Annotated in this window: 58 protein-coding genes (2 of these 58 only partly in view); 32 read left to right on the plus strand and 26 right to left on the minus strand. The window is 65.4% G+C overall.

All coding sequences use genetic code 11. From position 1 onward, the window contains the following. Nucleotides 1-201, plus strand: partial view of an ice-binding family protein gene (locus OIE68_RS25225; protein ID WP_327093569.1) — the end only. 951 nt of this gene lie to the left of the window's left edge; only the last 201 of its 1,152 coding nucleotides appear in the window; its start codon lies off the left edge, out of view; it ends in the stop codon at nucleotides 199-201. A gap of 215 nt (nucleotides 202-416) precedes the next feature. On the opposite strand, the gene OIE68_RS25230 is transcribed toward OIE68_RS25225, so the two are convergent. The 3 genes from OIE68_RS25230 to OIE68_RS25240 all read right to left on the minus strand — a co-directional run bounded on the left by OIE68_RS25230 (nucleotide 417) and on the right by OIE68_RS25240 (nucleotide 2,765). Then, nucleotides 417-695 (minus strand): hypothetical protein, encoded by a 279-nt coding sequence (locus OIE68_RS25230; RefSeq protein WP_327093570.1) that lies wholly within the window; start codon nucleotides 693-695, stop codon nucleotides 417-419. A gap of 209 nt (nucleotides 696-904) precedes the next feature. Beyond that, entirely contained in the window at nucleotides 905-1,294 is a 390-nt protein-coding gene (locus OIE68_RS25235; protein ID WP_327093571.1) for a PPOX class F420-dependent oxidoreductase, read from the minus strand. A gap of 43 nt (nucleotides 1,295-1,337) precedes the next feature. Then, nucleotides 1,338-2,765 carry an acyl-CoA synthetase gene (locus OIE68_RS25240; RefSeq protein ID WP_327093572.1) on the minus strand — a complete coding sequence of 476 codons (1,428 nt, stop codon included), beginning with the start codon at nucleotides 2,763-2,765 and terminating at the stop codon, nucleotides 1,338-1,340. Between the two features lie 131 nt (nucleotides 2,766-2,896). Here OIE68_RS25240 and OIE68_RS25245 point away from each other — a divergent pair, with 131 nt between their 5' ends. Continuing rightward, a complete protein-coding gene (locus tag OIE68_RS25245) occupies nucleotides 2,897-3,748 on the plus strand; it encodes an oxygenase MpaB family protein (protein WP_327093573.1) in 852 nt (283 codons plus the stop codon). 31 nt (nucleotides 3,749-3,779) lie between these two features. Here OIE68_RS25245 and OIE68_RS25250 read toward each other — a convergent pair whose 3' ends face one another. Continuing rightward, the gene (locus OIE68_RS25250; protein WP_327093574.1) at nucleotides 3,780-4,409 is read right to left on the minus strand and encodes a TetR/AcrR family transcriptional regulator; all 630 of its coding nucleotides are present in this window, start codon (nucleotides 4,407-4,409) and stop codon (nucleotides 3,780-3,782) included. A gap of 188 nt (nucleotides 4,410-4,597) precedes the next feature. Between OIE68_RS25250 and OIE68_RS25255 the strand changes: the two genes are divergently transcribed. Next, nucleotides 4,598-5,482: an oxygenase MpaB family protein gene (locus tag OIE68_RS25255; RefSeq protein ID WP_327093575.1), complete on the plus strand. Its 885-nt coding sequence runs from the start codon at nucleotides 4,598-4,600 to the stop codon at nucleotides 5,480-5,482. A 104-nt stretch (nucleotides 5,483-5,586) separates the two neighbouring features. After that, nucleotides 5,587-6,456, plus strand: a complete 870-nt coding sequence (locus tag OIE68_RS25260) for an oxygenase MpaB family protein (RefSeq protein ID WP_327093576.1) — start codon at nucleotides 5,587-5,589, stop codon at nucleotides 6,454-6,456. A 37-nt stretch (nucleotides 6,457-6,493) separates the two neighbouring features. Here OIE68_RS25260 and OIE68_RS25265 read toward each other — a convergent pair whose 3' ends face one another. The 5 genes from OIE68_RS25265 to OIE68_RS25285 all read right to left on the minus strand — a co-directional run bounded on the left by OIE68_RS25265 (nucleotide 6,494) and on the right by OIE68_RS25285 (nucleotide 13,398). Next, nucleotides 6,494-7,435: a proline dehydrogenase family protein gene (locus OIE68_RS25265; RefSeq protein ID WP_327093577.1), complete on the minus strand. Its 942-nt coding sequence runs from the start codon at nucleotides 7,433-7,435 to the stop codon at nucleotides 6,494-6,496. Further along, nucleotides 7,432-9,069: an L-glutamate gamma-semialdehyde dehydrogenase gene (pruA, locus tag OIE68_RS25270; protein WP_327093578.1), complete on the minus strand. Its 1,638-nt coding sequence runs from the start codon at nucleotides 9,067-9,069 to the stop codon at nucleotides 7,432-7,434. The genes OIE68_RS25265 and pruA overlap by 4 nt, the downstream gene beginning before the upstream one ends. A gap of 51 nt (nucleotides 9,070-9,120) precedes the next feature. Next, complete coding sequence (gene dapC, locus OIE68_RS25275; RefSeq protein WP_327101798.1) at nucleotides 9,121-10,257, minus strand: succinyldiaminopimelate transaminase; 1,137 nt, start codon at nucleotides 10,255-10,257, stop codon at nucleotides 9,121-9,123. A 23-nt stretch (nucleotides 10,258-10,280) separates the two neighbouring features. Beyond that, nucleotides 10,281-10,604, minus strand: coding sequence for a ferredoxin (gene fdxA, locus OIE68_RS25280; RefSeq protein ID WP_063046612.1), 324 nt, complete (start codon nucleotides 10,602-10,604; stop codon nucleotides 10,281-10,283). 190 nt (nucleotides 10,605-10,794) lie between these two features. Then, nucleotides 10,795-13,398: a bifunctional FO biosynthesis protein CofGH gene (locus tag OIE68_RS25285; RefSeq protein WP_327093579.1), complete on the minus strand. Its 2,604-nt coding sequence runs from the start codon at nucleotides 13,396-13,398 to the stop codon at nucleotides 10,795-10,797. A gap of 164 nt (nucleotides 13,399-13,562) precedes the next feature. Here OIE68_RS25285 and OIE68_RS25290 point away from each other — a divergent pair, with 164 nt between their 5' ends. From OIE68_RS25290 to OIE68_RS25300, 3 genes are all read left to right on the plus strand, one after another. After that, a complete protein-coding gene (locus tag OIE68_RS25290) occupies nucleotides 13,563-14,060 on the plus strand; it encodes a PH domain-containing protein (RefSeq protein ID WP_327093580.1) in 498 nt (165 codons plus the stop codon). Nucleotides 14,061-14,122: 62 nt separating this feature from the next. After that, complete coding sequence (locus OIE68_RS25295; RefSeq protein ID WP_419150799.1) at nucleotides 14,123-15,676, plus strand: PH domain-containing protein; 1,554 nt, start codon at nucleotides 14,123-14,125, stop codon at nucleotides 15,674-15,676. Nucleotides 15,677-15,777: 101 nt separating this feature from the next. After that, a complete protein-coding gene (locus OIE68_RS25300; protein WP_419150560.1) occupies nucleotides 15,778-17,616 on the plus strand; it encodes an APC family permease in 1,839 nt (612 codons plus the stop codon). Between the two features lie 36 nt (nucleotides 17,617-17,652). Here OIE68_RS25300 and OIE68_RS25305 read toward each other — a convergent pair whose 3' ends face one another. From OIE68_RS25305 to typA, 6 genes are all read right to left on the minus strand, one after another. After that, nucleotides 17,653-18,072: a hypothetical protein gene (locus tag OIE68_RS25305; protein ID WP_327093582.1), complete on the minus strand. Its 420-nt coding sequence runs from the start codon at nucleotides 18,070-18,072 to the stop codon at nucleotides 17,653-17,655. Nucleotides 18,073-18,308: 236 nt separating this feature from the next. Then, the gene (locus tag OIE68_RS25310; RefSeq protein WP_169338103.1) at nucleotides 18,309-18,467 is read right to left on the minus strand and encodes a hypothetical protein; all 159 of its coding nucleotides are present in this window, start codon (nucleotides 18,465-18,467) and stop codon (nucleotides 18,309-18,311) included. A gap of 20 nt (nucleotides 18,468-18,487) precedes the next feature. Next, nucleotides 18,488-19,954 (minus strand): amino acid permease, encoded by a 1,467-nt coding sequence (locus tag OIE68_RS25315; RefSeq protein WP_327093583.1) that lies wholly within the window; start codon nucleotides 19,952-19,954, stop codon nucleotides 18,488-18,490. 97 nt (nucleotides 19,955-20,051) lie between these two features. Next, nucleotides 20,052-20,924 (minus strand): N-acetyl-1-D-myo-inositol-2-amino-2-deoxy-alpha-D-glucopyranoside deacetylase, encoded by an 873-nt coding sequence (mshB, locus tag OIE68_RS25320; protein WP_327093584.1) that lies wholly within the window; start codon nucleotides 20,922-20,924, stop codon nucleotides 20,052-20,054. Beyond that, nucleotides 20,921-22,654 (minus strand): ABC transporter family substrate-binding protein, encoded by a 1,734-nt coding sequence (locus OIE68_RS25325; RefSeq protein ID WP_327101800.1) that lies wholly within the window; start codon nucleotides 22,652-22,654, stop codon nucleotides 20,921-20,923. Before OIE68_RS25325 ends, mshB begins: the two co-directional genes overlap by 4 nt. A 99-nt stretch (nucleotides 22,655-22,753) precedes the next feature. After that, nucleotides 22,754-24,652 carry a translational GTPase TypA gene (gene typA / locus OIE68_RS25330; RefSeq protein WP_327093585.1) on the minus strand — a complete coding sequence of 633 codons (1,899 nt, stop codon included), beginning with the start codon at nucleotides 24,650-24,652 and terminating at the stop codon, nucleotides 22,754-22,756. A gap of 154 nt (nucleotides 24,653-24,806) precedes the next feature. On the opposite strand from typA, the gene OIE68_RS25335 reads away from it, so the two are divergent. Then, entirely contained in the window at nucleotides 24,807-24,983 is a 177-nt protein-coding gene (locus OIE68_RS25335; protein WP_085998628.1) for a hypothetical protein, read from the plus strand. A gap of 54 nt (nucleotides 24,984-25,037) precedes the next feature. Then, a complete protein-coding gene (locus tag OIE68_RS25340; RefSeq protein WP_327093586.1) occupies nucleotides 25,038-25,334 on the plus strand; it encodes a 4a-hydroxytetrahydrobiopterin dehydratase in 297 nt (98 codons plus the stop codon). Here the strand turns inward: OIE68_RS25340 and OIE68_RS25345 are convergent. Further along, complete coding sequence (locus OIE68_RS25345; RefSeq protein WP_327093587.1) at nucleotides 25,273-26,499, minus strand: mannosyltransferase; 1,227 nt, start codon at nucleotides 26,497-26,499, stop codon at nucleotides 25,273-25,275. The two genes, OIE68_RS25340 and OIE68_RS25345, sit on opposite strands and share 62 nt — an antisense overlap. 337 nt (nucleotides 26,500-26,836) lie before the next feature. Between OIE68_RS25345 and OIE68_RS25350 the strand changes: the two genes are divergently transcribed. Both OIE68_RS25350 and OIE68_RS25355 read left to right on the plus strand, forming a co-directional pair. Beyond that, nucleotides 26,837-27,631 carry a hypothetical protein gene (locus OIE68_RS25350; RefSeq protein ID WP_327093588.1) on the plus strand — a complete coding sequence of 265 codons (795 nt, stop codon included), beginning with the start codon at nucleotides 26,837-26,839 and terminating at the stop codon, nucleotides 27,629-27,631. Nucleotides 27,632-27,754: 123 nt separating this feature from the next. Further along, a complete protein-coding gene (locus OIE68_RS25355) occupies nucleotides 27,755-28,132 on the plus strand; it encodes a hypothetical protein (protein ID WP_327093589.1) in 378 nt (125 codons plus the stop codon). A 161-nt stretch (nucleotides 28,133-28,293) separates the two neighbouring features. Here OIE68_RS25355 and OIE68_RS25360 read toward each other — a convergent pair whose 3' ends face one another. The 3 genes from OIE68_RS25360 to OIE68_RS25370 all read right to left on the minus strand — a co-directional run bounded on the left by OIE68_RS25360 (nucleotide 28,294) and on the right by OIE68_RS25370 (nucleotide 31,152). After that, nucleotides 28,294-29,001: a DUF1906 domain-containing protein gene (locus tag OIE68_RS25360; protein WP_327093590.1), complete on the minus strand. Its 708-nt coding sequence runs from the start codon at nucleotides 28,999-29,001 to the stop codon at nucleotides 28,294-28,296. Nucleotides 29,002-29,180: 179 nt separating this feature from the next. Beyond that, a complete protein-coding gene (locus tag OIE68_RS25365; RefSeq protein WP_327093591.1) occupies nucleotides 29,181-30,308 on the minus strand; it encodes a hypothetical protein in 1,128 nt (375 codons plus the stop codon). A 238-nt stretch (nucleotides 30,309-30,546) separates the two neighbouring features. Further along, a complete protein-coding gene (locus tag OIE68_RS25370) occupies nucleotides 30,547-31,152 on the minus strand; it encodes a CHAP domain-containing protein (RefSeq protein ID WP_327093592.1) in 606 nt (201 codons plus the stop codon). Nucleotides 31,153-31,370: 218 nt separating this feature from the next. Here OIE68_RS25370 and OIE68_RS25375 point away from each other — a divergent pair, with 218 nt between their 5' ends. The 4 genes from OIE68_RS25375 to OIE68_RS25390 are packed head-to-tail and all read left to right on the plus strand — an operon-like array spanning nucleotide 31,371 to nucleotide 34,945. Then, entirely contained in the window at nucleotides 31,371-32,021 is a 651-nt protein-coding gene (locus tag OIE68_RS25375) for an ABC transporter permease (protein ID WP_327101801.1), read from the plus strand. Then, nucleotides 32,014-33,207, plus strand: coding sequence for an ABC transporter ATP-binding protein (locus tag OIE68_RS25380; RefSeq protein WP_327093593.1), 1,194 nt, complete (start codon nucleotides 32,014-32,016; stop codon nucleotides 33,205-33,207). Before OIE68_RS25375 ends, OIE68_RS25380 begins: the two co-directional genes overlap by 8 nt. Further along, nucleotides 33,204-33,983, plus strand: coding sequence for an ABC transporter permease (locus OIE68_RS25385; RefSeq protein ID WP_327093594.1), 780 nt, complete (start codon nucleotides 33,204-33,206; stop codon nucleotides 33,981-33,983). Before OIE68_RS25380 ends, OIE68_RS25385 begins: the two co-directional genes overlap by 4 nt. After that, nucleotides 33,980-34,945, plus strand: a complete 966-nt coding sequence (locus OIE68_RS25390) for a glycine betaine ABC transporter substrate-binding protein (protein WP_327093595.1) — start codon at nucleotides 33,980-33,982, stop codon at nucleotides 34,943-34,945. The genes OIE68_RS25385 and OIE68_RS25390 overlap by 4 nt, the downstream gene beginning before the upstream one ends. A 41-nt stretch (nucleotides 34,946-34,986) precedes the next feature. On the opposite strand, the gene OIE68_RS25395 is transcribed toward OIE68_RS25390, so the two are convergent. Next, nucleotides 34,987-35,640 carry a TIGR03086 family metal-binding protein gene (locus OIE68_RS25395; RefSeq protein ID WP_327093597.1) on the minus strand — a complete coding sequence of 218 codons (654 nt, stop codon included), beginning with the start codon at nucleotides 35,638-35,640 and terminating at the stop codon, nucleotides 34,987-34,989. Between the two features lie 110 nt (nucleotides 35,641-35,750). Here OIE68_RS25395 and OIE68_RS25400 point away from each other — a divergent pair, with 110 nt between their 5' ends. Next, nucleotides 35,751-36,722, plus strand: coding sequence for a helix-turn-helix transcriptional regulator (locus OIE68_RS25400; RefSeq protein WP_327093598.1), 972 nt, complete (start codon nucleotides 35,751-35,753; stop codon nucleotides 36,720-36,722). Nucleotides 36,723-36,831: 109 nt separating this feature from the next. Beyond that, nucleotides 36,832-37,560, plus strand: a complete 729-nt coding sequence (locus tag OIE68_RS25405) for a helix-turn-helix domain-containing protein (RefSeq protein WP_327093599.1) — start codon at nucleotides 36,832-36,834, stop codon at nucleotides 37,558-37,560. Nucleotides 37,561-37,712: 152 nt separating this feature from the next. Here OIE68_RS25405 and OIE68_RS25410 read toward each other — a convergent pair whose 3' ends face one another. Continuing rightward, complete coding sequence (locus OIE68_RS25410) at nucleotides 37,713-39,170, minus strand: MFS transporter (RefSeq protein ID WP_327093600.1); 1,458 nt, start codon at nucleotides 39,168-39,170, stop codon at nucleotides 37,713-37,715. Between the two features lie 75 nt (nucleotides 39,171-39,245). Between OIE68_RS25410 and OIE68_RS25415 the strand changes: the two genes are divergently transcribed. Both OIE68_RS25415 and OIE68_RS25420 read left to right on the plus strand, forming a co-directional pair. Further along, a complete protein-coding gene (locus OIE68_RS25415) occupies nucleotides 39,246-39,725 on the plus strand; it encodes a MarR family winged helix-turn-helix transcriptional regulator (RefSeq protein ID WP_327093601.1) in 480 nt (159 codons plus the stop codon). Between the two features lie 46 nt (nucleotides 39,726-39,771). Further along, a complete protein-coding gene (locus OIE68_RS25420; protein WP_327093602.1) occupies nucleotides 39,772-40,392 on the plus strand; it encodes a hypothetical protein in 621 nt (206 codons plus the stop codon). Here OIE68_RS25420 and OIE68_RS25425 read toward each other — a convergent pair. Next, on the minus strand, nucleotides 40,302-40,670 hold the full coding sequence (locus tag OIE68_RS25425) for an AraC family transcriptional regulator (RefSeq protein WP_327101802.1): 369 nt from the start codon (nucleotides 40,668-40,670) through the stop codon (nucleotides 40,302-40,304). The two genes, OIE68_RS25420 and OIE68_RS25425, sit on opposite strands and share 91 nt — an antisense overlap. A gap of 55 nt (nucleotides 40,671-40,725) precedes the next feature. On the opposite strand from OIE68_RS25425, the gene OIE68_RS25430 reads away from it, so the two are divergent. From OIE68_RS25430 to OIE68_RS25445, 4 genes are all read left to right on the plus strand, one after another. After that, on the plus strand, nucleotides 40,726-40,938 hold the full coding sequence (locus tag OIE68_RS25430; RefSeq protein ID WP_327093603.1) for a DMT family transporter: 213 nt from the start codon (nucleotides 40,726-40,728) through the stop codon (nucleotides 40,936-40,938). A gap of 64 nt (nucleotides 40,939-41,002) precedes the next feature. Beyond that, nucleotides 41,003-41,566 carry a hypothetical protein gene (locus OIE68_RS25435; RefSeq protein WP_327093604.1) on the plus strand — a complete coding sequence of 188 codons (564 nt, stop codon included), beginning with the start codon at nucleotides 41,003-41,005 and terminating at the stop codon, nucleotides 41,564-41,566. After that, entirely contained in the window at nucleotides 41,563-42,219 is a 657-nt protein-coding gene (locus tag OIE68_RS25440) for a hypothetical protein (protein ID WP_327093605.1), read from the plus strand. Before OIE68_RS25435 ends, OIE68_RS25440 begins: the two co-directional genes overlap by 4 nt. A gap of 125 nt (nucleotides 42,220-42,344) precedes the next feature. Next, nucleotides 42,345-44,330: a serine/threonine-protein kinase gene (locus OIE68_RS25445; RefSeq protein ID WP_327093606.1), complete on the plus strand. Its 1,986-nt coding sequence runs from the start codon at nucleotides 42,345-42,347 to the stop codon at nucleotides 44,328-44,330. A 924-nt stretch (nucleotides 44,331-45,254) separates the two neighbouring features. Here the strand turns inward: OIE68_RS25445 and OIE68_RS25450 are convergent. Further along, entirely contained in the window at nucleotides 45,255-46,061 is an 807-nt protein-coding gene (locus tag OIE68_RS25450; protein WP_327093607.1) for an NmrA family NAD(P)-binding protein, read from the minus strand. A 190-nt stretch (nucleotides 46,062-46,251) separates the two neighbouring features. Between OIE68_RS25450 and OIE68_RS25455 the strand changes: the two genes are divergently transcribed. The 6 genes from OIE68_RS25455 (at nucleotide 46,252) to OIE68_RS25480 (ending at nucleotide 51,330) form a co-directional block, all read left to right on the plus strand. Next, on the plus strand, nucleotides 46,252-46,554 hold the full coding sequence (locus OIE68_RS25455; protein WP_327093608.1) for a hypothetical protein: 303 nt from the start codon (nucleotides 46,252-46,254) through the stop codon (nucleotides 46,552-46,554). 218 nt (nucleotides 46,555-46,772) lie between these two features. Next, on the plus strand, nucleotides 46,773-47,855 hold the full coding sequence (locus OIE68_RS25460; protein ID WP_327093609.1) for a site-specific integrase: 1,083 nt from the start codon (nucleotides 46,773-46,775) through the stop codon (nucleotides 47,853-47,855). Next, nucleotides 47,852-48,784: a tyrosine-type recombinase/integrase gene (locus OIE68_RS25465; protein ID WP_327093610.1), complete on the plus strand. Its 933-nt coding sequence runs from the start codon at nucleotides 47,852-47,854 to the stop codon at nucleotides 48,782-48,784. Before OIE68_RS25460 ends, OIE68_RS25465 begins: the two co-directional genes overlap by 4 nt. Beyond that, a complete protein-coding gene (locus OIE68_RS25470) occupies nucleotides 48,781-49,770 on the plus strand; it encodes a tyrosine-type recombinase/integrase (RefSeq protein ID WP_327093611.1) in 990 nt (329 codons plus the stop codon). The genes OIE68_RS25465 and OIE68_RS25470 overlap by 4 nt, the downstream gene beginning before the upstream one ends. 146 nt (nucleotides 49,771-49,916) lie before the next feature. After that, entirely contained in the window at nucleotides 49,917-50,162 is a 246-nt protein-coding gene (locus OIE68_RS25475) for a hypothetical protein (protein WP_327093612.1), read from the plus strand. Nucleotide 50,163: 1 nt separating this feature from the next. Further along, on the plus strand, nucleotides 50,164-51,330 hold the full coding sequence (locus OIE68_RS25480) for an MAB_1171c family putative transporter (protein WP_327093613.1): 1,167 nt from the start codon (nucleotides 50,164-50,166) through the stop codon (nucleotides 51,328-51,330). Between the two features lie 162 nt (nucleotides 51,331-51,492). Here OIE68_RS25480 and OIE68_RS25485 read toward each other — a convergent pair whose 3' ends face one another. Beyond that, nucleotides 51,493-51,846: a YybH family protein gene (locus OIE68_RS25485; RefSeq protein ID WP_218007643.1), complete on the minus strand. Its 354-nt coding sequence runs from the start codon at nucleotides 51,844-51,846 to the stop codon at nucleotides 51,493-51,495. 61 nt (nucleotides 51,847-51,907) lie between these two features. Between OIE68_RS25485 and OIE68_RS25490 the strand changes: the two genes are divergently transcribed. Continuing rightward, nucleotides 51,908-52,882 carry a helix-turn-helix transcriptional regulator gene (locus OIE68_RS25490; RefSeq protein ID WP_327093614.1) on the plus strand — a complete coding sequence of 325 codons (975 nt, stop codon included), beginning with the start codon at nucleotides 51,908-51,910 and terminating at the stop codon, nucleotides 52,880-52,882. Nucleotides 52,883-52,942: 60 nt separating this feature from the next. Here OIE68_RS25490 and ychF read toward each other — a convergent pair whose 3' ends face one another. Then, nucleotides 52,943-54,022, minus strand: coding sequence for a redox-regulated ATPase YchF (gene ychF, locus OIE68_RS25495; protein WP_327093615.1), 1,080 nt, complete (start codon nucleotides 54,020-54,022; stop codon nucleotides 52,943-52,945). Nucleotides 54,023-54,130: 108 nt separating this feature from the next. Further along, nucleotides 54,131-55,054 (minus strand): quinone oxidoreductase family protein, encoded by a 924-nt coding sequence (locus tag OIE68_RS25500; protein WP_327093616.1) that lies wholly within the window; start codon nucleotides 55,052-55,054, stop codon nucleotides 54,131-54,133. A 222-nt stretch (nucleotides 55,055-55,276) separates the two neighbouring features. Here OIE68_RS25500 and OIE68_RS25505 point away from each other — a divergent pair, with 222 nt between their 5' ends. Continuing rightward, nucleotides 55,277-56,113, plus strand: coding sequence for a helix-turn-helix domain-containing protein (locus OIE68_RS25505; RefSeq protein WP_327093617.1), 837 nt, complete (start codon nucleotides 55,277-55,279; stop codon nucleotides 56,111-56,113). 10 nt (nucleotides 56,114-56,123) lie between these two features. Continuing rightward, on the plus strand, nucleotides 56,124-56,344 hold the 5' portion of the coding sequence (locus OIE68_RS25510; protein WP_040695175.1) for a VOC family protein. The gene runs 208 nt beyond the window's last position; only the first 221 of its 429 coding nucleotides appear in the window; its start codon is at nucleotides 56,124-56,126; its stop codon lies off the right edge, out of view.

The raw sequence follows: 56,344 nt of genomic DNA on the forward strand, positions 1-56,344 counted from the left end.
CCGGGTGGCCCGGGTGGACCGGGTGAGCAGGGACCCGGTGAGCAGGGACCGGGTGAGCAGGGACCCGGCGAGCAAGGACCCGGCGAGCAAGGACCCGGCGAGCAAGGACCCGGCGAGCAAGGACCCGGCGAGCAAGGACCCGGCGGTGGCGGGGACGTTCCCGAAGGGTCTCCGGAAACGGGTGGCGGTGGTACTGCCTAGCCTGGGCAATTCACCGTTTTCCGGCATTGTGTACCGGTAGACAGCGAAAGGTGCTCTAACGGGTGGCCGGGAGGGTTTTCACCTCCCGGCCACCCGTATGTGGCAGTGTCGCGTCACACACGGTGGCCATCATCGAGCGTTCACGGTGGCGGGGTTCCCGATCGCCCAGTCGGAGAAAGAATTTCGGGTAGGCCTCGGCGGCCTTCCGAAGCGCTTCACATGCTCATTTCCACCGGCCCCGGAACTGCGGATAAACAAAAAGGGGGATCAACCCAGATCACATCCTGGCCGAGTAGATGCGCAGACATGTCGGCGACGTTCGGCTTGTCGAACAGGCTCAGATGAGTTGTCTCCACACCAGATTCGGAGAACGCGGCATAGAAAGCGTCGATGCTGGCTTGCCGGTCGCCAGTTCTGGTAGTGATGAAGCACAGTCGAGCACGGGACTGCCCTCCGGCGAGATCGAACGCATACCGGAATACCGGCGACGGCAACCACGGATCCCGCGCCCGATTGAAACCTCGCGCTCAGACCGCATCGTGTTCCGGAGATATCGGTGGCGAGCGCGGGTTGCACCGATTCGCCCGGCCAGCAGTCGTGCCAGCGTCGTTTGCCAGTGCCGGGCAGCCCGCCGATAACGATAAGCATGCGGTCATGCTGCCGCTACCAGCTTGGGAGGACGTGATCCGTTCTGCGACAGGCGCTACCCATGGGTGACGCCGGCCTCTAGGCCGAAGGCGATGATTCGGGTCGGGTGGATGCGGATCATTTCTCGGGAGACGCCGGAGATATAAGGCTCTACGTCGGTCAATTGTTCTGCGGTGCCTCGGATTTCGAGGCAGCGAACGCGCCAGGGTTGGACGGAAGCGACGTCGTCGACGACGAAGGCGATGCGGTTGTTGGTGGCGATGTTGCGGAATTTCCAGGACTTGCCCATATTCCAGCCCGCGATATCGATGGTGCCGAGTTCGGCGTTGTAGCGGAAGCCGACCGGGCTGTTCTGGGGTGAGCCGTCGGGGCGTACGGTCGCCAGTCGGCCCAGGCGCTGGGTGGCCAGGTAGTCGATCTGTTCGGGTGTCAGTGCTGCACTCATACCGGCGACCGTAGAACCTGAACCGAAGTAGAGGTCAAGCTGTTCAGCCGAGCAGCTTCTTCTGCACCTTCCCCATGGCATTGCGCGGCAGGGAATCCACCACGCGGACCTCGCGCGGGCGCTTGTGTACCGAAAGCTGTTCGGCCACATGCTCGATGAGAGCCTTCTCGATGGAATCCGCTGCGGCACCTCGCAATACGACGTACGCGACGATCCGCTGTCCCAGATCGGCGTCGGGGAGCCCTACTACCGCAACCTCGGCCACATCCGGATGTCCGAGCAGTACGGTCTCGACTTCGCCCGCGCCGATGCGATAGCCACCGGACTTGATGAGATCGACCGATTCCCGGCCCACAATGCGGTGGAAACCATCGGCATCGATGGCCGCGACATCACCGGTCTTGAACCAGCCGTCCTCGGTCCAGCATTCGGCGGTCGCCTCGGCCCGGTTGCGGTAACCGTCGAACAGCATCGGACCGCGAACCTGCAGGCCACCGATGCTCTCGCCGTCATGCGCGACATCCGCACCGGCCTCGTCCAGCAACCGGGTCTCGACACCAGCGACGGGCGTGCCGACCCATCCGGGACGGCGCTCCCCATCGAACCGAGTGGACAGCGTGATCATCGTTTCGCTCATCCCGTACCGCTCGATCGGCGCGTGCCCGGTGAGTTCGCGCAGCCGCTCGAATACCGGCACCGGCAGCGGCGCACTACCCGAGACGAGCAGCCGAGCAGCACGCAATTTCCTTGCGGCATCGGGATCTTCGACAACGCGCGACCACACGGTCGGCACCCCGAAATACAGCGTGCCACGCGCGTCCGCATATGCCTGCGGTGTCGGCTTCCCGGTGTGGATCAGCGGGCTGCCCACCCGCAGCGGCCCGAGCACACCGAGGATCAGCCCGTGCACGTGGAACAGCGGAAGACCGTGCACCAGAACGTCATTCGGCGTCCAGGCCCACGCGTCCGCGAGCGCATCGAGCCCGGCGGCAATGGCACCGCGATTGAGCACAACCCCCTTGGGCAGACCGGTGGTCCCCGAGGTGTACAGCACGAATGCCGGTGTGGCGGCGTCGGGTTCGGGATAGGTATGCCACGAGCGCGCGTGCACGCGCACCGGAACGACCGGTAGATCCGTCCCTTCCGGCGCCTCGCCCAACCACGCCTGCGCACCGGAGTCGGCGAGAATATGCGCCAGTTCGGCGGTCCCCGAATCCGGTGGCACCGGCACCACCGTCACCCCGGCGATGAGGCAGCCGACCACCGCGAGAACCGTGGTCACGGTCGGTCGCGCCAGTACCGCCACCCGATCAGCGCGTGCGATGCGCTCGGCCACCGAGGTTGCCGCACCGAGCAGATCACTGCGCGACAATGTCACCCCGTCGATGGTGACGGCATCCGGTATGTCCGCTCCCCCGGCGACAGCGAGCGGATCGAGCGAACTAAGCAGCAGCGGCGGACCGAACGACATTCGCTCACGCTACTTCGGCACGACATCGCACCACCACGCTCCCCCTTGACGACAACGTGACGGTTGACACACCCATGAGACGGTGAGAACGTCTAAGCAATTCCTTCTCAACGATGAGCACGGGGTCGACAATGACCAGCCCGTTTCGTAAACCCGAGTCCACACCCGCCGAGGACGCCTTCGATATCGAGCGATACCTCGACGGTGTCGCCGCGTTCTTCGGCGGAACGGCGAATGTCATCATGCAGCTCAGTACGTTGCCGGTCGGCTACGGCGTGCTGGAGAGCACCGTCGACAGCGGCAAGGTCATGCTGCATCCGATCAAGCGGCTGCGCACCACCCTCACCTACCTCGCGGTCGCCATGCTCGGCACCGACGATGAGCGCGACGTCTATCGCGAGGCCGTGAACCTGTCGCATCATTCGGTCAAGTCGACCGCGGCGAGTCCGGTCAAGTACAACGCCTTCGATCCCGAACTGCAGCTCTGGGTGGCCGCCTGTCTCTATTGGGGCGCCCGCGATCTCTATGAGCGCATGCACGGACCGATGAACGACGCCGACGCGGAAGCCTTCTACCGCTACGGATCTCGGCTCGGCACCACGCTGCAAATGCGTCCGGAAATGTGGCCCGCCGACCGTGTCGCCTTCGACGAGTACTGGACCGAACATCTCGCGAAGACCACCATCGATCCCCCGATCCGCGACTACTTCAACGATCTGATCGATCTGAAGATGCTCCCGCGCCCCGCCCGCTTACTGTTCGCCCGCTTCCAGCGCTTCGTGGTCACCGGCTTGCTGCCGGCGCATCTGCGCGACCAGATGGGCATGACCTGGACCGCGGACGACGATCGGAAACTCGCCAGAATTATGCACACCACCGGCTCGATCACCGCACGAATGCCTAAGCAGGCCAGGCTGTTTCCGATCAATGCCTACCTGTGGGATATGCGCATCCGCAGGCGGTTCGGCCTGCGGCTGGTGTGATTCAGTCGGCGAAGCCGACGGGGTGGGTAAGTTACAGCCGGAACGAAACAACCACATGGTCGCGCGCGAACTTGCGGATCGCGGCGTCGTCGTCGAGTGGAAGGACCGTTTGCGGCGTCAGCGCCAAGGACAGCGCCGTCCGCGCGATCATCTCCGCGACCGGCTCCGGATCGTATTCGGGCAACTTGCCCTCCCCCTGCAGCCGGGTGATGAATTCGGCCACATAGTCGCGGCCGAGCTCGAGCACCGGCGCACCCTTGACCGTGAGATACGGCAGTACGATCTCCGGCTCGGTCTTCAACAACCGGTCGAGCAGCTTATTGCCGCGCAGCCCATTCAGGAAGGCGACGAACAGCTCCACGATCTGATCCTCGGCGCCGGCATCGCGATCGACCTGCCGCTGCTGCGCCGCATCCACCTCCTCGACGAATTGCCGCGCCTGCCGCATCGCGACGGCCTGGATCAGATCGGATTTGCTCGCGAAGCGCCGGTAGAGCGTGGCCAGCGAAAGCCCACACCGCCGCGCGACCTCCACCATGCTGGTCCGCTTGATACCGAAGTCCAGGAACGCCAGCAGAGCGGCATCCAGCACCCGTGTCTGGTTGCGGTCCTCCGGGCCGGTGCTGCGCACCAGTGCCAGCAGTCTGGTCAGCGTCGCCATAACTTCCACCCCTATTCCGCTCCGATGACACGATGACATCGCTAGCATCGCATGCCGTCAGTCAGCGCCACCCACGAACGCCCCCGAAAGCGTGGTTGACACCACCGCGAGGCAATGAGACGGTTTATATAGAACCTTCTCATCCATCCGCCTTTGTCGCGGCCGGCCACAGAAAGGCGAGGTCAACGATGACCGAACCCCTCCGCAGTGCCGATTACCTGCCGACTCCCGACCGCGTCGGCCCCGCCGCCGTCGAGCCCATCACCCCGGAAACCGTCGAGAAGTACGTCGACGGAGTCGCGGCCTTCCTGGGCGGCGCCGCCAATGTGATCATGCAGCTGAGCCTGCGTCCGGTCGGGCGCGGCGTACTGGAGAGCACGGTCGATAGCGGCAAGGTCACACTGCACCCGATCAAACGGCTGCGCACCACCCTGAGCTATCTCGCCGTGGCACTGATGGGCTCCGATGAAGAGCGCGCGCTGTATCGGGAGGCGGTCAACGAATCGCATCGACCGGTCCGCTCGACCTCGGCGAGTCCGGTGCGATACAACGCCTTCGATCCCACACTGCAACTCTGGGTCGCGGCATGCCTCTATTGGGGCATCGACGACCTCTACACCCGCATGCACGGGCCGATGAATCCCGATGTGGCCGAGGACTTCTACCACTACTGCGCCCGGCTCGGCACCACCTTGCAGATGCGACCGGAGATGTGGCCCGCCAATCGCGCGGATTTCCAACGGTATTGGGACGAGAACCTGCCGAAGCGCGGGATCGAACCCGCCCTGCGCGACTACTTCGACGCACTCATCGATCTGAAGATGATGCCGCGCCCAATTCGATTCGCCTTCGCCCGACTCCAACGGTTCGTCGTAACCGGCCTGCTGCCACAGCATTTGCGTAATGAGATGCGAATGACCTGGTCCCAGCGCGATCAGCGCCGCTTCGATCGGCTGCTGCGGATGATTTCGGCGGTGCACACCCCGCTACCGAAGCCGGTGCGAATGTTCCCGTTGAACGCCTATATGTTCGACGTTCGCCGCCGCATCCGACTGGGTAAACCGCTCGTATAAGGGGACCGTTTGACACGCTATCGAGGTGATGAGAAGGTAAATACCAATTCTTCTCATCACCTTTCGATTTCCGCCGATCGACCCCCTGAAAGACGAGGCCAACGATGACCTTGCCGCTACCCGTGGAGCCGCCCGATCCCGGACCGACCTGTCGCTACGGCACCGTCGACAACTTCGCGATGGACGAATTCTGGAGCGGCATCGCGGCCTTCCTCGGCGGGACGGCGAATGTCATCATGCAGCTGAGCCTGCGGCCGGTCGCGTACGGCGTCATGGAGAGCACGGTCGAATCCGGCCGGATCGATGTGCACCCGTGGAAGCGGACGCGCACCACGCTGACGTATCTCGCGGTGGCCCTGATGGGCACCGAGGAGGATCGTGCGAACTATCGCGAGGCCGTCAACGGCTCACATCGCGCAGTGCATTCCAAGCCGGGCGCCGCGGTCAAATACAACGCCTTCGACCCGAAGCTGCAACTGTGGGTCGCCGCCTGTTTGTATTGGGGCTTGGTCGATCTGGAGGAGCGGCTGCACGGGCCGATGGACGAGGACACCGCGGATGTGCTGTACCAGTACGCCGCTCGGCTCGGCACCACCCTGCAGATGCGACCGGAAATGTGGCCCCGCGACCGAAAAGCCTTCCAGGAGTACTGGAATACCACTCTCGCGACCAAGACCGTAGATGCCCGCACCCGCGCCTACTTCAACGATCTCATCGATCTGAAGATGGTCGCCTGGCCGTTGCGGATCTTCGGCCCGCTGCAGCGGTTCTTGGTGACCAGTCTGCTGCCTCCGCACCTGCGTGCCGAGATGCGCATGAACTGGAGTGAACGCCAGGAGCGCTTCGCGAACCGACTGCTACGCGCGATCGGCGCCGTGCACCGCATACTTCCCAAGCCCGCCAGGCTCTTTCCGATGAATCTCTGCCTGTGGGATATGCGCAGGCGGCACCGTCTCGGCAAGCCGCTCGTCTGAGCTCACCCACCCCGCCGGCTCCGCCGGCTGCCATCCCCTAGGACTTGCTGACCAATGCGCGCAGAAAGAACGTGAGGTTGGCCGGACGTTCGGCGAGGCGGCGGGTCAGATAGCCGTACCACTGGCTGCCGTACGGCACATACACCCGCATGGCATTGCCCGCGGCGGCCAGGCGCAACTGCTCGGGATCGCGGATACCGTAGAGCATCTGGTGCTCGAACCGGTCTGGGCCACGGCCGGTTTCGGCGGCCAGCTGTTCGGCGGCGAGGATGAGCACCGGATCGTGGGTGGCCACCATCGGATAGCCGGCACCACACATCAGGATCTCCAGACAGCGCAGATAGGAATCTGTCACTTCGGCGGAGCGCTGGTAGGCGACGGTATGCGGTTCCCGATATGCGCCCTTACACAAGCGGATTCGTGATCCGGACAGCTCGCGACAGTCCGCCTCGGTGCGATGCAGATAGGCTTGCAAAACGACACCGAGCCAGGGGAATTCGGCACGCACTTCACGAACCGCGGTCAGCGTGGCTTCGGTGGTGGTGTGGTCCTCCGCGTCGACGGTGACCCACACTCCGGCCTGGGCCGCTTTGGTGCACAGAATGCGCAGATTTTCGGTGGCAATGGCCGGGCCGTCGACGGGCAGCGCCTGCCCGAGCGCGGAGAGTTTCACCGACACCTCGGTGCGCGCCGTGGCATCTCGGAAGCCGTTCATTGCCGCCAGATCGTTGATCAGCGAAAGATATTCGGCCACCGTGACATCGGCCTGTGCCCGGTCGGTGGTGTTCTCCCCGAGGAAGTCGACGCTGACCAGCCGACGGCTCGCGAGCAGCTCCCGCACCACCGGAATCAACTCGTCACGGCCCTCACCGGCCACGAAGCGCCGAACGATCTCCGCGGTAACCGGCGTTGCGGTGACAATGCGCTTCATCCGCGGCGACGCGGAGGCCGCGAGAATGACCGGCCGCAGTGGATTCATTCCGACCCCATGTGCGGATACCGGTAATCACCCGGCGGCACGAAGGTCTCCTTGATCGTGCGTGGCGCGACCCAGCGCAGCAGGTTCAGCGGCGAACCCGCCTTATCGTCGGTGCCCGAGGCGCGCGCACCGCCGAAGGGCTGCTGACCGACGACCGCGCCGGTCGGCTTGTCATTGATGTAGAAATTGCCTGCGGCGAATCGCAGTGCGGCCGAGGCCTGTTCGACGGCCTTGCGGTCCTGTGCGAAGACCGCGCCGGTCAGTGCGTAGGGTGCTGCCGACTCCACCTGGGCCAATACCGCCGCGTAAGAGCCGGGTTCGGCATCGTCGTAGACGTGTACCGCGAGGATGGGGCCGAAATATTCGGTGGCGAAGGCGTCGTCGTGCGGATCGTCCACCACCAGCACCGTGGGTCGGACGAACCAGCCCTCGCTATCGTCGTATTCGCCACCCGCCGGGATGGCGATACCCGCCGACCTGGCGCGTTCGATGGCGGCGACATTCTTGTCGTAGGCGCGCCGATCGATCAGTGCCCCACCGAAATTCGCCAGATCGGCGACATCGCCGTAGCTGATTTCGCGGGTCAGTTGTAGGAAGTCGTCACCGATCGTGCGCCACACCGAGCGAGCGATATATGCACGCGAAGCCGCCGAACATTTCTGGCCCTGATATTCGTAGGCACCGCGAATCAGCGCGGTGCGCAAGGCATCCGGATCGGCGGACGGGTGCGCGACGATGAAGTCCTTACCGCCGGTCTCACCCACCAAGCGTGGATAGCCGTGATAGCGGCCGATATTCGCGCCGACCTGGGACCACAGGAACTGAAATGTCTTGGTGGAGCCGGTGAAATGGATACCCGCCAGCCGCGGATCGACGAGCGCGACCTCCGACAGTTCGACACCGTCGCCGGTCACCATATTGATGACGCCCGGCGGCAGTCCCGCCGCCTCCAGCAGCTGCATCGTGTAGAAGGCCGCGAGCGTCTGCGTCGGCGAGGGCTTCCACACCACGGTATTGCCCATCAACGCGGGCGCGGTCGGCAGATTGCCCGCGATCGCGGTGAAGTTGAAGGGCGTGATCGCGTAGACGAACCCCTCCAGCGGCCGGTAGTCCATCTGGTTCCACACGCCGGCGCTCGACTGCGGCTGCTGCTGCAGAATCTGGCTCGCGAAGGCGACATTGAACCGCCAGAAGTCGACCAATTCGCACGGCGCATCGATTTCGGCCTGCTGGACCGTCTTGGATTGACCGAGCATGGTCGCGGCGGCGACCGTCTCCCGCCACGGCCCGGCCAGCAAATCCGCCGCGCGCAGGAAGACGGCAGCCCGCTCGCCGAAGGTCGTGCTGCGCCAGCCGGGCGCCGCCGCGATCGCGGCCTCGATGGCGCCGTGGGCTTCCGAATGGGTGGTGTCGGTGTAGGTGCCGAGCACCTGCCGATGCCGGTGCGGGGCGACGATATCGTGCCGAGCCCCGATGCCCGGCCGGTGTTTGCCACCGATGACCAGCGGAATATCGATGGATTCGGCGGCGATCTCGGTGAGCTTGGTGATCAGCAGTTCCCGCTCAGGGCTGCCCGGCGCGTAGGAATGCACCGGCTCGTTGCTGGGGATAGGGACTACCGTGACAGCGTCCATACCCCAAGGCTAACGCCGTTCCCAGGCCGTCGGGCACGACTGCGGGACGTGTCAGGCCAGGCGTTGCGCCGCGGCCTCGATGCGTTCGTCGGAAGCGGTCAGCGCGATGCGCACGTACTCCCCCGCGCCCGGTCCGTAGAAGTCGCCGGGTGCGGCGAGGATGCCGCGCTCGGCCAGCCACTCCAGGGTGGTGCGGCACGGTTCGCCCCTGGTGGACCACAGGTAGAGGCCCGCTTCAGAGTGATCGATGCGGAAACCGGCGCCCTGCAAGGCCTTTCGCAGCACCTCGCGACGCGCACGGTAGCGCTCACGTTGCACTGCCTCATGGGCGTCGTCACCGAGCGCGGCGGTCATGGCCGCCTGGATCGGGAACGGCACCATCATGCCGGAGTGCTTGCGCACCTCGAGCAATTCGGCGACGAGTTCCGCATCACCCACCACGAATCCGGCGCGGTAGCTGGCCAGGTTGGAGGTCTTCGACAGCGAGTGCACCGCGAGCAGGCCGGTGTGGTCGCCGTCGCACACCTCCGGATCGAGGATCGAGACGGCGCCGCCCGGAGCGGAGCCTGCGGAGCGACCAGATGATACGGACCATGCCAAGCCCAAGTAGCACTCGTCGGAGGCCACGACCGCGCCGCGCTCACGCGCGAACTGCACCACCTTGCGCAGATGCTCGACACCGAGCACCTTCCCCGTCGGGTTCGACGGGGAGTTCACATAGATAAGGGCAGGCGATTGCGGACCCAACTGGGTCAGGCCATCCGCTCGCACCACTTTGGTACCGGCCAGCAGCGCACCCACCTCGTAGGTCGGGTAGGCGACCTCCGGGATGACGACCAGATCGTCCGCACCGAGCCCGAGCAGCCGCGGCAGCCCGGCGATCAGCTCCTTGGTGCCGATCACCGGCAGCACCGCGGCCGGGTCGAGTCCGGTGATCCCGTAGCGCCGCTTCAGTGCATCGACCGCCGCGGCCCGCAGTTCGGGCGTGCCGTGCGTGGTCGGATATCCGGGCACGTCGGCGACCGAACTCAATGCCGCACGGATCAGCGGGTCCACCGGATCGACCGGGGTGCCGACCGAAAGGTCGACGATCCCGTCCGGATGCGCGGCGGCCTTGGCCTTCACCGACGCAATGGTGTCCCAGGGAAAATCGGGCAGCAGAGCGCTGACCCGGCGACGCGGTGACACAGAACTCACTCAGTACCTATTACTCATTCAGTCGCCATGGGCGGCAACTCTTTGATGAACGGCGGGTCGTAATCCACCTTGCCGACCTTCGTCGCACCGCCGGGCGAACCCAGCTCGTCGAAGAAGTCGACATTGGCGTTCACGTAGCCGCCCCACTGGTCCGGGGTGTCGTCTTCGTAGAAGATCGCCTCCACCGGGCACACCGGCTCACATGCACCACAGTCCACGCACTCGTCGGGATGGATGTACAGCATGCGACCACCCTCGTAGATGCAGTCCACGGGGCATTCTTCGATGCATGCCTTGTCCTTCACGTCAACGCACGGTTCAGCGATGATGTACGGCACTGCCGCTCTCCTAGTCTGTCCTCACGGGGATAGTCCGCCCAGCGTCACACTAGCCCGGCAGCCCAGGTTACTCCCGGTCAGCCTGCCCTAACTAACTTCATCCCGCATACCACTCGCTGGATATGAAACGCCGCTGACATCCGCGCCTTTGCGAATCGTCCGAGCACGACGACCGGGAATCTGGTATCGACTAGCCCACTGTCAGTGGCAACGCCGCGGAGATCTTCCGTGGTGGTACCCCATAAGTGGTGGTCCGTTCGCGCACCGGACGGCCGATGCCCTCGGCGATCTCGGCGAGTTCCGCGACGGTTTTGGCGGAACCGTGTTGCGATCCGGCCATGCGGGAGATGGTCTCCTCCATCAAGGTACCGCCCAGATCGTTGGCACCGCCATTGAGCATCATGCGAGTGCCCGCCGTGCCGAGTTTCACCCAGCTGGTCTGGATGTTATCGATGCGGCCGTGCAGCATGATCCGCGCGAGGGCATGCGCCGCACGGTTGTCGCGGATCGTCGGACCCGGTCGCGCCGCACCGGCGAGGTACAGCGGTGCGCTCTGGTGCACGAACGGCAGCAGAACGAATTCGGTAAAACCGCCTGTCTCGTCCTGGATTCCGCGCAGCACCCGCAGATGTCCGACCCAGTGCTTCGGATTGTCGACGTGGCCGTACATCATCGTGGAACTCGAACGCATGCCGACCCGATGTGCGGTGGTGATCACCTCGACCCATGCGGAGGTCGGCAGTTTGCCCTTGGTCAGCACCCAGCGCACCTCGTCGTCGAGGATTTCCGCGGCCGTACCGGGAATCGTGTCCAGCCCGGCTTCCTTCAGCGCGACCAGCCAGTCGCGAATGCTCTGCCCGCCGCGAGATGCGCCGTTCACGATCTCCATCGGGCTGAACGCGTGCACATGCATCGATGGCACCCGCTGTTTGATCGCGCGCACCAGATCGGCATAGCCGGTGACCGGGAGGTCCGGATCGATGCCGCCCTGCATGCAGATTTCGGTCGCGCCGTCGACGTGCGCCTCCCAGGCGCGGTCGGCGACCTCGTCCATGCTCAGGGTGAAGGCGTCGGCGTCACCCTTGCGCTGGGCGAACGCGCAGAAGCGGCAGCCGGTGTAGCAGATATTGGTGAAGTTGATATTCCGGTTCACCACGTAGGTGACATCGTCGCCGTTGACGTCGCGGCGCAGTTGGTCGGCGAGGGCAGCCACCGCATCCAGCGCTGGTCCCTCGGCCGTTGCCAGTGCCAGGTACTCGGCATCGGTGAGCCCGGCCGGATCGTTTTCGGCGGCTCGCAGCGCGGCGAGCACATCGGAATCGAGCCGCTCGGGTGCCGCGACGGCGAGGTCACGGGCCTGTTCGCGAATGGTGTCCCAGTCGCCGAAGGCCCCGACGACATCCTGGCCGAGCGCGGAATCGCTGCGGCTCTCGGTATTTCGGCCCTCGGTATCGATCGAGGTATTGAGGTCGATGCGGCCCGCGGAATCCCACGACTCGTCCGGTTCCTGCCAGGGCAGGCCGACCGGGAGCGCATCCGGATTCGCCAGACCGGTTTTCGGATCGGTGAGTGCGGCGACATGTGCGCCGATACGCGGATCGACCCATGGGTTGCCCGCGCGCACGTATTTCGGGTGCGCCGAGGTGCGTTCGACGAGTTGGTAGCCCGCGGCCTCGGTGATTTCGCGCAGCGTATCGAGGTTCGGCCAGGGCCGTTCCGGATTCACATGGTCGGGGGTGACCGGCGAGACGCCGCCCCAGTCATCGATGCCCGCATCGATCAGTGCCTGGCATTCCTCGTGAGACACCAGGTTCGGCGGCGCCTGCACCGGAACGTCGGGGCCGAGCAGCAGCCGGGTGACCGCGATGGTGGCCCGGAACTCCGCCATACCGGCGTCGGGAACATCGCGCATGGCGGTATCGTCCTTGGCGCGGAAGTTCTGGATGATCACTTCCTGGATATGCCCGAATGCCTTGTGCTGCTTGCGAATCGCCATAATCGACTCGGCGCGCTCGGTCAGCGTTTCGCCGATACCGACCAGAATGCCGGTGGTGTAGGGCACCGAAAGCCGTCCGGCGTCGGTAATGGCGCGCAACCGCACCGCCGGATCCTTATCCGGACTCCCGTAGTGGCAGTTGCCCTTTTCGGTGAACAGGCGGGTGGCGGTGGTCTCGAGCATCATGCCCATGGACTGCGCCACCGGCTTGAGCCGCGAGATCTCCTCCCAGCTCATGACGCCCGGATTCAGGTGCGGCAGCAGACCGGTCTCCTCGAGCACCATGATCGAGACGGCGCGCAGGTAGTCCAGCGTGGAGTCGTAGCCGCGTTCGTCGAGCCACTGCGCGGCCTCCGGCCAGCGGTCCTCGGGCCGGTCACCGAGGGTGAACAGGGCTTCCTTACAGCCGAGCTCGGCACCTCGACGCGCGATTTCCAGCACCTCGTCGGGCTCCAGGAACATGCCCTTGCCCTCGGCGCGCAACTTGCCCGGCACCGTGACGAAGGTGCAGTAGTGGCATTTGTCCCGGCAGAGCTTGGTCAGCGGGATGAAGACATTGCGGGAATAGCTGATGGTCTTCGGCCGACCAGCCGATTCCAGTCCGGCATCGCGCACCCGGGCGGCGCTGCGACACAGGTCGACGAGGTCGTCACCGCGTGCGTGCAGCAGCACGGCCGCCTCGTCCACATTCAGTGTCACACCGTCGCGGGCCCGCCGCAGCGCACGGCGCATTGCCGACGGCGTTGGCGGTGCGGGCGGGGCGCTCGGGGTCGCTAGCTCGGTCACGCCCTCGATCATGCGCTACACATCCTGGGCTGTCTCCCTCCAGTGCTTGTGAGGGGTGATAACTGTGAGGTCTCACGCAGTATTCCGATACGTCCGATCGAATTATTCCCGTGCAGGTAGGTGGGTTGGGGCGGACGAAGGAGACGGCCGCGCCATGACGTGGAACCATGGCAAGCATGTCGCAGCCGCGCACGATCATGGCCGGTCCGGCCTGGCGTCCGAGCACCAAGGCCAAGCTCTTGTGGACGATTCAGGCCGCGGTCGGCTGGGCGATTCCCGCCGTGGCGCTGATCTTGTGGGTTGTCGTCGACGCCGAGCACCGCGGTGCGCAGCTGGTGGTGTTCGCGGTGGCGCTCGTGCTCGCGGCGGTGAGCATCGGGGTGGTGCCGCTGTGGCGGTTTGCGGTGCATCGGTGGGAGGTGACCGATGAGGCTGTGTACACCCGGGTCGGGTGGTTGACGGTGGAGAGCCGGGTGGCGCCGATCTCCCGGGTGCAGACCGTCGATACCGAGCGCGGGCCGCTGGAGCGATTCCTCGGGCTGGCGACGGTGACCGTCACGACGGCGTCCTCGGCCGGTGCGGTGCGGATCTCCGCGCTCGATCTGCCGGTCGCCGAACAGACCGTCACGCGGTTGACCGAGATCGCCGCATTGCATCGCGGAGATGCGACGTGAGTTTGTATGAGACCGATCTCACGCCGGAGACGGAGCAGCCGTGGTTGCGGCTGGATAAGCGAATGTTGTTGGTACACCCCGTCAACGAGGTCGTGAGGTTCATTCCGGTGCTGATCGGGTCGGTGATCCTCGGCACGAATACCGGTAATCCTGTCTGGGGGCTCACCGCATTGGCGGTGATCGTCGGCTTCGCGCTGACGCGCTGGTTCACCACCACCTATCGGGTCGGGCCGACCGACATCGAGTTGCGGACCGGGTTGATTCAGCGCAAGAAGCTGTCGGTACCGCGGTCGCGGATCCGGTCGGTCGATATCGAGGCCGATCTGTTGCATCGCGTGCTGCGGCTCGCGGTGTTGGCGATCGGGACCGGGCAGCACGCGGATTCGGGTGAGAAGTTCAAGCTCGATGCGTTGGATGCGGATGTGGTGCCGCAGTTGCGGGCGGCGCTGCTCGCCCATACCGCCGGTTCGCCGGAACCTACTGCTGGACAACAGGTTCCAGATCTCCGGAAAGACCGTCCGGTGTCCGGGAACGCCCGGGAGATCGGTCGTTGGCAAGCGAGCTGGGTGCGTTACGCGCCGCTGTCGCTGACCGGTTTCGCGATCATCGCACCCATTGTCGGTTTGGCAATTCAGTACGGGTTCGACCAGATCGTGGTCAGTTCGGACGCGGTGCACAGCGTCGAGGACGGTAGTACGGCGCTCATCGCCGTCGCCATCGCACTGCTGGTCGTCGCGATCGTGGTGATCGTGAGCCTGGCGGCCTGCGCACGTTATCTGACAACGTATTTCGGGCTGCGGGTGCTCGACGACGACCGCACATTGCATCTGCGCCACGGACTGTTCACGACCAGACAGATCACCCTGGATCTGGCTCGTTTCCGCGGCGCGACCGTCAACGAGCCGCTGCTGCTCCGCATGGCCGGTGCCGCCGAACTCGAAGCCATCATGACCGGCCAGAGCCCGCGCCAGAAAATCCTCCCCCAGGCACCGCGCGCCGCCATCGAACGCACCCTCGCGGAATTGCTCGCACCCCGGGGCGCCCGACGCCCCACTGCCATGAACGAACTCGCACGGGCCGGAGATTCGGTGAGCCGAGCGCCGCAACCGGAGCCGAGCGCAAGCCACGCGCCACGCGCCACGGTGAGCACCGCACCGCTGATCGCGCACGGCCCGGTCGCGCGCCGCCGCCGGTATACCCGCGCGCTGAGTCCGATCGTGATCCTCGCGGTCGCGATGCTGTACTTTTCCCTTGCCGGAGTGGACTTTTCACCATGGTGGTGGCTGTTGCCCGCACTCCCGGCCCTGATCGCCGTCGCGCTGGCCGCCGACCGCTACCGCGGCCTCGGCCACGCCGTCCTGCCCGCCACCGACAGCAGTCCGGCGTGGCTCATCACCCGTTCCGGCTCGCTCGACCGCGATCGCGACTGTCTCGAGGCTCCCGGCATCATCGGTTGGACTGTCCGCCAATCCTTTTGGCAGCGCCGCTCCGGCATCGCCACCGTGGTGGCCGCCACAGCAGCCGGTAAGAAGCGCTACCTCGTCGTCGACATCCCGCTCGAACAGGCCTGGGACCTCATCGAATCGGCAACGCCTGGCCGCCTGGGCACCCGCTGACCCCGCCGATCGAGTTCATGCAACCCGGTGACCGCGTGCCGATCCGACTCGCGCGGTGTCGCTGACCGATTGCTGACATCGCGCCGAGTTCAATGGTGAGCGTGGTCGAGACCCCGGTATCACCGACGCGGGAGTTACCCATCGCCGATCGCCGCGTGCGGCGGATGCAACGCGGCGACAAATATCGACTGACCGCGATCGGCGGTTTGTCGGCGTTATCGCTGGATGCGCTGTCCAGCGTGGCATACGGTCCCGAGGCGATCGTGCTGGTTCTGGTCGCGGCGGGCGCGGCGGCGGTGTCGTGGACGTTGCCGGTGTCGCTGGCGATCGCGACACTGTTGCTGGTTTTGGTGCTGTCGTATCGGCAGGTTATCGCCGTACATCCGGATGGCGGCGGTTCCTATGCAGTGGCGAAGAAGGATCTCGGTCGCGGTGCCAGTTTGCTCGCGGCGGCGAGTCTGGTGGTGGACTACGTGCTGACCGTCGCGGTGAGTCTCGCGGCCGGTGCGGCCAGTTTGGCCAGCGCGTTTCCGGGGCTTGCCGATCATCTGCTGCTGATCACGCTGAGCGGACTGGCGCTGCTCACCGTGATCAATCTGATCGGGGTGGCCGAATCGGCGAAAGTGCTGATGGGGCCGACACTTCTGTTCATCGTCGCGATTCTCGCGGTGATCATGGTCGGACTGTTCCGCTCGACACCGGTCGCGGTGATCGGTACCGATCCGGGGCCGTTCGTGCCATATGACACCGTCGGAATTCTGTTGCTGCTCAAGGCATTTTCGGCCGGATGTTCGGCGTTGACCGGGGTCGAGGCGATTGCCAATGCCGTGCCGTCGTTCCGGTCGCCCGCGGTGCGACGGGCCCAGCACACCGAGGTCGCGCTCGGCGTGCTGCTGTGCACGATGCTGCTCGGTTTGGCACTGCTCATCCGTCGCCATCACGCGGTGCCGCGCGGCGATGTCACCCTGCTCGCGCAATTGTCCGCGGCGGCATTCGGAACCGGGTGGCCGTTCTACGTGACCAGTCTGGCCGTCACGCTGGCGCTCTGCCTGGCCGCCAACACCAGCTTCGGCGGACTGCCGGTGCTGCTGTCACTGCTGGCGAAAGACCACCGGGTCGCGCACCTGTTCGCGTTGCGCTCCGAGCGCCCGGTTTTCCGCTATGGCGTTGCGGCCCTCGCCATTCTGGCCGCCACTGTGTTGCTCGTCGTGCATGCCGAAACCCACCGTGTGCTACCGGTTTACGCCGTCGGCGTCTTCATCGGGTTCACCATCAGCCAGACCGGGCTGGTGCGGCACTGGCGCGAGCAGCGTGGATCCGGTTGGATTCCGCGCGCCATCCTCAACGGCTTCGGTGCGCTGCTGACTGCCGTCGCCGCCGTGGTTCTGTTCATCGAGAAGTTCAACGAAGGCGCGTGGCTACTGCTGATCATCGTGCCCGCGTTGATAACCCTGTTCGCCCGCACCGAAAACTACTACCGCAGCGTCGCCGATCAACTCAGCCTCGGCCGAATCCCTTTCCTCCCACCGCAATCTCCGGATCAGGAACCGATGCTCATCGTGGTTCCAGTTGTCGCGGTCAGCGAGGTCACCGCCCGTGCCCTGCGCACGGCCCAAGCCTTCGACGGCGAAATCATTGCCGTCGCAGCCGAAATCGACCACGCCGCTACCCGGCGACTCAGCGCCCAGTGGAAGCAGTGGGATCCGGGTGTCCCCCTCACCGTCCTCCCGAGCCCACGCCGCAGTCTCATCACCACCCTCGTCGGCTACGTCCGCGCCCAAACCCGAGCCGGCCGCCAAGTCACCGTTCTCCTGGCCCAGGTAGAAGCCGCCCACTGGTATCACCGCCCCCTGCACAACCCGCGCGGCCCCGTCCTGGCCGCCACCCTCCGCGCCCGCACCGACGCGGTAATCGCCACCCTGGCCGTTCGCCTCGACTGAGCAGTGTGGGCGCGACACAGTCTTCCGACAGAAGAGTCAGTGGCTGCTGAACAGACCGGCGTTGCTTCGGATGTAGATGTAGAGGAGGGGCGGGACAAGGCCGCAGAACAGGAGCAGCAGGGTGCGCCAGTCGCTGCCCAGCATGATGTCGCCACCGGGACCAGTTACGGAGCAGGTCAGGAAGCCGAGGGTCCAGGCGGCTACGGGGAGGAACATTGCGCTTACGCGGTGGGTTATGGAGCGGACTCCCATTACCAGGAGGACGTTTACTACCCCGGCCAGCACTGCGGAAAGGGGGAAGGCGATGGTGTTGATATAGGTGGGGAGGTAGAGGACCTCGAGGGCGAGGGCGATCAGGGCGTCCAAGACCAAGACGGCGATGATTGCCGGACCCAGAGGGAGGTTTTCATGGGTGCCGTAGGTGCGGTCCGGCGCCTTGTCGAAGGTGACGCTCACGGCTGCGCCTCGCTGACGCTCAGCTCCACCGTGCGCGACGGCGCGCTGTGCTTATGGTTCACTCGCTGACGCTCGCTCACGGCTGCGCCTCGCTGACGCTCAGCTCCACCGTGCGCGACGGCGCGCTGTGCTTATGGTTCACTCGCTGACGCTCGCTCACGGCTGCGCCTCGCTGACGCTCAGCTCCACCGTGCGCGACGGCGCGCTGCGTTTACGGTTCACTCGCTGACGCTCGCTCACGCGACCGGCGGGAAACCGAGGAGGGTGAGCAGGTGGCTCTGCATATCGACGAACGCGTACAGCACCGACATGTAGAGGTCGTGCTGTTGCTGCGCGCCAGGGCGCAGGCTGTCCACGAAGGCAGCGATGGCGTTCTGCAGATCCCAGTTGTACATGATCGGAGTCTAAGCCGAAATCACTCGCCTTCAATGGGGATATTGGCGACGACCGGGAATTCTCCGGTATAGCCCTTGCGCATCCGGGCGATCTCGAGCACCCGTTTGCGGGCTGCGAACCAGCCGATGATCAGCATCGGAATGAGCACCGCGAGCGAGGCGACGGTCCAGGTGCCGACCGGATAGTCAACACCGGTGAGCACCACCACGAAGAACAGGAATACCAGCGTGATCAGGCCGGTCCACGGCGCACCCCACATGCGGAACTGCGGCCGCTGGAGTTTGCCATGCTTCCACCAGCGCCACAGCTGCAACTGGCACAGCACAATGGTGGCCCAGGACGCGACAATGCCGAGCGAGGCCATATTCAGCACGATCTCGAAGGCGCGCTCGGGCACGATGCCATTGAGCGCGATACCGCAGAGCGCGATCAGGCTGGTCAGCATGATGCCGCCGTAGGGCACACCATTACTGCCCATCACCCCGGTGAACTTGGGCGCGCTGCCGTTCATCGACATCGACCGCAGAATGCGCCCGGTGGAATACAGGCCCGCATTCAGACTGGAGAAGGCGGCCGTCAGCACGACGACGTTCATGATGCTGCCGATACCGGGCACACCGAGCATAGTGAAGAAGGTGACGAACGGGCTCTCGCCGGACTTGTAGCTGGTGTAGGGCAGCAGCAGTCCCAGCAGTACGAGCGAGCCCACGTAGAAGACCGCGATCCGCAAGATGACCGAATTGATCGCGCGCGGCATGATCTTCGCCGGATTCTCCGTCTCCCCCGCCGCGGTGCCCACCAATTCCACAGCGGCATAAGCGAATACGACACCCGAGGTGACCACGACCAGCGGCAGGATCCCGGCCGGGAAGAGTCCGCCGTGATCGGCGACGACGCTCGGACCGGTCGCCGCACCCTTGACGGTGAATCGGCCGATCAGGAATACCGTGCCGATGATCAGGAACGCACTCAGCGCTGCCACCTTGACGAGCGCGGCCCAGAATTCCATCTCACCGAACCACTTCACCGAGACCAGATTGACCCCGAGCACGAGCACAAGCGCGATGAGCGCGAGCACCCACTGCGGTATATGAGTGAATCCGGCCCAGTAGTGAAAATATTGGGCAATCGCGGTGGTGTCCGCGATACCGGTCATCGACCAGTTCAGGAAGTACATCCATCCGGCGATGAATGCGGCCTTCTCACCGAAGAATTCGCGGGCATAGGAAACGAACGAACCGGACGAAGGCCGGTGCAGCACCAGCTCACCGAGCGCGCGCAGAATGAAGAATACGAATACACCGCAGACCGCGTAGACCACGAACAGCCCTGGTCCCGCACTCGCGAGCCGACCGCCCGCACCGAGGAACAGACCGGTGCCGATCGCGCCGCCCATGGCGATCATCTGCAGCTGACGCGGTTTGAGACTCTTGTGGTATCCGTGATCCTCGATGCTGAGGTGAGCCTTGTCGCCGACCGCTGTCATGAACCGCTTTGCCCTCCACATCGATGTCCGAAATCACAAAGACGGTACTCGCCGCCGAAAACGGCAACGACAGCAACCCTCAGGCAACGCTCGGAAATTACAGGCCCGCGAACAAGTCGTGTTCACGCCCGTCGGCCCCGACCGGACCGCGCGTACCACGGACCAAAATGAAGTGCTCCTCCGGAAGTACGGGCTGCGCAACATTATTGGACAGCACGAACTCGCGCCCCGACGGCGCGACCGTCACCTGCGTGGCATGCGCCCGCAATGCCGCCCGCTTGGCGGCCAGCGAATCGGATACATCGATGGTGGTCGTCACCGTATGACTCGGCACGCTCGCGAGTTCCCCCGTGCCGGGCAACCGCCAGCCGCGCGGCAATGCGCCGGGCAGCCCCTCCACGGTCCGCCGGGCCAGCGCCTCGGTGTGCAGGCGCAACATATCTGCGTCGGTGACCGTCCAATAGACCTTCGGGGTGTCCCAGCCCTGCTCGACCGCAGCGGTCACCGCCGCCGAGGTTACCCAGTGCGCCCGAATATGGTCCGGATGCCCGTAACCACCGCGCGGGTCATAGCCGACCACCACCTCGGGCCGCAGTTCCAGCACGATCGCGGTCAGTGCCTCCACCGCGGCAGCACCGGAATGCACGAAGGCCCGCGGATTCTCAGCCGCCGCCGTGCCCGCCATACCGGAGTCGCGCCAGCGGCCCGCACCGCCGAGGAACCGCGGCGGCCCGGCCTTCAGCGCGGTCAGCGCGGTGGTCAGCTCCGCGATCCGGTAGCCGCCCAACTGATCGGCGTGCTCGGCGGCCAATTGTGCCCATTCGTCGCCGATCACCTCACCCTCTTCACCGAGAGTGCAGGTCACCACCGTCACCGGTACGCCGCGGCGGCGGTAGTGCGCGATGCTGCCGCCGGTGGTGATGGACTCGTCGTCCGGATGGGCGTGCACCAGCAGCAGTCCACCGGTCATGGGATCCTGCGCCACATCGCCGCATCACCGAAGATGCCGACCTGAATGGCGCCGCTCAACGACGCACCGTCCACGCGCGGGCCGGATGCGGCGACCACATTGTCCTGCACGATCGGCAGCACCGTCGCCAATGCCCACAGCCGCGGCTCTGCATCGGCCAGTGCCCGGCCAACCTCGACACCGCGCAATGATTCGTCGATCGAGGGCTGCAGTCCGGGCTCGCAGATGCCGGACAGATTGCTCGGCGCCTTCTTGGCCGCCTCGATGGCGGTCTGCGAATCCCCGTTGGTGGCACCGGTATCCACCGGCGGGCAGCCGTAACGTGATGCGAGCACGGTGGCCGGATCCGAACCGGCGACCTCCCAGCCGACGATAGCGTCCACGCCGCTCTCGGTGAGTTCCTTGCCGTAGAGGGCATCGGCCGCGAGACTGCGCACGCTGGCATCGATTCCGGCACTGCGCAATTGGTCCGCGGCGGTATTGGCGACGGCGAGCGCGGTGGCGTCACCGGTTACCGCGCCGATCCGAATCGCCAGTGCCTTACCGTTTTTCGCGACCGAGCGGGGCTGCGGTGCGGGTGAGGTAGGCGACTGTACCGGCGGTGTCTCCGGCGCCCGACCGTAACCCGCCTCAGCCAACAGTGCGAACGCCTCCTCGGCGGACGGTCGCGGCGGCGCGGTCGGTGCATATCCGGGATCCGACGGTGTCAAGATCTGCGCGCGCACCGGCTCGACCCAGCCGCCGGTCTGCCCGGCGACGGTGGCCAGCAGCGTCGGATCGATCAGCGCGGTCACCCCGCGCCGCACCCGTGGATCGCTGAGATCGCCACTGCGCCCATTGATTGCGAATTGCAGCTCACGCGACTGCGGCATGATCACGGTGCGCACCGACGGGATCGCCGCCAGCTGCGCCTGGGTCGCGACACCACCGTGCACCAGCGCCATCTGCGCGTCACCGGTGCGCAGCGAATCGGCCAGCTGCGCGGGAGTTCCGCCGCGGCGCAACAGAATCTGATCCGGAGCCGCGGGCGTACCCCAGTACCGATCATTGCGTTCGAGCAGGATCTCGTCGCGTCCGCGGTCGGTCGATTTGATCCGGAAGTTGCCGCCCGACACCTGAACGCCCTCGACCAGACCGGTGGCGAAACCGCCGGGCTGGTCCTTGATCAGATGCGAGGGCAGCAGATTCGTGAACAGCTCACGCCAGGCCGGATACGCCTCGGTCATCGTGACGGTGACCGTCTTGCCGCCGCCGGAGGAGCTGATATCGGCAATGTGGCGATAGCCCGCCGGATCGACGACACCCGGCTGGGTGATCATCTGCTGCCACAGGAACCGGAAGTCCTCCGCCGCGATCGGCGCACCATCGGACCAGTTCGCCTGGTTGCGCAGCGTATAGGTGATGGTGAACGGTTCCTGCGCGGTCACCTCGGCCGAGACCACCAGCGCGGTATCCGGCACCCATTCGGTGGCGCCGGGCACGCCGGGATTCGGTACCGGCCGAAACGGGCTCGGCAGCACCATCGAGCTCACCGCAGCGGTGGCCGGTGACTGATCGGAACGCAGGTGCGGATTGAACCCGATGCCGATGTCGTCGATGGCCACCACGACGGTGTTCTTGCCGGGCTTGGCCGGTGTCGTCTTCGGGCTGTCGGTGCTCTCGATCGGCGGTGGCGGATTCGCGGTGCAGCTGGCGAGCACCACGGAGGAGGCCGCCATCATGATCAGCATCGCGCGTCGTATAGCCCCCGAGCTCACGTGCCGCACTCTACTTGGCCTCGCCGTCGCTCGGCCGAGTAGATCGCGACCTTGCCGAAATGGCCCCATGCCTTACAGCGCAGCCCGGTCCCGAGCCTTCCGTCGCGACAGTTCGCGACCGCGTTCGGTGGCACCGAGGATGACCTTGCGCACCCGCACGATCTCCGGCGTGACCTCGACACATTCGTCGGCGGCACAGAACTCCATCGCCGCCTCCAGGTCGAGTTGCAGCGGCTTGGCGAGTGTCTCCATCACATCGGCGGTCGAGCTGCGCATATTGGTCAGCTTCTTCTCGCGGGTGACATTGATATCGAGATCCTCGGCGCGCGGGTTGATGCCGACGACATGCCCCTCGTAGGTGTCCGCACCCGGCTCCACGAAGAACTGACCGCGATCGGCCAACTGGATCATGGCGAACGGGGTCACCGAGCCCGCGCGGTCGGAAACCAGCGAACCGGTGTGGCGGGCGCGGATCTCACCGGCCCACGGTGCGTAGCCGTGCGAGACCGCGTTGGCGATACCGGTGCCGCGGGTTTCGGTGAGGAAGTCGGTGCGGAAGCCGATCAGGCCGCGCGATGGAACGATGAACTCCATCCGCACCCAGCCCGCGGCGTGGTTGTTCATCTGGACCATCTTGCCCTTGCGGGCGGCGAGCAGCTGCGTGATCGCGCCGAGGTACTCGTCGGGGCAGTCGATGGTCAGCTCTTCGTAGGGCTCGTGCACCTTGCCGTCGACCTGTTTGGTGACCACCTGCGGCTTGCCGACGGTCAACTCGAAGCCCTCGCGACGCATCTGCTCGACCAGGATGGCCAGCGCCAGCTCACCGCGGCCCTGCACCTCCCAGGCGTCCGGGCGGCCGATATCGAGTACACGCAGCGAGACATTGCCGACCAGCTCGGAGTCCAGCCGCGACTTCACCATGCGCGCGGTCAGCTTGTGGCCCTTCACCCGGCCGACCATCGGTGAGGTGTTGGTGCCGATGGTGACCGAGATGGCCGGCTCATCAACGGTGATACGCGGCAGCGCGACGGGATTGTCGATATCGGCAAGGGTGTCGCCGATCATGATCTCCGGGATCCCCGCGATGGCCACGATGTCACCGGCCTCGGCGACCTCGCCGGGCTGACGCTCGACGCCGATGGTCTGCAGCAGTTCGGTGATCTTGACCTGCTTGATGCCGTCGCCGTGCATCCACGCGACGTTCTGGCCCTTGCGCAGCTCACCGCTGTAGATGCGGACCAACGCGAGGCGACCCAGGAAGGCCGAGGCGTCGAGGTTGGTGACGTGCGCCTGCAGCGGCGCGGTCGGATCGCCCTTGGGCGCCGGGATGTTCTCCAGCAGCACGTCGAACAGGGCGTCCAGGTTGTCCGCGGCCGGCGCGCTGCCGTTCTCGGGACGTTCCTTGGAGGCCTTGCCCGCACGGCCGGAGGCGTAGAGGACCGGCAGGTCCAGCGCGAGTTCGGCGGCCTCGGCAGCCTCGTCGTCCAGATCGGAGGCCAGGTCGAGCAGCAGATCGTGGCTCTCCTCGACAACCTCTTCGATGCGGGCGTCGGGGCGGTCGGTCTTGTTCACCACCAGGATGACCGGCAACTTCGCGGCCAGCGCCTTGCGCAGCACGAAGCGGGTCTGGGGCAGCGGTCCCTCGGACGCGTCGACCAGCAGCACGACACCGTCGACCATGGACAGACCGCGCTCGACCTCACCACCGAAATCGGCGTGGCCCGGAGTGTCGATGACGTTGATCACGGTGACCGAACCGTCCTGATGGTGCCGGTGCACCGCGGTGTTCTTGGCGAGAATGGTGATGCCCTTCTCGCGCTCCAGGTCACCGGAGTCCATCACACGATCGACGAGCTCGGCGCGTTCGGCGAAGGCGCCGGACTGGCGCAGCATGGCGTCGACCAGCGTCGTCTTACCGTGGTCGACGTGGGCCACGATGGCGACGTTGCGAAAATCGCGTGCAGACGACACGCCTCAATCCTCCTGCTGTTGGTATAGATGCCGGCCGACCCTTTGCAAACAGGTGGAGAATCGATACTCACCAGGGCATTGCGGCCAGTTACACAGTACCGGCATTCGAATGGCTCGCAGACCACGCACTCCGCTAAGGGTATGCTAACCAATCATGGGCAAGGTCAAGGCGAAGAAGGTTTCTAGCCTCAAACCGAAGAAGAAGTGCTGTCGCAAGAAGACGCGCTGCTTGAAGTGCCCGGTTGTCATCATGCGGATGAAACGCCTGGAAGCGGCCGGTTGCTGCGGTAAGGAACTGAAGAAGGGCCTCAAGAAGGCCCGCGCCGCCTGATCGACGAATTCGGATTCCCTGATGGCTTCGCGCGCCACGGGGTACAACTCAGCCATGAGCGAACCGAAACTAACTGAGGCAGAACTCACCGAAGCTTTGACCGAGCTGTCGGACTGGACCCGGTCCGGCGACACCATCACCCGCACGATCGAGGCCGAGACCTTTCCCGCGGGCATCGAACTCGTGCGTCAGGTCGCCGAAGTCGCCGAGAAAGCGAACCATCATCCGGATATCGATATCCGCTGGCGTCGGGTGACCTTCGCCCTCTCGACCCACGACTCGGGCGGACTCACCGCGCTGGACGTGTCGCTGGCTCGCGAGATAGATCGGCTTGCGGCGCAATCCGATTGACCATGCGCCCGGACCAGATCACCCAGCCGTAGAGCACCAGCACGCCGAGCACGTCCACGGCACCGAGCCAGGACAGCACCCCCGGCCGCGAGATGGTCCAGATCGACGGCTGGGCGAACGAGAGCACCCACGGCACGCCGACCAGGGTCGTGACCAACCAATATCCGGCGAGTATCCGAGCGCCGGGCGCCTGCCGCAGCGGCCCGTACACCAACCACATCACCGTGGGCAGCAGCCACACGAAGTGATGCGACCAAGAGATGGGCGAGACCATCAGCCCGAACAGTTGCACGATGATCAGGGTGCCCAACCGATCGTCGGGACCCAGTGCGCGCCAAGCGAAGAAGGCCAGGATGGCGACCACCGCGACGGACGCCAACCACCACGGCCCGGATTGGACGTCATGACCGAGCAGACGGCTCAGCGCACCGCGTAGGGACTGATTCCAGACCGAGCCCACCGGACCGATCCGATCCGCGTCACCGAGCAGCGTGCCGAAGTACCGTTTGGCCTCCTTGTGGTTGATCAGGAAGCTGACCCCGACCGTCGCACCGAAAACCACCGCCGACCACACCGCGGTCCCCCACCGCCGCCGCGCTACGAAGTACAGCCCCGAAATCGCCGGTGTCAGTTTGATTCCCGCGATCACACCGATCAGTCCGCCGGACAGCCACCATCGCGAACTACGCACCGCGAGCATGGCCCCGAGCACCAGGAACACATTGACCTGGCCGTAGTCGATGGTGGTCCGCACCGGCTCCATCCAGATGCCGATCGCGGTCCACCAGACCGCGGCGGTGCGCCACCGCGGCTCGCCCATCCGCTCCGCACCGAGGATCAATTCGAAGGCGATCCACACCACTACATACAGCGCGACGACAATGGCCAGCAGCCAGAGCACCGCGATCACGGTGAACGGAAAATAGTGCAGTGGGAAGAAGACGAGCGCCGCGAACGGCGGATAGGTGAACGGCAGCGGGAAGTCCGGGGTCTTCTCGGCGTAGGTGAAGTCATAGAGCCGGTCGGTGAGCAGGGCCGCCGAACCGTCGACATAGACGTGCAGATCGACGAGATTCATCCCGTTCTTCGTCAGCAGCATCCACAGCAGCCTGGCCAATACGGACAGACCGAGCACCGGCACAGCCAATCGGAGACTTCGGTTCAATTCGCAGGCTTTCGAGTCGGTTCCGGGAAGGCTGCGACTAGCCTAACCGGCGCCGTGAGAGATCCCATCAATCCCCTGGACCGACCCCGGCGTGCGCATCGAGCCCGGAGACGGTAGCTTTCGTACCGCAACCGCCGATTACCACTGATAACATTTGCATCACCTTTCACTCTGGTAACAGCGGAAAAGCGCTAGCGTCTGATAACACTGAGCGTCCACAACAGAAGTAGGGGCACGGCGGCTGTACAACATGCAGTCATGTCCCTAGAGTGACCCCGAAACGATGGCTTTTTGCATCGCTCCTGTGATGTACCCGAGGTTAAGGACGGCTAGACCAGTGCTTCGCACCCGAGGATCGCGGATTGCCTTGTCCGCGCTCGCCATCGCAGCGAGCGCGTCGCTCGTTGCGCCGTCGACGGCAGTCGCGGCACCGGCCCCCGCGCCCGTTGCACCGAGGAACACCATTCCGATGGTTCCCGAGGGCGTCCCGATCGATGCGCTCGCCTCGCTGGCCCCGGCCATAGTCGGCGCCATCGCTGGGCCCGCCGATGCCAAGCCGATCGCGGATGCCCCGAAGAACACCATCCTCGACCAGGTCCGAGCGCTGCTCAACGCGCTGAACCTGCCGCCGCAGATCAAGTCCACGCTGGAACGGATCATCACCTTCCTGGACGGCAGCGGCGGCGGCGGCCCGGAGGTCCCGCAGGGCGGCCCGGCCATCGCTCAGTTCCTCTATCCGAGCATCGGCAAAGGTTGCATCGGCGACGGCGCCGATTCGATCGGCACCGCACTCGCCGTCCCCGGCCCGGCCGAGCTGCCGCCGCCGGGACCGCAGGCCGGTCAGACCGGATTCGTATTCACCGCGCTCGGCACCAAGTCGCCGACGCCGGATCAGAATCCGCCGATGACGGTCCAGTGGCTGAACCTCGACACCCGTCAGTCCGGCGTCCAGCCGCTGACCGACGAGGCGAAGATCAACCCGGACGGTCCGGCCACGCTTTCCGCGATCGTCAATACCGGCTCGGGCCGGGTCGTCGCGGTCGTCGGCGGTTCGCTGACCACCCAGGCCGCTGACGCCGCCCCGCGGACCTGCTCGTTCCTGCCGATGCTCGGCTTCTTCACGGTCGCCTAGCTGCTGGTGCTTTCGAAGCCCGGTGCACCTGAGGGGTCACCGGGCTTCGCTCTTTGTCGACACACGTGGTGCGAATCGCTGCGATAGCGCGCCGTCATGAAGGGACTGTGGTAGACCGAAGTCATGGCGACTGTCGATGATTCGCTTCGGTCCGGTCCCTCGATCCATCCGGGTCATTCGATCCGGAGCAGGCGTTCGCGTCGATCGATCCTGTCCTTCCGCTCGGAAGGCTCGATTCTGTCCATCGGCTCGGCCTACTCGATCCTATCGATCGGCAGCGTGGGCTCGGTGCTGTCCATCGGGGCCGTCGGATCCTTCGGCTCGGTGATCTCGTCCTTCTCCATCGGCAGCGTCGGCTCCGCCTTTTCCGGCATCTCCCGCTGGTCGCTGTTCTCCTGGCGCGGCGACCACGAGGCACCCGACAATCGGCCCATGCTCCGTGTGGTTCCCGACGACGAACCCGAACTCCGCTTGGCGCCCACCTGCCACTGCCAGACTTGACCGCCTCCCCGAATATTTAGGCCATAGCAGTAAGTGCCACTGAAGTTACGTTCAGGTCCTGCGTCAGATACCTGGTCGGATTTTGGAGGTACCCGACGAGGTTCTTCCGAAATCAGTTGGTCAGTCGGCATTCGCCGGAACTACATGACCCTCAAATATCTTCACCACTGGCCGTACTCGGGGGCCAAGACATTGTTGACATCGACACCGATGCCGTCGATGGCGCGTTTGTCGATCTCGATCTGGTGTAGATGCGCGGACGGGTGTACGAAACCCTTGGGTGTGCCCCAATTGTGCTGCCAGTACCAGGAACCCAGGCCCGCGGCGCGTGCCAGTTCGATGGTCGGCGCATTGGCGTAGATGCCGACGTTCTGTTTGCCGAGCACCGACTCCCAGCCGAGGATGTACGCCGCGATCATGGTCGCGAAATCTGCCGGGGTCGGATTGTCATCGATGGACGCGTAAATCGGCCGGTTCTCCGGACCGCCCGCGGCCAGATGCAGTTCCAGGCCGCGGTCGGCATGCTTCTTGCCCGCCTCCAGGCCACCGCGCCAATCGGCGGTCGGACCCTTGCCGAACTGGTAGTTCGACACGATCGTCAGCCCGGCAGCGTGCAGTTGGTCGACCTCCCTTGCGCGCAATGGCTTCCCCTCCATCCATTCGGCACCGGGACGACGATCGGAGACGTAGCGGATGACGCCGAGGTGACCGTCATCCAGGATCGCGCCGGCGGACGGAACACCGCCCGCGTAGTCGACGAGGGTGCCGAGCACACCGGCCGCCGAAGCGCGGGGCGCGGCGATCCCGACGGCGGCGGCCGCGGCGGTGTAGGTGAACAGCTGGCGGCGAGACACAGAAATGGAACGCATCGCAGGACTCCTTCGCGCAACCCCGACATGGACAGGTAGCGTGCCCGGCGCACCTTCCCCAAGGTTCACTCGCGCGCCGGGAGCCTCGAACGTGCACTCATTTCACCATATTCACATTGGAACCGCCAGACCCACTGGAAACAGGAATTTACACTTGCCACACAGGTGAAGGGCTGGTTCTAGACGATGCTGTCGAGCCGCGCCGCGACATCGATCGTGCGGCCCGAACTTTCGCTGAGTTCCTCGCGCACCACCCCGGCAACCTGCGCGACGACCTGCTTCTTGATCCCGGCCAGCACACCGAGCGTCGCCGCCCGCATCCCGCGCGCCTTGAACTCCAGCCGCAGGTCGTCGGCCGCGGGCGGCGGCACATCGATCACGATCAGCAGCGGATCGGCGGCCCGCGCGGTCAGCACCAGTGGAATCTCGACGTCGGCGCGATAGTGGTTGGCCTTGAGCACATCGACGGTGATATCCAGGCTCACCGGCAGTGTCAGATCGAAGGAAACCGGCTCGGCCGAGCGATCCGTCAGCTGCGGCACTCGAATATCGCCCTGCACCGTGACGGTGGCGGAGTCGCGCGGTCCGGCGCGCAGCGGCCCGACCTCGATAGGACGGCCCGCCATCCGCTCGACGAATTCGAAGACCCGATCGCGGGTCACGATGCGGGAGAAGAACTGATGTCCGAATTCGTCGTAGCCGATCCAGTCGAATTCGGCCTGGTCGACGTGCTCGGAATGGACGCCGTTGATGATGGCCTCGACGTCGAAGACCCGGCCGCGCCGCGCCTGCGGTTCGGCGAGCATCGCATTCACCCGATTGGCGACCTCGCGCTGCACCACCCCGGCGATCGGATCGAGCAACCACTCCCAGGCCGAATCGATGGCCTGGGCGCGCAGCACGAAGCTGACATCACGCGAGGTGATCGGCGGGATATCGATGACGATGAGCAGCGGATCCGCGGTGCGCGCATGCAGCGTGAGATCGATTTCGGCGACCGCCTCCAGCCGCATTTTCCGCCCGCCGAGCAGCACCTTCACCGACATCGTCAGCGGCACGGTCACCTCGAAGGTGACATGCGGGCCGTTGCGCAGAATGACCGGCTTGCCTACCTTGCCCTCGGCCATGAATCCGGCCAAACCCACTGGTCCGAGAGAGAACGGGCCGATTGTGATGCCGTGATCGGTCATCGCGGAGACGGCGGCCTCGATCCGTTCGGCCGTCACCGCGTGGGTGACGAACCGTTCCCCGAAGTCGGCATAGTCGATCCACACGGGATCGTCGGTCTTTTCCTCGATTGGCAGCATCAGAGTTTCCGAAACCCTCACCTCTCAACGGACAACCGACACGGTACGCGACGCAGATTTCGGCGAGGTCGGGCCGACATCCCCCACCCAGAGGTCCCTGTCCTGCTGATGAGGGGGTAGCAGGACAGGGACCCGAAAGACGGCGCTGCCGGGCGCCGCCTAGTCAATGGTAAGTGCTAGCGGAGGACCCGCCGACAATGCATAGCCACTAGGAAGACCGGCTGAGTCCCAACACTATTCACAAACGACCGAATCCCACCACCCCCGGCACCTCCACCAGTGCGAAACGATGGATCGCGACCTCGCCGAATTCATTGCCGCCGACGGTCGTCACGGTCCCGTTCGCGGCCGTGAGCACGAAATTCGTGTGCTGGTCGAAGGGGCTCCCCTCGGCATAGAGCAGCACGTCACCGGTGCGCGGCTGATACCCCGAACCGATCGGCGCGAAGCGGTCCGCGCCTTGGTAGTACTCCTGCAGCGTGTACACACCCGGAATCCGCCACGATCCGGAATTCGGATTGGCCAGCGGCGCCCCCGCCTCCCGCAGCACCCAGCTGACGAAGTCGGCGCACCACGGTTCGTCGGAACCTTCGCTGTACTTCGGACTATCACCCTGCGCCTTGAACTCGCGTTCGAGAACCGCGACGATCCGTCCCTGCGTGGGGTCCAGCCCGGACCTGTCGATCGCGGGAAATGCGGTCAAGCGGTCTCCGGTGATTGCGGGTTGTGCGCGATCCTGCCACCAGCGCACCCCGACCACACCGGCCGCGACCAGCGCAACCACCACCAGGCCCAGCAACGGCCACCAATACCGTCGCCGCTGGGCCACCTCGTGCTCCGACATATTCCTTCCCCTCGAGGCTTTCGACTCCTGATCCTTAGGACGAACGGGGCCGCCTCGTGGTTCCCGCGGATGTGGTTTCAACTGGATGGGTGCGGGGCAGTCTCTCGAAGGCACAGCGGCGGTGGACAATTGCCGACTGCCGTACCGCGCGAATTTCGTCCGGTCGAGCGGCAGGCGCGATAGTCTCGGAGGACACCGGGCGACGGGGAGGTACGGCCCTGGACACACTGTGGACATTCGTGGTGCATCGGCGCGCACAGCTGGTCACCGATTCGTATTTGCATGTCTCGGCGGTGGTGCAGTCGATACTGCTCGCGACGATCGTGGCCGTGCTGATCGGCATCCTGGTCTACCGCAGCCCGTTCGGATCCTCGGTGGCGACGGCGCTGGCCAGCGCCATTCTCACCGTTCCGTCGTTCGCACTGCTCGGGCTGCTGATTCCATTCCTCGGACTCGGTGTCGGACCGACCATTACCGCGCTGGTGCTCTATGCCCTGCTGCCGATTCTGCGCAACACCATCATCGGGTTGGCCTCGGTGGACCCGGCGATCGTGGACGCCGCGCGCGGGGTCGGCATGAATCGGCTCCGGGTGCTCGCGCGCATCGAATTGCCGCTGGCCTGGCCATCGATCCTGACCGGGATGCGGGTCAGCACTCAGATGATCATGGGCATTCTGGCCATTGCCGCCTATGCCAAGGGACCCGGACTCGGCAACCTGATCTTCTCCGGCCTGGCCCGGCTCGGTAGCCCGAATGCGGTGCCGCAGGCGCTGGTCGGGACGATCCTGATCGTCGTACTCGCGCTGGTCCTCGATGGGATCTTCGTCATCGTCGGGCGACTCACCACCTCGAGGGGAATACGTGACTGATACCGAAATCCGCGGCGACAGTACGGCATCGGCGGTATCCGGCGTCGAGATCGTGCTCGACGAGGTCACCAAACACTATCCGGGCCAACGTGATCCGGCGGTCGACCAGGTTTCGCTGACTATCCCGGCGGGCGAAATCGTCGTCCTCGTCGGGCCGTCCGGCTGCGGTAAGACCACCACCATGCGGATGATCAACCGCCTCATCGAGCCGACATCGGGCACCATCACGATCGGCGGACGCGATGTCACCGGTGTGAATCCGGACCAATTGCGCAGGGGCATCGGCTATTCCATCCAGCAGGCCGGGTTGTTTCCGCATCTGACGGTCGCGAAAAACGTTGCGACAGTGCCGGGTCTGATCGGCTGGGATCGCAAGAAGGTCGCCGCGCGGACCGACGAAATGCTCGAGCTGGTCGGCCTCGATCCCGATACCTACCGCGACCGCTATCCCAGGCAGCTCTCTGGCGGCCAGCAGCAGCGCGTCGGAGTGGCCCGTGCTTTAGCCGCCGATCCGCCGGTGCTGCTGATGGACGAGCCGTTCGGCGCGGTCGATCCGATCACCCGCGGTCTACTGCAGGACGAGCTGCTGCGGCTGCAATCCGAACTGGGTAAAACCATCGTGTTCGTCACCCACGATTTCAACGAGGCGGTGAAGCTCGGCGACCGAATCGCGGTGCTGGGCAATCAATCCCGCATTCTGCAGTACGACACCCCGGCGGCGATACTGGCAGATCCCGCGGATGAGACCGTGGCCGGTTTCGTCGGCGCGGATGCCTCGCTCAAGCAGCTCACCCTCACCCGGGTCCGCGATGTCGAGCTCGGCAGCTGCCCGACGGTCCCGGAGTCCGATTCGGTCGACAGCCTCCGCGCCGCGCTGGCCGGACGGGATTGGCCATGGGCGCTGATTCTCGACGCGCAGCAGCGGCCATTGCGTTGGGTGTCGAGTGAGCAACTGGCACAGGCGAATTCGTTGCGTGATGTCGGCTCTTCAGTCGGTGAGCAGCTTTCACTGCAATCGACACTGCAGGATGCGTTGGAGGCCTTGCTCGCCGAACAGACCGCGACCGCGGTCGTCACCGGTCGGCGCGGTGAATACGCCGGATTGATCACGATCGACACGCTCGTCGGCCATCTGTCGGCCATGCGCGCCACGCATGCGGGCGCCGAGACGGATGCGACGACATGACCACGGCGACCACCGCACCGGCCACCGCATCGCCGACGACACTGCGTCGGGCCGAACGCATCCGGCTGCTGGTCCAACCGGCGGTCGTGCTCGTGCTCACCGCGGGTGTGCTGGTGTGGGCATTCCGGCGCGATCTCACCGTCACCCAGCAGGCCAGTATCAGCGTTTCCAATATCGCGACCGTCACCTGGCAGCATGTGTTGATCACCGCGACAGTCGTGGTGATCGTCGTCGCGGTAGCGGTACCGCTGGGCACACTGCTCACCCGCCCCGGATATCGCCGTCTGGCACCACTTTTCGTCGGTATCGCCAATATCGGCGCTGCCGCACCCGCGATCGGCCTGATCGTGCTGTTCTACCTCGCTACCCATACCACAGGGTTCTGGATCGGCGTCGCGCCGATCGCCTTCTATTCACTACTTCCCGTGCTGCGCAATACGATCCTCGGCTACCAGCAGGTGGATCCCGCCGTCATCGATGCCGGACGCGGCCAGGGCATGTCGGCACCGACAGTATTGCGCCGCATCGAATTTCCGCTCGCCATTCCCTACATCCTGGCCGGGCTGCGCACCTCGCTGGTGCTGGCCGTCGGCACCGCGACGCTGTCGTTCCTGGTGAGCGCGGGTGGTCTCGGCATTCTGATCGATACCGGGTACAAGCTGCGCGATAACGTCACGCTGGTGGTCGGAGCCGTCCTCGCGGTCGCGCTGGCGCTGCTCGTCGACTGGCTCGGCGCGTTGGCCGAACAGTACTTGGGGCCGAGGGGGTTGAAGTGAGGACATGGGTGCTGGGCCTTGCGGCCGCATTCGTATTGAGCGCCTGCGGATTACAGTCCGGGAGCGCGGTGCCGCTGCGGGTAGGTCCCGGCAGTATTCGTCCGGTGCCCGAGCTCGACGGTGTCTCGATTACGGTGGGCTCCAAGGACTTCACCGAGCAGAACATCCTGGGATATCTCATCGAATTCGCCCTGTCCGCGGCGGGGGCGCAGGTCCGGGATCTGACGAATATCCAGGGCTCCAATAGTGTTCGCGATGCCCAGCTGCACGGTCAGATCGATATCTCCTACGAATACACCGGCACCGGATGGATCAACTATCTCGGCAACGAGACACCGGTTCCGGATGAGGTCGGGCAGTTCGAGGCGGTTCGCGACGCGGATCTGGCCGCGCACGGCATCGTGTGGACGGATATGGCCCCCATGAACAACACGTACGCGCTGGTGATGAGCGCCGATACCGCGAAGGAGACCGGTGTCGTCACGCTGTCCGACTATGCCCGGCTGATCGCTACCGACCCGGCCGCCGCCGCGACGTGCGTCGGCACCGAATTCAATGTGCGCCAAGACGGTTATCCCGGAATGGCGCGCAAGTACGGAATCGATGTCGGCAAGGTGCGCAAGCAGATCGTGCAGGATGCGGTCGTCTATCAGGCCACCGCCGATGCCAAGCAGTGCCGGTTCGGCTCGGTCGCCGCCACCGACGGCCGGATTCCGGCGCTCGGGCTCGTCTTGCTGAAGGACGATCTGGGCTTCTTCCCGAAATACAATGCGGCACTGGTGATGCGGAAATCCTTCGCCGACGCGCATCCACAGGTCGCCGACATCATGGCACCGATATCGAAGAAGCTGACCAATGAGGCGATCACCGAATTGAATCGCCAGGTCGACGTTGATGGACGCGAACCCGCTGAGGTAGCGCGGGATTGGATGGTGGCGGAAGGGTTCGTCACAGCTCGCTGACGGGTCTGAGCGTGCACTTTGCACGCTCGGACCCGGTCGAGTCAGGCTTGCGGATCGCGACCCAGGTAGCGCAGCAATTCGGCGACCGCCGTGTCATCCTCCGCGCCGTCGACGATCGCGGCGTAGGCGCCCCACTGACGCAGCGGCTCAACAATTTCCGCCTCTGAACCGCCGCCGGGCGCGGGGTTGAGGGTCCGCGCCGCAGTGAGCAGGTGACCGGCGAGTTCATCGTTCAACGGGGACGGCTGTCCGGTCGCGATCGCGATATCCCAGGCGTGCACAGCCGCGTCCAAGGCGCACATGACCGCGGCGACCGGGGTCGGCAGCGCGCCGTGCGGCAGCGGGGTGGGTACGGTCTCGGTCTCGTCGGTGACGGTGGCCCAGGCGGTCGCGGTCTGCTCGACCGCATCGCGCACCAACTCGGCGGCCGTGCCGTCGATGGCACCGGACGGGGCGAAGGGATTGTAGGTGGGGCCGATTCCGATACCGAGCGCCTTGGCGAAGGCGAGCTGATCGCCTGCGGCGTGCTGAATCACCTGCGTGACATCCCATTCCGAGCACGGGGTCGCCAGCTGCCACTGGTCGTCGCCGATACCGGGGACCACATCGGTCAGAGCGCGGTAGGAGGTGGCGAGGACATCGCGCCAGACGGGGCGCAGGGTCGCGGTGGCGTCGGCGGCGGTGGTGATGTTCATGGCTGGCCTTTCGTTTTCCTTCTTGCTGATGTCACCAAGCCTATGAGGCCATTAGGCTAGTTTCGTTCCTAATACATCGGCTTCATCCAAAAAGATTTCCGGAGGCGACGGTGGCGGCCACCACAACACGAGTTCTTCGCCTGCTCTCGCTGCTGCAGGACCGCGCACATACCGGCCGTGAGCTGGCCGAACGGCTCGACATCACGGACCGGACGCTGCGCAACGACATCCAGCGACTGCGCGAACTCGGCTATCCGGTGCATGCCGAGCGGGGTGCGATCGGCGGCTACCGGCTCGGTCGCGGCAGCACCATGCCGCCGCTGCTGCTCGACGACGACGAGGCCGTCGCGGTGGCCGTGGCCATCGGCCTGGCCGAGGACGGCTCCACCGGCATCGCCGATATCACCGAGAACGCAGCGCGCGCACTAGCGAAGCTCGACCAGATCCTGCCGAAACGCTTGCAGCGCAAAGTAACCGCGCTGCGCGACGCGACCGCCATCGGCCCGGCGACCACCGGCTCACGCGAACCGGATGCCCCGGTCCCGGCCGCGATACTGACCACGCTTGCGAGCGCTATCCGCGATGGCGCCACCGTGCGGATCGGGCTGGATCCCGACGCGGACAACGAAATCGAGCCCTATCGTCTGATCAACTGGCAGCGCCGCTGGTATCTGGTCGCCTACGATCTCGAAACCCATTCCTGGCGTGCGATTCCCGTCGCCCAGTTACAGCGCGCCGGCGCGGGGTCGCGCCGCTTCGCCGCACGGTCACTGCCCGACGACGATCTGGTGGCCTTCGTCATGCGCCATATCGCCAGCACGGGCTGGAAGGTGCATGCCCGGGTGACGGTCCTGGCGCCCGCCGAGACGGTGATCGCCCGCATCAACCCGGCCGTCGGCGTGGTGGAGGCCATCGACGCCGATACTTGCATCCTGCTGACCGGCGCGGATGCCCTGGAGACAATTGCCATCTACCTGAGCATGCTCATGATGGACTTCCGGGTCGACGGCCCGCCGGAACTGGTTGCGCACCTGCGCACCCTCGCGCGGCGTTATACCGAGTCCGTCGAACTGGCACCGTAGCGTTATCTAACGTCGCGGCAAGGCTTTTAGGTCGAAATTAGGGTGGAGTGGGTATGTGAACGGGGGGGATCAACTCTTGATCCCGAGGGAATCAGGAGGCATCAGCACCATGGCGGATACCCGCCCTTCGATCGCCCGCTATCTGCGGGAACGCCGGGAAGCCGCCGGACTGACCCAGGCCGCGATGGCCGTGGCCACCGGATTCCCGCAGACGGTGATCCAGGATTTCGAACAGGGCGTGGTCGCGCCGACCTCGGCGACGCTCGGCCGGTTGTTCGATGCGCTGGGTGTACCGGTGTTCTTCCGCGACCACATCGTGAGTCTCACGCAGGCGAGCCAGTTTCCGGAGACCTTCGGCCCGGTGCCGAGCGCGCCGCTGCCCACCGATCTGCGCACTTTGCGCGGCCTTGCCCAGCCCGCCTGGTTCCAGATCGTGCCGACCTTCGATCTGGTCGCCGCGAACTCCGCGTACCTGCGGCTATTTCCCGGACTCGAGCCCGGCGACAATATCCTCGAGTGGACGATGCTGAATCCGGAGGCCAGACAGGCCGTGCACGAGTGGCACAAGGAAGCGCATCTGATGGTCTACGCGCTGCGGATGATGGCGCCGGGGTTGGTGCCGCCGGAGCGGCTGGACAAGATCATCTCTGCCTGCCGGTCGGCGCCGGAGTGGGAGCAACTGTGGCTCACTGATGTCGCACCGGCCGATATCGCCAGGCAATGGATCCACGTGCGTGATCCGGCCCGCCGCGAACTGCGCCGAATGACATTGAACGTCTTCATGTCCGAATTCCCGCGGCGGCCATGGTGGATGTACACCCTGGTGCCGATCGACTGAACCCCCTGGCAGCCGGCTCGCCACCCAGGCGGACATTCATCGGCCCGAATGCGTGGCCGCGGTGGGGCTCGATCCGGCCATCAAACGACAACGGGGCCGATCCTCGCCGTTGCGGATCGGCCCCGTGGCCGTTCGGGCTCGTGACCCGATGATCAGGCGTGCCCGGCCTTATCGGCGGCATCGGCTGCCTTGCGCATCGGAATGATCAGCGTGAGCACGATGGCGACCAGGGCTGCGGCCGTGGCGATCAGGAAGGTGGTGTGGAAGCCGTCGCGCGAGGGCAGTACATGCGAGCCGAGCTGCATCGTCATGTGGGCGAGCACCACGCTCATCACCGCCGCCGAGGTCGAGGTACCGATCGAGCGCATCAGCGAATTGAGGCCGTTGGCCGCGGCAGTCTCCGTGAGCGGCACCGCGCCCATGATCAGCGCGGGCATCGCGGCATAGGCCAGACCCACACCGCCCGCGACGATCATCGCCGCGATCATCAGCTCCCAGACGCTGTTCATCAGCACCACGGCACACAGATAACCGACCGCGATCACCGCCGAACCGAGCGCCAGCGTGACCTTCGGGCCGCGCGCCGCCGACAGCCGCGCCGAGACCGGCGACAGCAGGATCATCACGAATCCCGTCGGGGCCAGCGCCAATCCGGCATTGACCATGGACAGGCCGAAGCCGTATCCGGTTTGTTCCGGCGCCATCATCAGCTGCGGGAAGGTCAGCGACATGGCGTAGAGCGCGAAACCGACCGCGATGGAAGCGAGGTTGGTGAACAGCACGCGCGGCCGCGCCGAGACCCGCAGGTCGACCAGCGGCGAGCGCTGCTTCAGTTCGAAGAACCCCCAGACCAGGAATACCACCAGAGACAGCGCGAACAGGCCGAGTGTGCTCGCACTGCCCCAGCCCCAGTCCGCACCCTTGGTGATCGGAATCAGCAAGGCCAGCAACGCAATCGACAGTCCGACCGCACCACCGAAATCGAAACGCGCAGGCGTGCGCACCGGCGACTCCGGTACGAAGACGAAAACCAGTGCGGCACAGACGACACCTAGCCCGGCCGCGGTCCAGAACAGCATGTGCCAGTCCGCATTCTGCGCGATCGCCGCCGCCAGCGGCAGGCCGAGCGCGCCACCGACACCGAGTGTCGCACTCATGATCGCCATCGCGGACCCCACCTTCTCGGCGGGCAATTCGTCACGCATGATGCTGATGCCGAGCGGGATCGCGCCGACCGCCGCACCCTGCAGCGAGCGCCCGATGATTTCGGGCGCCAGCGCGGAGGACAGCGCGCACACCACCGAACCGGCGACCATCGACACCAGATTGGCGAACAGCACCCGGCGCTTGCCGAACATATCGCCGAGTCGGCCGCTGATCGGGGTCGCGACGGCACCGGCCAGTAGGGCCGCCGTGATCACCCAGGAAGCATTGGACGCCGAGGTGTCCAGCAGCGTCGGCAGCGTGGGAATGATCGGAATGACCAGCGTCTGCATCAGCGATACGACGACACCGACCATGCCGAGGGTCGCGATGAGTAGGCCGGATGCAGGACGGCGCCGGGCGTCGTTCTCGGTGACGGTCGAAGACGCGTCGGCTGCAACAGTCATGAATATGTACGGTACACATCCTATGTATCGTGCACAATTTGCAATCGGCGTGATTCAGCCGACATAGTGTGGGCCATGCCCGAATCAGGTCCCGAGGATGACGATGAGCTCACCCGCCTCGTCTTCGAGTTGACCCTGCTCTCCCGGCACTTCCCGGCCTCGCTGCTGCGCCGGCCCGGATTCCAGCTCGACCGGTCGGCGTATCTGATCCTGACCAGGCTGGAGATGGACTTCCCGCTCAGCCTGCGCGAACTATCGGAGGCCTTCCAGCTCGATATCTCCACCATCAACCGGCAAGTCGCCGCGATGCTGAAGCAGGGCTTGGTCGAGCGCGTCCCCGATCCGGACGGCGGTATTGCCCGCAAGATCCGGGCCAGCGCCAAGGGCCTGGAATTAGTGACCGCCGATCGCGAGCAGAGCCAGGAGGGCATCGGCGCGGTCGTCGCCGACTGGACGGCCGCCGATATCGCGCAGTTGAGCGGACTCATCTCTCGGTTCAATACGTCGATAGAGCATCTCGAGGAGAATCCGTGGCCGCGCCCGCCCGCCCGGTAGGCCACCGAGTGGCGCGGCCCCCGGGGCGTCGGGCAATATCGCTGCGGTGAGGTTCGGGTTCGGGGTGGTCGCGGCGTCACTGTTCGTGGCGTCGCCGCTCGCCGTCGGCTGCGGACTCGATACCGAGGCCGACGAATGGAACGGCTGGACGGTGACGGTGTATTACACGGCGGTCGAGTCCTATCATTCCGGACCGCTCGAAACCGTACGCGGCTGCAGCGATCTCGAATGCACCGACGCCAACGTCGAAATAGGCTCGCTGCCAGAGGATTTCGTCGACGTGGTACGTGATGAGGGCACCGGCCGGATCACCAGCGGCGAGCACGCGGGTCGATATCTGAACTGGTCCTACGATGTCGGCTTCTGGGTTGACACCGAACCGCGGGACACCCGAGGCGAGGCGCTGCATCCGTTCGAGAGTGCGGCCGCCGATGGCATCGAGCCGGGAACCCGATTGCGGCTCACCGGTTGCGGGAACGCAAGGGCCGACAGCGTATGCGGCAAATTCAGTGCCGCAACTTGGACGATCGGCGACGAATTCACACCGGGACTCGGCGGCCCACGGCATCTGGACCTCTACATCGGCGAGGAAACTTCCGAAAGTTTCACCGAGGGACCGGATTTCGTGACATTCACCGGTGCGACGCTCGAACCCGTCGGGCCCTGACCCCCTTCGAAGTACACGCCGGGCGCAATGCCGTAGCAGCGCCGGAACCAGCGGGTCAGATGGGCTTGATCGGCGAATCCGGCCTCGATCGCCGCCTGGCTGATCGGTCGGCCCGCGGCGATCAATCTGCGAGCCGTGCGCAGCCGCAGCAGTCGTTGGTAATCGCTCGGTGCCAAACCGTAGTTGGTGCGGAAGGCGCGATACAGTGCGAATCGGCTGCATTCCGCGGCTTCGGCCAGATCGTCCATGGAGATGGGGTCGAGATAGCGATCGTGCAGTACCGTACGGACCCGTCGTGCGACCGCCCTCGCATATGTCCTCTACTACTGCGCGGTGAGTCAGGTCGGACCGGCGACCGCAGCGGCGGCGATGTTCCTCGTGCCCGCGTTCGGTCTCAGCTGCGCGTGGATGTTGCTCGGGGAGTCCATCTCGCTGACGCAGGCCCTCGGGGCCGCACTGATGTTCGTCGGTGCCTGGCTGAATAGTCGCAGCAACGCGCCACGCGAAACGACGCCCGCGCCGGAGCCGGTCGACGTGCGTTCCTGAGGTTTGGATGGCCGCTGGCGAGGCATTACGTGGATGACACGACCGTCTGGGCTAGGAGGATCGCGTGTCTTCTGCAGTGATAGCAATAGTGGTCGTCGTGGTGCTGGTTTTTGTCGTGGCCGGGTTGCTGGTCGCGGCTTGGCCGGTGCTGCGGAGAAAGCGGCTGCGCAAGAAGTTCGGGCCCGAGTACGACCGGACCATGGAAGAGATGGAGAGCCGGAAAGCCACCGACCGGGAGCTGACCGAACGGGAGCGGCGCCATGCCGAACTCGATATCCGGGAACTGTCGGAGCAGGAGAAGCAGCGGTATCGCACCGAGTGGGCGCAGATGCAGGAGCACTTCGTCGACGCTCCGGCGGATGCGGTGACAGCAGCCGATGTGCTGGTGGCCGACATCATGGCCGAGCGCGGCTACCCCACTGAAGGGTATGACCAGCAGCTCGCCGATCTGTCCGTCGAGCACGCGGCGACGGTGGGCCACTATCGCGCCGCGCACGAGATCGCGATCCGGCGCTCCGATACCCGAATCTCCACCGAGGACATGCGATTCGCGGTGGTGCAGTACCGCGAGTTGTTCGAGGACCTGCTCGGCGGCACGCCGGACGAGAAGAAGGAAGTAAAGCAATGAGCACGGGGCAGGACCGGGAGCGGAGTCTGGAAAACGAAGTGCCGGAAGGGGTTTCGCCAACCGGGACACGTACCGGGACCGAAGGCGATTCGGCTGCGTCGTATGGGTCGGCGCCGATATCGGAGGCTGAGGCGAGCGGGGCCGGGGCTACGTCGGCTGCGGGCTCGGCTGGGAGTGAGAGCGCTGCGGACGAGCGCATAGCTGCGGGCGAGAGCACGGCGGCGGCAGACGAGCGCACGGCCGGAGGCGCAGCCGAGCGTACTGCGGCAGCCACGAGCACGGGTGAAGCCGAACGCACGGCCACAGACAAGAGCACGGGAGAAGCCGAACGCACGGCCGCAGGCGGGAACGCAGCCGCAGGGAAGCAGGAAATCGGAGATCAGCCGCTCTTCGGCGCCGCCGATGTCGAGCGCTTGCGCACCGCATGGCGGCAGTTGCAGGGCAGTTTCGTGGACAGCCCGCACGACGCGGTGACGCAGGCCGACGATCTCGTCATGGCGACCGTTCAGCAGTTGTCCGCCACGCTGGCCGAGCGCAAGCAGTCGCTGGAACGGCTGTGGTCGCGCGAGGAGGACGGCGATACCGAGGATCTGCGGCTGGCGCTGCGCAGCTACCGCGCGTTCTTCGACCAGTTGGTCGGCACCGGGAAGTAGCGCGGTTCAGGCCCCAACCTGCGCGACAACATCCTCGCCGGACTGGACCGCCTCATCTCCGCCGATCGATGACGCATGTGAAACGCGTATGTCGCATGGGCGCGCCCATACCATAGGCTTGCGCCGTGATTTCCGAGCGTGCAGTGGTCGACGGGCGTTTCGAGTTGCTCGAGCCGCTCGGTAGCGGCGGTATGGGGACCGTGTGGCGTGCATATGACCTCGCGCTGCATCGCGAAGTCGCGCTCAAGGAGGTGCGAGCGGAGACGGATGGCGCAGGCTCGCCCGGCGTGCACCGCGAGCGGGTGCTGCGGGAGGCCAGGGCGCTGGCCCGGATCGGTCATCCGAATGTCGTTGCCATCCACCACATCGTGGATTCACCCGAAGTGGCACATCCATGGATCGTCATGGAACTGGTTCGCGGACAGAGTCTCGCCGATCACCTGGCGGCTGGACCGATGCCGCCTGTGCAAGTGGCGCACCTCGGCCGTGGCATCCTCGCCGCCCTCCGTGCCGCGCATCAGGTGGGTGTACTGCACCGCGATATCAAACCCGCGAATGTGCTGCTGCGCGAAGACGGTTCCCCGGTTCTGACCGATTTCGGTATCGCAGCGCTCAACGATATGACCGGTCTGACCTCCACCGGCAGTGTGGTCGGCTCGCTGGATTATGTTGCGCCGGAACGGCTCAGTGGCCAGGAGGGGCACACGGCCTCTGATCTGTGGTCGTTCGGCCTGCTGCTGTATTTCGCAGTCGAGGGGTTTCACCCGATGCGGCGGGAGTCGACGGTTGCCACGCTGGCGGCGGTGATCAGCGGGGCAGTGCCGCCGCCGCAGCGGGCTGGGGTGTTGACTGCGGTTTTGACGGCACTGTTGGTGCCTGATCCGAATCGTCGGCCGAGTGCCGAGCAGGTGGATCTGATGCTTGCGCGAGCGATTGGGTTCGGTGCTGCGCCCGGAGTGTTCGGTGGGGCGGGCGCGGGTAGCGGGCCGGGAGCTTCTGGTTGGCAGGGTGGGAGCAGTGATCCGGGGGCTGTTGGTGGACCTAGCGCGGGCAGCGGTCCAGGAGTTCTTGGTGAACCCGATGCGAGCAGCGGTCCAGGGGCTATTGGTGGACCTGGGGCAGGCAGTGGCCCCCAGGCTTTTGACGGGCAGAGTGGGTTTGGTACGCCGAGTGCGGCCGATGCGCCGGGTGGATTCAATCCCCCAGGTGCGGCGTATGGACCCGGATTCAGCACGCCAGGCGCGGGCTATGGCCCCGGCGGGTACAGCACTCCCAGCGCATTCGACACCCCCGGTGCAAGCAATACACCCGGCGCATTCAGCACACCGGGTGTGGGCAACACACCCGCATTCAGCACACCCGGTGCCTTCAATTCGCCTGGCTCAGTCGAAGATTTCCACGGACCCAGCGGCATGACACCCGCCATGCACCCATATGGCTCCACGAATCCCCCTGCGCACAAACAACTCTCACGCGGGATGGTCATCGGCCTCGCGGCTGCCGCACTCATCGCTGCCGTCGTCGCCACGATCACGATAGTGGCCCTGCTCCCCGATTCGACCGACAACCAGGCCGATCCGAGCAATCCCCCCACCACAATTGAATTCCCTGCAACAAGCCGAGCCGCACTCCCGACATCCGGAGCACCCGTAACCGGCAGAACCGTCGACCTCCTGACCCCGACCAGCATCCGCCAGGCCATCGCCGCACTCGAAAAGGTCTCCGGCAGCGACGAATTCAACGAAGCAACGTTCTACCCGACCTACGCCAACGTCGGCGCACCGGTCAAAAACAAACCCGACCTCTACGACCTCTTCGTCTATCGCGACGGAACAGCCACCCGGAAAGGCGCAGGCGGCCCACTCTCCGACAAGGCCACCGTGAAGCTGAGCTCGATCAACTGGGACATCCTCCCCGACCTGTTCCGCACCGCCGACGAAAGCCTCGGCATCCCCACCCCCACCCTCCGCTACGTAATCGTCGACCCGGCCTGGACCTTCAACAACGACCAACCAACCGTCATGGTCTACCTGACCGACGACTACGGCGGCGCCTACCTGGCCGCCAACACCGATGGCACCGTGGTAACCAAATACCCCAGAGGCCGTTAGCCTCAACAACTTTCACCCCGACCGACACGAAACCCCTGCACCTGGCTCGAATTAGGTGCAACAGCGGATTCAACAGCCTCAAATATTCGTACCGGGAATAACACACCGCCCATCGGGCCCGATATTCCCGATGATCATCCCATCCGACAACGTACAAAAGCTGCCGATCTGAACGCACTCCCGATGCGTATTCATAACCATCTGGTCCCCACAGGGCGTCCCCGGATCATCCGGACCAGCCTGCGCACTCACGGGAAAAAGCGCCGCGGCAATCCCTGCAGCACCAGCAGCAACCAATAGCGAAATACGAAGCATGATCAATCCTCCAAACCGATGACGGATCGCGAGCACTTCTCTATTCGGACCGTCCCAATCGTCGGCATTTCACACCGAACAAAACCCATCCCCGACCAGCACGATCCTACTCTCCAGCACTCCCAAATACCCCCAATTACACCACTGCCCATATTCCATACTCCAAATATTTGCCCGTACGATTGCAGCCGGTCATCAGGACGGAGACACCTCCGGATTGTCGCAGTCGGCCAGCCGCCCTGATGCCCTACATATGGGCAGGAGCCCATTCGGTACGTCCTTTTCCAGTGGCTCGATTGCGGTCGGGGAGAAATCGCGGTCCGCTGCTGCAGTCCATCGAATTAGCCGGTGCAACAACAGCTTTCAGAGTGCTAGTGCCGCGTCCAGATAGCTTCTGCCGTATCGAGCCTTGGTTCGGAGGGTTCTGTCGAACGCAGTCGAATGGTGGTCGCCCACACCGCATTCGACCGGCGAGCAGGGTGGTGACGCCGATCCGCGGAGATGAGCAGGATGTCCTGAACACCCAGCAGAGCAACCGTTCACCATCGGTACATATGTGCCGGACGCGGGGTTCGCTCCGAGACCAGCCATACGCAGATCGCTCGGCGCTCAGAAACGATTCTTATGTTCGGCCACCCATTCAGCGAAAGTGCGGGCGGGCCGACCGAGTATCCGCTCGACGGTGCCATCCGGAGTACGCGCCGACTCCGGCGGATCGGCATACCAACCGACGACGTACTCGGCGTCGGCCCGCGACACCCCCTGCTGCCGTAACCGCTCGACGGCCTGCTCATTGCTGATCTGTTCAAAGGCGAGGTCACGGCCGAGCGCGTCGGCGAGCATCGCGACGCGCTCCCTCGTGGTCAGCGCCTGAGGTCCGTTGAGGTTGTAGGCCCGGCCCGCATGCCCGTCTTCGATCAGGGCGGTCGCGGCCACCGCGCCTAGATCGGCCTCGTGCACAATCGCACTTGGGAAGTCGAAAGGCTCACGCACCACGGCCTCGTCTCGGATCGAGTCGACCCACGTGAGTGCATTGGACATGAACTCCTGCGGCTCGAGCCTGGTCCAGGCAACACCCGATTCCGCCACCGCGGTCTCCGCGGGGCCGACGTACCCGCCCCACAGGATGGTGATGCGCTCGACGCCGGCGGACACCGCCCGGCGGACCAGTTCGGGTCCGGTCTCGGCCACGCCGGCGGTCACGGTGATGTGTAGCCCGGTGACACCGCCCAGCGCGGCATCGAGTGTGCCCGGCTCGGTGTGAGTGCCCGCCACCAGCTCCGCACCCGCGGGCAGCAGATTCGCGGCACGCTGCGGATCGCGGGTCAGCGCACGCACTGCTCGCCCCCTCCGCAGTACCTCGGCGACCACGTGCCGTCCGGTGTTTCCCGTTGCGCCCGTTACCAATATCGTCACAGTGAACTCCCTTCCGGGCGCGACGCTATAACCTCAATAAGCATTGAGGTCAAACGCTTGTTGCGGCCGATCTGCCGAAGGCAGATGCGAGAATGCTTGCGCGACAGGCCACCTCCGCGACTATGCGCCGTCGGCGACTACGCTCACCGCAATATCGGCATAGGTGATGTGATCAACGGGGGAAGGCGTAATGGAGGATCTCGCCGCGCGATTCGAGGAGCTGGGTCGCCTTGTACCGATCCCCTACCCATGGGACATAACGGAATACATCGCGCGGGTGGCAGAGTACCGGGGACGGCCGATCACGTTGTGCCCGATCGACGTCGGCGCACTCTCGAGGAACGGATGCGGCACCGGAAGCGGCCTGTGGATTGCCCGGGAAGGCGACGACGTGATCATGTACGGGGCCGACTCCGAATGGCATGCCGATCACATCATCGTCCACCTATGCCGAGGTGGGAACTATGCCGCTGCGGCAGGGATCGTGACGTGAAAGCCCTGGTAATGGCGGCAGAAGGACTCGGTATGGCGGCGAAACGGCCTGCATAGTTCCAGCGGCAGCACTGATACTTCTTCTGATGGGTGAGTGCGTCAGATGGAGGCGTGATCATGGTCGGGACTCGGAGAAAGCCGGGCAGGATGGGCCCATACATCGCCGGTTACCGAAATCATCTGGAGGAGTGCCGATACACCTCCGCCACGATCCGGAACATGTTGCAGATCATCGGCGATCTGGGACGCTGGATGATCGAGCAGGACGTGACGGCAGAGCAGCTGACCGCGAAATCTCTGGAGGAATTCCGCAGGGTCTGTTGCGAAGCGATGCGCCACCCGCCGACCGCGAAGAGCCTCAACCCGCTCATCGACTTCCTGAAATCGGAAGGGCTACTGACAGATCCGCCAGTCGTCCTCGATCCGCTGGACCCCTTGATCGGCGAATACCGTGCATGGCTGGTGAGCGACCGAGGTCTAGCGGCGACCACGATCGTCCGCTACGAGAGCCTGGCCCGCCGGTTCCTGGCCGAGGCATGTCCAAGCGGACCTGGCGAACTGGATGGCGCGGACATCGTCGCGTTTCTGCTGGCCGAAAGCCCGCGAGTCAGCGTCGGCGCGATCAAAGGCCGTGTCGCAGAGCTGCGGTCGCTGCTGAAGTTTTTGTATCTGCGCGGGCTGCTTCCACACCCGTTGACTTCGGCGGTTCCGCCGGTCGCTGGCTGGCACGACACCGGCATCCCGAAGTCGATCACCGCTGGGCAGGTCCAGCGACTACTCGACACCTGCGACCGCGATGACCCGGTCCAGATCCGCGACTACGCCATCTTGACCATGATCGCGAGGCTGGGACTGCGCTCGATCGAGGTCGCACGCCTGGAAGTGGGCGATATCGATTGGCGGGGCGGGCGGATCATCTTGCGCGGCAAAGCGTCCCGCGAGGATGCAATGCCGATGCCGTTCGACGTCGGGGAGGCCATCAGCGCCTATCTGACCGCTGTCCGGCCGACGACGACGTTGCGCCCGGTATTCGTGACCTGCAAAGCGCCCCTGCGCGGCATCCGCGCCGATTTGGTCAGCGATGTCACCCGCCGAGCCTGCGATCGGGCGGGTCTGCCGCGCGTCGGCGCTCATCGGCTGCGACACTCGCTGGCCACCGAAATGCTGCGCCGCGGAGTTCCGCTCGTCGATATCAGCCAGGTCCTTCGCCACCGAGACCTGGCCACGACCGCGATTTATGCGAAGGTCGACCTCTCCACGCTGCGCGACATCGCCGCCGAATGGCCCGGAGCGCCACGATGAGCCGGTTGTCTCAGGCTGCTACCGACTACCTGGATCTGCGCAAACGGCTCGGCCACGACCTGGCCGAGCACCATCGACTGCTGCCGCGGTTCGTCGCCTATCTCGACCATATCGGGGCGCCGACAGTCACGATCAACGCCGCAATGGACTGGGCCCTGGCACCCGAGGTCGATGCGGCGACCTCGAACCCGGCACGCCGGATGACGATCGCCCGCCGCTTCGCCCAGCACATGGCCGGGCTGGACCCGCGCACCGAAGTCCCACCACCAGGGTTGATCTCGTTCCCTCAACGCTGGCATCCGCCGTTCATCTACACCCGAACCGACCTGGAAACACTGACCACTCAGGCGCGACGCCAGGTCCAGGGTCGGCTGCCGGCGGCCACTCACTCCACGATGCTGGGCCTGCTCGGCGCCACTGGTCTGCGGGTCGGCGAAGCGATCCGCCTCGACCGCACCGACATCGACTGGACAGACCAAGCACTGCTGATCCGAGAATCGAAATTCGGCAAATCCCGACTGGTTCCGATCCTGCCATCCACCGTCACTGCCCTGCGCGACTACGCCGACATCCGCGACGAGCACCACCTGAACGCGGCAACGGCTAGCTTCTTCGTCTCCCGCCGCGGCGCCCGGATGGTCTATCCCTGCGTTCATGCGATCTTCCGGAAGTTGTGTCACACCAACGGAATCGGGGCCGAAGCGCCCCGCCCACCACGCATCCACGACCTGCGGCACTCGTTCGCGGTCAACACGTTGCTGCGCTGGCATCGAACCGGCGAGGACGTCGAAGCGAAACTTCCGACGCTGTCGACCTATCTCGGTCATCGGGACCCGCGCTCGACCTACTGGTATCTGTCGGCGGCCCCGGAGCTGCTGAGTCTTGCCGCACAGCGGCTCGAATACTCGGTCCAAGCGAGGCCGTCATGACCGCGATCGCCGCCACCCTGCAGAACTTCTTCACCGAACGGCTTATCAAACACCGCCACGTCAGCCCGCGCACGATCGCCTCCTACCGCGACTCTCTGAAACTGTTGCTGGGCTTCGTTTCCCAACGCGCGGGGAAACCAGCGTCCGACCTGGACTGGGCCGACCTGAACGTCGACACCATCAGCGCGTTCCTCGATCACCTCGAACACGAGCGCAGTAACAGCCCCCGCACCCGCAACCTGCGGCTGACCGCGATCCGGTCCCTGTTCACCTATGCCTCCCTGCGACACCCCGAGCACGCCGAGCTGATCCAGCGAGTGCTGGCGATCCCACCCAAACGGTTCGACAAACAGCTCGTCGCGTTCCTGACCAGCACCGAGATCGACGCCCTGCTCGCAGCACCGAACCGCGATCGCTGGGAAGGTCGCCGTGATCACGCCCTGCTGTTGGTCGCGGTCCAAACCGGGCTACGCGTCTCCGAACTGACCGGGCTCAACTGCGGCGACATCAGTCTCGGCGCTGGAGCCAACCTCCGCTGCCTCGGCAAGGGGCGCAAACACCGCGCAGTTCCGCTGACCACTCCCACACAGCGGGTGCTGCGCGTCTGGACCGACGAACGAGCCGGCGAAGCCCCTCAGCCCTTGTTTCCGACCCGCACCGGCCGACGGCTCAGCGCCGACGCTATAGAACGCCTGGTCCGCCGACATGCGACCACCGCAGCCCAATCCTGCCCCAGCATCCGGCCGGCCGACCTGCATCCACACGTCCTGCGACACAGCTGCGCGATGGCGTTATTGCACGCTGGCGTCGACACCGCTGTCATCGCACTCTGGCTCGGCCACGCCGACATCCGATCCACCGGAATCTATCTGCACGCCGACATGACCATCAAGCAACGCGCACTCGACCAGACAACCCAGGCTTCAACACCGCCGGGCATCTACCGCCCGACAGACACCCTCTTGGCCTTCCTCGAAAACCTGTGATCAGACCGACCGCTGGATATCACTAGCTGCGGAACATGCTGCGCTGCTACAGATTCGATGTCATGCGCCGATCTGCTCGGCATAGTTCTCACCTCGGCATAGGTGGACCTATGCCGACGTCGGCATAGGTCGACGAGATCGGTCACATGCTGCTCGGCCACGGAGGGACCGCGAGCGGTCCCGGTGGTGCTGCGGCTGATCTGCCGTTGCGCGAATTGATGCCCTCGCTGTCGCTGGAAACCATCCGCAGCGTACTGCGCCGCCAGGACTACGGCAGTGAGCGCGAGCGCGCCGCCGAAACCTTCGCCGACCTGCTGCTGGTCGAAGCGATGCTACCGAAGCGGTCGGCGAGCCGGTTCCGCTCGACGTTCTTCCGGAACCGGCATCGATGAGATGACCTCCCCGGTTCCGGCTCTGATCACCTGGCCCGTCCTGACAGGTCTCACGTTGGTGCTCGCCGGTCGGTGGTGGCTGTTGCGGGACAGCCTCGTCGACCGACTCATCAACCGCGCGCTCGCCGCCGCTCTCTGCGAAAACCTGTTGCGGGACGCATGGTTCGAACAGTCACTGGCCTGGCTGCTGCCCGGCGACGACCGCGACGTGGTGAACATCGCCCGACAGCTCTCGCTGGGAGCAACCCTGTTGGGCATCTCGAATATCTACGGCTTTGCCAAGTTGTGGGCAGGTGCCGATCCCGCCCACACATGGCGCCGGCAGTGGCGCTATTACCTCGTCACGATCACCGCCACCGCCGTCATCCTGATCGCAGGGACGCCCGCCCGCCACGCCGACCAGTTGATCGACCAAGCCCTCGGCTGGCCGGCTGTCGTGGTCTGCCTCGCGTTTTCCCTGCCGCTCGGCGCTACAGCCCTGCTCCTCAGCCGGGTAAGTGTGCGCGAGATGCGCGCCGTCGGCGCCACCACCTGGCAGGAACGTGCACTGTACACAGCGGTCCTGGGCACCATAGTGGGCCTGGGGGCCATAGCGGTCGGATACCCGCTCGGGACCATCATCAGTCTCATCACAGGCCAACCGTCATTCGATCCCGAGATGCACTGGGAAGCATGGAGCGGCTTCCTTCTCTCGGCCGTCGGCGCTCCCGCCGTGGTCACGGTGCCGCTGATCAGCACCCTGCTCACCCATATCGGATGGGACCGCACCGGCCGATACTGCCGTCGCCTGCGGCCGATGTGGGCCGATCTCACCGCAGCCGCACCCGAAATCGTCCTGGAGATGCGGCGCGACCACACCGGCCGAGCAGACCCGGCCATCCGTCTGCACCGCATGACGGTCGAGATCCGCGACAGCCTGCTGCATCTCAAGCGCTACAGCGACAGCCCTGACGATCTGGCCGCCACAGGCGGTGACCCACATATCTATGCCCGCCGCATCGCCGAGGCCATTGCCACCAAAGCTGCCGGGCACCCGCCGAGCGCGAGCCGGTTCACGCCACGGCACCAAGTCCAACCGGGGGCACGGGATCTCACCGCGGAGCTGCGCCAGCTACTCGCACTTGCCAAGGCATGGCCACACGTCCGCAGCTTGACAAAATCGCCGTAGCGTCGCGCCATCGAGCAGCAATCCCCCCGCCGGTGAGCTTCTCGAGGAGGGCTTCGGCCGTGCAGCCGTAGACACCGATCGTCACGCTGCGCCTCATCGCAGCACCCGGCCGGCTCGGTGGCGTGGCGGTGGGCTCGGTCACGCCGGCCCACCGCCGCTCGGCTACGGCACGAGTGCCGGCTGGTCCACGGACCACAGCCACGACCCGTCCGGCTGACGACGGGCGATCTCGACGGTCACCTCGCCGGTGGTCAGCGTGGACGCTGTCAGTGCCAGGTCACCGCTCACCAGCGCTGGATGCTGCCTACCCGGGGAGAGCACCGGCGCGGCCGCGACGAACTGCTCGTACACCTTGCGGATCTCCGCATGTCCGGTCGCGAGATTGCCCGGCGGGAACGCCAGTACGGCGTCCGGCTCGTACAACGCCACCAGCCCGTCGACGTCGCCCGCGTTGGCGCGCTCGATGAAGTACCTGCCCAGGTCGTTCGGTTCAGTGGCCACGATCTTGTTTGTCATATTGCCAAGCCTCCCAACGAATCACGACATCCTGTGTCGTGTATTCCCATAGACTTTTCGTATGCGCGCCGACCGGTTGGTCTCGCTGGTGCTGCTGCTGCGCCGGCACGGTCGGCTGTCCGCGCCCGCGCTGGCCCGCGAGCTGGAGGTATCCACCCGCACCGTGCTACGCGACATCGAGGCGCTGTCCGCAGCCGGCGTCCCGGTCTACGCCGAACGCGGCAGGCATGGTGGTTTCGCATTGTTGCCCGGTTTCCAGACCGAGCTGACCGGACTGAATCACGACGAGGCACTTGCCCTGCTGGTCGCCGGATCACGGCGCGGCGCACAGGCATTCGGCCTCGGCTCGGCGCTCACTTCGGCCATGCGCAAGGTCGTCGACGCGCTACCCGAAAGCCATCGGGCCACCGCGGCCGGCGCGGCCCAGCGACTGCTCATCGACCCCGAGACCGACCTCCTCGCACGCCGACTGGTCGCTGAAGAGGTGCCCGACACCGTCGTGACCGAGGTCCGGCGCGCGGTGTTCGCCGGACACAAGCTGCGCATCCACTACGCGGCTGTGGACCAGACCCCGACGTGGCGCACGGTGGACCCGATCGGCCTGGTCACCGTCCGCGACCAGGTCTACTTGCTGGCCACCAGGTCCGGCGCGGACCGCACCTACCGGCTGTCCCGGGTCTTGGCCGCCGAGGAACTCCCCGAACCAGCACAGCGACCGAACCGGGTCGATCTGGGCCGGGCCTGGCAGGAACGCAGCACGCAGTTCCGGACCGGCGGCGACCAAGTCACCGTGCTGGTACGGGTGAACCCCGCGCGGCGGGAGGACCTGGTGGGCACCGCGCTGACCGTCCGCGCCGAAGAAACCGACGCAGACGGCTGGCTGCGACTAGAGGTGACCTTCCAAGATCCGAAACACGCCGAATGGGCACTATGGCAACTAGCCACGGACGCGGAAGCCCTTGCCCCGCAATGGTTGCGCAACTCTTTGCGCGACCGCGCCGCCGCGATCGCCACCAGCTACGGAGTGGCACCGTGAGAGTTGCCGCCTTCCACGGGCCGCCGCCGAAGCCGACAAGCGTTCGCAGAAGCTGAAACGCTATACGTTGAAACGGAATTCGACTACGTCGCCGTCGGACATGACGTAGTCCTTGCCTTCCATGCGGACCTTGCCCGCGGCCTTGGCGGCGGCCATGGAGCCGGCGGCGATGAGGTCGTTGTAGGCGACTACTTCGGCCTTGATGAAGCCGCGTTCGAAGTCGGTGTGGATTACGCCGGCAGCCTTGGGGGCGGTGTCGCCTTGGTGGATTGTCCAGGCGCGGGCCTCTTTTGGACCTGCGGTGAGGTAGGTCTGCAGGCCAAGGGTGTGGAAGCCGGTGCGGGCCAGGGCGTGCAGGCCGGGTTCGTTTTGGCCGATCGACTCCAACAACTCCAGGGCGGACTCGTCGTCGAGTTCGAGGAGTTCGGCTTCGACCTTGGCGTCGAGGAAGACCGAATCCGCCGGTGCGACAGCGGCTTTCAGCTCGGCGACCTTCGCCTCGTCGGTGAGCACCGACTCGTCGGCATTGAAGACGTAGAGGAAAGGCTTGGTGGTGAGCAGCGAAAGTTCTTTCAGCAGTTCGCCATCCAGTTGGGCGCGGGCGGAGAAGAGGGTTTTGCCGCTGTCGAGAACTTCCTGTGCGGCCTTGGCCGCGTCGAGCAGCGGCTTGCGGTCCTTCTTGACCTTGGCTTCCTTCTCCAGCCGCGGGATCGCCTTTTCCAGGGTCTGCATATCGGCGATGATCAGCTCGGTTTCGATTACCTCGATATCGGCGAGCGGGTCGACGCGTCCGTCGACGTGCACCACATCATCGTCGGCGAAGACTCGCACCACCTGGCAGATGGCATCGGCCTCACGGATATTGGCGAGGAACTTGTTGCCGAGCCCGGCGCCCTCGGACGCACCCTTCACGATGCCCGCGATGTCGACGAACGACACCACGGCGGGCAGGATGCGCTGGGAGCCGAAGATCTCGGCCAGCTTGTCCAGTCGCGGGTCGGGCAGTGGAACCACCCCGACGTTCGGCTCGATGGTCGCGAACGGATAGTTCGCGGCCAGCACGTCGTTCTTGGTCAGCGCATTGAACAACGTCGACTTTCCGACGTTGGGCAGGCCGACGATTCCGAGGGTGAGACTCACGAGGAAGAGAGTCTACGCGGCGCACGCGGTCGTCCTGCCCGCAGGCCATTGCCGGTATCGGCTGGCCGCGACGGCGCGGGCACCGAATCGAGCAGTCCCGGGCGCTCCTCAGGGAATCAGGATGACCTTGCCGAGGTTCGAGCGGTTCTCGATGACGGCGTGCGCCTCGGCGGCGTCTTCCAGCGGGAATTCCGCGTGAACAACGGGGCGGAGTAGGCCGGAGGCGAAGTATTGCCAGAGCTCTTGGCGCCAGTGTTCGTACAGGTCCGGGGAGTTGCGGGCGATGCGGGCCAGTTGGAAGCCGATCACCGATTTGGCGCCGACGAGCAGGTCGTAGGCCTGGATGGTGCCGCCGCCGGAGCTGTATGCGACGAGTCGGCCGCCGGGGGCGAGGGCCCCGATGGCCGGGGTGAGGAGGTCGCCGCCGACGGCGTCGAGGACGTAGTCGACGGGCTCGCCCCAGGATTCCTGGTCGTAGGCGACGATCTCGTCGGCACCGAGGCCGCGGAGGAAGTCGGCCTTCGCGAGGTCGGAGACCGCCGCAACCACGCGTGCTGCCCCGCGCACCCGCGCCAGCTGCAGGGCAAGGTGGCCGACACCGCTGGCGGCGGCCGTGATCAGGGCAGACTCGTCCGCCTTGGGATTCGCGGCGTCGAGCGCACCGAGTGCGACCAAACCGCTGCGGACCAGCGCGACCGCATCGACGGCGGAGGCACCGTCGGGAATCGGCGAGGCCATGGCGGCGGAGAGGAGTGCGTAGTCGGCATAACCGTGGCCGAAGACCAGACCTGTGACGCGGTAGCCGGGCATACAGCTGGTCACGCCCTCACCGACCGCGACCACCTCGCCCGCAACCTCGCCACCCAATGCGATCGGCTCACGCGGCTCACGCACCTTGCGAACCACCGGCAGTGTCACACCAACCGCGTCGACGCGGACCAGCAGTTCCCCGGGGCCCGGCGTCGGCACCTCGGCCGACACCACCTCGAGTACCTCCGGACCACCGCTGCGCTGGTATTGCACCCGCCGCATCACACCTCCAAAAATCCTTAGGAGCGGTAAAGGTAGCCCGACGCTGCGACAACCCCCACCTATTTACCGCGCTGAGTGCGATATCTCACCGCAGCCGTCGTCCGGGTGAGAGCCGCTAGTCCTGCTCGACCTGGCGGCGGATCCGCGGTCGATCCACCACCACATCAACGTTGCCGGCCGACTCGCCTTGCGACAGCCGATCGGCGGCGTAGCGTTCCGGGTATGGAGCCGACCACCGAAGTGGTGACGGCACGTCCGGCACCTGCGCTCGCGGCGTTCATCGATGGGTACCTTGGGTATCGACTGAGCGGGTTCGCGCCCGGGTTGCATCGGGGGCTGCCGTCGCGGCATATGACGTTCATCGTGTCGATCGGGCCGAGTATCGACGTTGTGGCGCAGACGGATTCGCGGCAGTCGCCGGAGGATTACCGGTGTGTACTGAGTGGGTTGCAGGCCAGTTCGGCGGTTATCTCGCACAACGGTTATCAGGAGGGGATCGGGATCGAGTTGACGCCGCTCGGGAGCCGGGCCCTGTTCGGGCTGCCCGCGAGTGCGCTGTGGAACACCTCGGTGGAATGCGCCGAGGTGGCGGGGCCAGTCGGGCGGCAGCTGTGGGAGGAATTGCAGGAGTTGTCGTCCTGGCCGGAGCGGTTCGCCGCCTGTGATCGGGTATTGACCAGGCTGGCCTGTCATGATCGCCTGGTGACGCCCGAATTGACTTGGGCCTGGCGCACTTTGGTCGAATCCGATGGTGCGGCGCAGATCGGCCCGCTCGCCGAGGAGATCGGTTGGAGCCGTCAACATCTGGCCCGACGCTTCGGTGCCGAGTTCGGGCTCGGTCCCAAACTCGCCGCTCGGATCGCCCGCTTCGAACGCGCCAGGCGGATGATCGGACACACGCCGTCCTATGTGACGATCGCGCAGGTGGCCGCGACCTGTGGATATTACGACCAGGCCCACCTCGACCGCGACTTCGCGGAACTCGCCGGTTGCAGCCCGACCGCATGGCTCGCGGAGGAGATTCCATCTGTACAAGACCCGGAGAGGTCCGGCGGGTGAGGCTGGATCCATGACGACACCAACGGATTCACCGCAGACCACAGCAACTCGCACCGCCGTGTGGCCGTGCCTCAATTTCACCGATGCTCGCGCGGCAGTGGCCTTCCTGACCAGCACATTCGGCTTCGAGGAGGTTGCGCTCTACGCCAGGGAGGACGATCCGTCGTTCATCGAGCACGGTCAGCTGCGCTGGCCGCTCGGCGGCGGAATCATGTTCAGTTCCATCGGCAA

It is taken from the genome of Nocardia vinacea (assembly GCF_035920345.1).
Classification (GTDB): domain Bacteria; phylum Actinomycetota; class Actinomycetes; order Mycobacteriales; family Mycobacteriaceae; genus Nocardia; species Nocardia vinacea_A.

Excerpts from the sequence above, each read along its gene's own strand:
- OIE68_RS25360 (WP_327093590.1), bottom strand. The coding sequence starts at position 29,001 with ATGCGTTCCATTTCTGTGTCTCGCCGCCAGCTGTTCACCTACACCGCC.
- OIE68_RS25325 (WP_327101800.1), bottom strand. The coding sequence starts at position 22,654 with ATGCTGATCATGATGGCGGCCTCCTCCGTGGTGCTCGCCAGCTGCACC.
- OIE68_RS25480 (WP_327093613.1), top strand. The coding sequence starts at position 50,164 with ATGACCTCCCCGGTTCCGGCTCTGATCACCTGGCCCGTCCTGACAGGT.
- OIE68_RS25335 (WP_085998628.1), top strand. The coding sequence starts at position 24,807 with ATGGGCAAGGTCAAGGCGAAGAAGGTTTCTAGCCTCAAACCGAAGAAG.
- OIE68_RS25260 (WP_327093576.1), top strand. The coding sequence starts at position 5,587 with ATGACCTTGCCGCTACCCGTGGAGCCGCCCGATCCCGGACCGACCTGT.
- OIE68_RS25290 (WP_327093580.1), top strand. The coding sequence starts at position 13,563 with ATGTCGCAGCCGCGCACGATCATGGCCGGTCCGGCCTGGCGTCCGAGC.
- OIE68_RS25245 (WP_327093573.1), top strand. The coding sequence starts at position 2,897 with ATGACCAGCCCGTTTCGTAAACCCGAGTCCACACCCGCCGAGGACGCC.
- OIE68_RS25500 (WP_327093616.1), bottom strand. The coding sequence starts at position 55,054 with ATGCGGCGGGTGCAATACCAGCGCAGCGGTGGTCCGGAGGTACTCGAG.
- OIE68_RS25460 (WP_327093609.1), top strand. The coding sequence starts at position 46,773 with ATGTTGCAGATCATCGGCGATCTGGGACGCTGGATGATCGAGCAGGAC.
- OIE68_RS25315 (WP_327093583.1), bottom strand. The coding sequence starts at position 19,954 with ATGACAGCGGTCGGCGACAAGGCTCACCTCAGCATCGAGGATCACGGA.
- OIE68_RS25265 (WP_327093577.1), bottom strand. The coding sequence starts at position 7,435 with ATGAATCCACTGCGGCCGGTCATTCTCGCGGCCTCCGCGTCGCCGCGG.
- OIE68_RS25415 (WP_327093601.1), top strand. The coding sequence starts at position 39,246 with ATGCCCGAATCAGGTCCCGAGGATGACGATGAGCTCACCCGCCTCGTC.
- OIE68_RS25310 (WP_169338103.1), bottom strand. The coding sequence starts at position 18,467 with ATGTACAACTGGGATCTGCAGAACGCCATCGCTGCCTTCGTGGACAGC.
- OIE68_RS25365 (WP_327093591.1), bottom strand. The coding sequence starts at position 30,308 with ATGCTGCCAATCGAGGAAAAGACCGACGATCCCGTGTGGATCGACTAT.
- OIE68_RS25355 (WP_327093589.1), top strand. The coding sequence starts at position 27,755 with ATGGCGACTGTCGATGATTCGCTTCGGTCCGGTCCCTCGATCCATCCG.
- OIE68_RS25490 (WP_327093614.1), top strand. The coding sequence starts at position 51,908 with ATGCGCGCCGACCGGTTGGTCTCGCTGGTGCTGCTGCTGCGCCGGCAC.
- OIE68_RS25395 (WP_327093597.1), bottom strand. The coding sequence starts at position 35,640 with ATGAACATCACCACCGCCGCCGACGCCACCGCGACCCTGCGCCCCGTC.
- OIE68_RS25405 (WP_327093599.1), top strand. The coding sequence starts at position 36,832 with ATGGCGGATACCCGCCCTTCGATCGCCCGCTATCTGCGGGAACGCCGG.
- OIE68_RS25475 (WP_327093612.1), top strand. The coding sequence starts at position 49,917 with ATGCTGCTCGGCCACGGAGGGACCGCGAGCGGTCCCGGTGGTGCTGCG.
- pruA (WP_327093578.1), bottom strand. The coding sequence starts at position 9,069 with ATGGACGCTGTCACGGTAGTCCCTATCCCCAGCAACGAGCCGGTGCAT.
- OIE68_RS25440 (WP_327093605.1), top strand. The coding sequence starts at position 41,563 with ATGAGCACGGGGCAGGACCGGGAGCGGAGTCTGGAAAACGAAGTGCCG.
- OIE68_RS25385 (WP_327093594.1), top strand. The coding sequence starts at position 33,204 with ATGACCACGGCGACCACCGCACCGGCCACCGCATCGCCGACGACACTG.
- OIE68_RS25470 (WP_327093611.1), top strand. The coding sequence starts at position 48,781 with ATGACCGCGATCGCCGCCACCCTGCAGAACTTCTTCACCGAACGGCTT.
- OIE68_RS25250 (WP_327093574.1), bottom strand. The coding sequence starts at position 4,409 with ATGGCGACGCTGACCAGACTGCTGGCACTGGTGCGCAGCACCGGCCCG.
- OIE68_RS25465 (WP_327093610.1), top strand. The coding sequence starts at position 47,852 with ATGAGCCGGTTGTCTCAGGCTGCTACCGACTACCTGGATCTGCGCAAA.
- OIE68_RS25455 (WP_327093608.1), top strand. The coding sequence starts at position 46,252 with ATGGAGGATCTCGCCGCGCGATTCGAGGAGCTGGGTCGCCTTGTACCG.
- OIE68_RS25340 (WP_327093586.1), top strand. The coding sequence starts at position 25,038 with ATGAGCGAACCGAAACTAACTGAGGCAGAACTCACCGAAGCTTTGACC.
- OIE68_RS25235 (WP_327093571.1), bottom strand. The coding sequence starts at position 1,294 with ATGAGTGCAGCACTGACACCCGAACAGATCGACTACCTGGCCACCCAG.
- OIE68_RS25505 (WP_327093617.1), top strand. The coding sequence starts at position 55,277 with ATGGAGCCGACCACCGAAGTGGTGACGGCACGTCCGGCACCTGCGCTC.
- OIE68_RS25370 (WP_327093592.1), bottom strand. The coding sequence starts at position 31,152 with ATGTCGGAGCACGAGGTGGCCCAGCGGCGACGGTATTGGTGGCCGTTG.
- OIE68_RS25295 (WP_419150799.1), top strand. The coding sequence starts at position 14,123 with ATGTTGTTGGTACACCCCGTCAACGAGGTCGTGAGGTTCATTCCGGTG.
- OIE68_RS25255 (WP_327093575.1), top strand. The coding sequence starts at position 4,598 with ATGACCGAACCCCTCCGCAGTGCCGATTACCTGCCGACTCCCGACCGC.
- OIE68_RS25410 (WP_327093600.1), bottom strand. The coding sequence starts at position 39,170 with ATGACTGTTGCAGCCGACGCGTCTTCGACCGTCACCGAGAACGACGCC.
- OIE68_RS25240 (WP_327093572.1), bottom strand. The coding sequence starts at position 2,765 with ATGTCGTTCGGTCCGCCGCTGCTGCTTAGTTCGCTCGATCCGCTCGCT.
- mshB (WP_327093584.1), bottom strand. The coding sequence starts at position 20,924 with ATGACCGGTGGACTGCTGCTGGTGCACGCCCATCCGGACGACGAGTCC.
- OIE68_RS25285 (WP_327093579.1), bottom strand. The coding sequence starts at position 13,398 with ATGATCGAGGGCGTGACCGAGCTAGCGACCCCGAGCGCCCCGCCCGCA.
- OIE68_RS25485 (WP_218007643.1), bottom strand. The coding sequence starts at position 51,846 with ATGACAAACAAGATCGTGGCCACTGAACCGAACGACCTGGGCAGGTAC.